At 45.5% G+C, this 53,692-nt stretch carries 40 protein-coding genes and 5 pseudogenes; 22 read left to right on the top strand and 23 right to left on the bottom strand.

Annotated features, from left to right (window positions below; all coding sequences use genetic code 11):
* The coding region (locus tag JFN88_RS07940; protein WP_199018788.1) for an S-layer homology domain-containing protein at positions 1 to 2,290 on the top strand (2,290 nt) is incomplete at its 5' end.
* Positions 2,291 to 2,366: 76 nt separating this feature from the next.
* Here the strand turns inward: JFN88_RS07940 and JFN88_RS07935 are convergent.
* On the bottom strand, positions 2,367 to 3,182 hold the full coding sequence (locus JFN88_RS07935; protein WP_199018792.1) for a DUF817 domain-containing protein: 816 nt from the start codon (positions 3,180 to 3,182) through the stop codon (positions 2,367 to 2,369).
* Between the two features lie 292 nt (positions 3,183 to 3,474).
* On the opposite strand from JFN88_RS07935, the pseudogene JFN88_RS07930 reads away from it, so the two are divergent.
* Positions 3,475 to 4,235 (top strand): annotated as a pseudogene (locus JFN88_RS07930) (class I SAM-dependent methyltransferase).
* A gap of 18 nt (positions 4,236 to 4,253) precedes the next feature.
* Here JFN88_RS07930 and JFN88_RS07925 read toward each other — a convergent pair.
* Positions 4,254 to 4,757 (bottom strand): GNAT family N-acetyltransferase, encoded by a 504-nt coding sequence (locus JFN88_RS07925; protein ID WP_199018786.1) that lies wholly within the window; start codon positions 4,755 to 4,757, stop codon positions 4,254 to 4,256.
* Positions 4,758 to 5,240: 483 nt separating this feature from the next.
* Here JFN88_RS07925 and JFN88_RS07920 point away from each other — a divergent pair, with 483 nt between their 5' ends.
* From JFN88_RS07920 to JFN88_RS07910, 3 genes are all read left to right on the top strand, one after another.
* On the top strand, positions 5,241 to 6,233 hold the full coding sequence (locus JFN88_RS07920; RefSeq protein WP_199018785.1) for a cell wall hydrolase: 993 nt from the start codon (positions 5,241 to 5,243) through the stop codon (positions 6,231 to 6,233).
* An 89-nt stretch (positions 6,234 to 6,322) separates the two neighbouring features.
* A complete protein-coding gene (locus JFN88_RS07915; protein WP_199018784.1) occupies positions 6,323 to 7,135 on the top strand; it encodes a hypothetical protein in 813 nt (270 codons plus the stop codon).
* A gap of 135 nt (positions 7,136 to 7,270) precedes the next feature.
* Positions 7,271 to 8,746, top strand: coding sequence for a protein adenylyltransferase SelO (locus JFN88_RS07910; protein ID WP_199018783.1), 1,476 nt, complete (start codon positions 7,271 to 7,273; stop codon positions 8,744 to 8,746).
* A 195-nt stretch (positions 8,747 to 8,941) separates the two neighbouring features.
* On the opposite strand, the gene JFN88_RS07905 is transcribed toward JFN88_RS07910, so the two are convergent.
* Positions 8,942 to 9,250: a hypothetical protein gene (locus tag JFN88_RS07905; protein WP_199018782.1), complete on the bottom strand. Its 309-nt coding sequence runs from the start codon at positions 9,248 to 9,250 to the stop codon at positions 8,942 to 8,944.
* Between the two features lie 93 nt (positions 9,251 to 9,343).
* Here JFN88_RS07905 and JFN88_RS07900 point away from each other — a divergent pair, with 93 nt between their 5' ends.
* The gene (locus tag JFN88_RS07900) at positions 9,344 to 9,559 is read left to right on the top strand and encodes a hypothetical protein (RefSeq protein ID WP_199018781.1); all 216 of its coding nucleotides are present in this window, start codon (positions 9,344 to 9,346) and stop codon (positions 9,557 to 9,559) included.
* A gap of 212 nt (positions 9,560 to 9,771) precedes the next feature.
* Here the strand turns inward: JFN88_RS07900 and JFN88_RS07895 are convergent, their stop codons facing one another.
* The 3 genes from JFN88_RS07895 to murC all read right to left on the bottom strand — a co-directional run bounded on the left by JFN88_RS07895 (position 9,772) and on the right by murC (position 13,582).
* Complete coding sequence (locus tag JFN88_RS07895) at positions 9,772 to 10,122, bottom strand: hypothetical protein (RefSeq protein ID WP_199018780.1); 351 nt, start codon at positions 10,120 to 10,122, stop codon at positions 9,772 to 9,774.
* 656 nt (positions 10,123 to 10,778) lie between these two features.
* Entirely contained in the window at positions 10,779 to 11,981 is a 1,203-nt protein-coding gene (locus tag JFN88_RS07890; RefSeq protein ID WP_199018779.1) for an MFS transporter, read from the bottom strand.
* 308 nt (positions 11,982 to 12,289) lie between these two features.
* A complete protein-coding gene (gene murC, locus JFN88_RS07885; RefSeq protein WP_199018778.1) occupies positions 12,290 to 13,582 on the bottom strand; it encodes a UDP-N-acetylmuramate--L-alanine ligase in 1,293 nt (430 codons plus the stop codon).
* A gap of 569 nt (positions 13,583 to 14,151) precedes the next feature.
* Here murC and JFN88_RS07880 point away from each other — a divergent pair.
* Positions 14,152 to 16,242 carry a glycosyl hydrolase family 28-related protein gene (locus tag JFN88_RS07880; RefSeq protein ID WP_199018777.1) on the top strand — a complete coding sequence of 697 codons (2,091 nt, stop codon included), beginning with the start codon at positions 14,152 to 14,154 and terminating at the stop codon, positions 16,240 to 16,242.
* 338 nt (positions 16,243 to 16,580) lie between these two features.
* On the opposite strand, the gene JFN88_RS07875 is transcribed toward JFN88_RS07880, so the two are convergent.
* The 3 genes and pseudogenes from JFN88_RS07875 to JFN88_RS07870 all read right to left on the bottom strand — a co-directional run bounded on the left by JFN88_RS07875 (position 16,581) and on the right by JFN88_RS07870 (position 18,024).
* The gene (locus JFN88_RS07875) at positions 16,581 to 17,150 is read right to left on the bottom strand and encodes a YdeI/OmpD-associated family protein (protein WP_199018776.1); all 570 of its coding nucleotides are present in this window, start codon (positions 17,148 to 17,150) and stop codon (positions 16,581 to 16,583) included.
* A 26-nt stretch (positions 17,151 to 17,176) separates the two neighbouring features.
* Positions 17,177 to 17,545: pseudogene (locus tag JFN88_RS24465) on the bottom strand (MFS transporter); the annotation flags it as partial.
* 14 nt (positions 17,546 to 17,559) lie between these two features.
* Positions 17,560 to 18,024 carry a VOC family protein gene (locus JFN88_RS07870; RefSeq protein WP_199018775.1) on the bottom strand — a complete coding sequence of 155 codons (465 nt, stop codon included), beginning with the start codon at positions 18,022 to 18,024 and terminating at the stop codon, positions 17,560 to 17,562.
* Positions 18,025 to 18,124: 100 nt separating this feature from the next.
* Between JFN88_RS07870 and JFN88_RS07865 the strand changes: the two genes are divergently transcribed.
* Together JFN88_RS07865 and JFN88_RS07860 are read left to right on the top strand one after the other, a co-directional pair.
* Entirely contained in the window at positions 18,125 to 19,051 is a 927-nt protein-coding gene (locus JFN88_RS07865; RefSeq protein WP_199018791.1) for a helix-turn-helix transcriptional regulator, read from the top strand.
* Between the two features lie 455 nt (positions 19,052 to 19,506).
* The gene (locus JFN88_RS07860; RefSeq protein WP_199018774.1) at positions 19,507 to 20,439 is read left to right on the top strand and encodes a methyl-accepting chemotaxis protein; all 933 of its coding nucleotides are present in this window, start codon (positions 19,507 to 19,509) and stop codon (positions 20,437 to 20,439) included.
* Positions 20,440 to 20,572: 133 nt separating this feature from the next.
* Here JFN88_RS07860 and JFN88_RS07855 read toward each other — a convergent pair whose 3' ends face one another.
* Positions 20,573 to 21,331, bottom strand: a complete 759-nt coding sequence (locus JFN88_RS07855; RefSeq protein ID WP_199018773.1) for a class I SAM-dependent methyltransferase — start codon at positions 21,329 to 21,331, stop codon at positions 20,573 to 20,575.
* A gap of 285 nt (positions 21,332 to 21,616) precedes the next feature.
* Entirely contained in the window at positions 21,617 to 23,062 is a 1,446-nt protein-coding gene (locus JFN88_RS07850) for a 4-hydroxyphenylacetate 3-hydroxylase N-terminal domain-containing protein (RefSeq protein WP_199018772.1), read from the bottom strand.
* 185 nt (positions 23,063 to 23,247) lie between these two features.
* Between JFN88_RS07850 and JFN88_RS07845 the strand changes: the two genes are divergently transcribed.
* The 6 genes and pseudogenes from JFN88_RS07845 (at position 23,248) to JFN88_RS07820 (ending at position 28,968) form a co-directional block, all read left to right on the top strand.
* Positions 23,248 to 24,132: a phosphotransferase enzyme family protein gene (locus JFN88_RS07845; RefSeq protein ID WP_199018771.1), complete on the top strand. Its 885-nt coding sequence runs from the start codon at positions 23,248 to 23,250 to the stop codon at positions 24,130 to 24,132.
* Positions 24,133 to 24,280: 148 nt separating this feature from the next.
* Complete coding sequence (locus JFN88_RS07840) at positions 24,281 to 24,832, top strand: methylated-DNA--[protein]-cysteine S-methyltransferase (RefSeq protein WP_233167564.1); 552 nt, start codon at positions 24,281 to 24,283, stop codon at positions 24,830 to 24,832.
* The gene (locus JFN88_RS07835) at positions 24,813 to 25,739 is read left to right on the top strand and encodes a DNA-3-methyladenine glycosylase family protein (protein ID WP_199018770.1); all 927 of its coding nucleotides are present in this window, start codon (positions 24,813 to 24,815) and stop codon (positions 25,737 to 25,739) included. Before JFN88_RS07840 ends, JFN88_RS07835 begins: the two co-directional genes overlap by 20 nt.
* 205 nt (positions 25,740 to 25,944) lie before the next feature.
* Entirely contained in the window at positions 25,945 to 26,829 is an 885-nt protein-coding gene (locus JFN88_RS07830) for an NAD(P)-dependent oxidoreductase (RefSeq protein WP_199018769.1), read from the top strand.
* A gap of 624 nt (positions 26,830 to 27,453) precedes the next feature.
* Positions 27,454 to 27,762 (top strand): hypothetical protein, encoded by a 309-nt coding sequence (locus JFN88_RS24460; RefSeq protein ID WP_233167562.1) that lies wholly within the window; start codon positions 27,454 to 27,456, stop codon positions 27,760 to 27,762.
* 112 nt (positions 27,763 to 27,874) lie between these two features.
* Positions 27,875 to 28,968: pseudogene (locus JFN88_RS07820) on the top strand (IS3 family transposase).
* A gap of 207 nt (positions 28,969 to 29,175) precedes the next feature.
* On the opposite strand, the gene JFN88_RS07815 reads toward JFN88_RS07820, so the two are convergent.
* From JFN88_RS07815 to JFN88_RS07800, 4 genes are all read right to left on the bottom strand, one after another.
* The gene (locus JFN88_RS07815; RefSeq protein WP_199018768.1) at positions 29,176 to 29,814 is read right to left on the bottom strand and encodes an ABC transporter ATP-binding protein; all 639 of its coding nucleotides are present in this window, start codon (positions 29,812 to 29,814) and stop codon (positions 29,176 to 29,178) included.
* A 17-nt stretch (positions 29,815 to 29,831) separates the two neighbouring features.
* Entirely contained in the window at positions 29,832 to 31,223 is a 1,392-nt protein-coding gene (locus JFN88_RS07810) for a hypothetical protein (RefSeq protein ID WP_199018767.1), read from the bottom strand.
* 107 nt (positions 31,224 to 31,330) lie between these two features.
* The gene (locus JFN88_RS07805) at positions 31,331 to 32,065 is read right to left on the bottom strand and encodes an ABC transporter permease (RefSeq protein ID WP_199018766.1); all 735 of its coding nucleotides are present in this window, start codon (positions 32,063 to 32,065) and stop codon (positions 31,331 to 31,333) included.
* Positions 32,066 to 32,305: 240 nt separating this feature from the next.
* A complete protein-coding gene (locus tag JFN88_RS07800) occupies positions 32,306 to 32,704 on the bottom strand; it encodes a hypothetical protein (protein WP_199018765.1) in 399 nt (132 codons plus the stop codon).
* A 490-nt stretch (positions 32,705 to 33,194) separates the two neighbouring features.
* On the opposite strand from JFN88_RS07800, the gene JFN88_RS07795 reads away from it, so the two are divergent.
* The gene (locus tag JFN88_RS07795; RefSeq protein ID WP_199018764.1) at positions 33,195 to 33,458 is read left to right on the top strand and encodes a DUF6870 family protein; all 264 of its coding nucleotides are present in this window, start codon (positions 33,195 to 33,197) and stop codon (positions 33,456 to 33,458) included.
* An 81-nt stretch (positions 33,459 to 33,539) separates the two neighbouring features.
* Positions 33,540 to 35,207, top strand: coding sequence for a recombinase family protein (locus tag JFN88_RS07790; protein WP_199018763.1), 1,668 nt, complete (start codon positions 33,540 to 33,542; stop codon positions 35,205 to 35,207).
* On the opposite strand, the gene JFN88_RS07785 is transcribed toward JFN88_RS07790, so the two are convergent.
* Positions 35,204 to 36,202 carry an NTTRR-F1 domain gene (locus tag JFN88_RS07785; protein ID WP_199018762.1) on the bottom strand — a complete coding sequence of 333 codons (999 nt, stop codon included), beginning with the start codon at positions 36,200 to 36,202 and terminating at the stop codon, positions 35,204 to 35,206. The two genes, JFN88_RS07790 and JFN88_RS07785, sit on opposite strands and share 4 nt — an antisense overlap.
* Before the next feature lie 772 nt (positions 36,203 to 36,974).
* Here JFN88_RS07785 and rlmN point away from each other — a divergent pair.
* The 3 genes from rlmN (at position 36,975) to JFN88_RS07770 (ending at position 44,954) form a co-directional block, all read left to right on the top strand.
* The gene (gene rlmN / locus JFN88_RS07780) at positions 36,975 to 38,066 is read left to right on the top strand and encodes a dual-specificity RNA methyltransferase RlmN (protein ID WP_199018761.1); all 1,092 of its coding nucleotides are present in this window, start codon (positions 36,975 to 36,977) and stop codon (positions 38,064 to 38,066) included.
* Positions 38,067 to 38,386: 320 nt separating this feature from the next.
* Positions 38,387 to 39,361 carry a 2-hydroxyacid dehydrogenase gene (locus JFN88_RS07775; protein WP_199018760.1) on the top strand — a complete coding sequence of 325 codons (975 nt, stop codon included), beginning with the start codon at positions 38,387 to 38,389 and terminating at the stop codon, positions 39,359 to 39,361.
* Positions 39,362 to 39,842: 481 nt separating this feature from the next.
* On the top strand, positions 39,843 to 44,954 hold the full coding sequence (locus JFN88_RS07770; protein ID WP_199018759.1) for an InlB B-repeat-containing protein: 5,112 nt from the start codon (positions 39,843 to 39,845) through the stop codon (positions 44,952 to 44,954).
* A gap of 66 nt (positions 44,955 to 45,020) precedes the next feature.
* On the opposite strand, the gene JFN88_RS07765 is transcribed toward JFN88_RS07770, so the two are convergent.
* The 3 genes from JFN88_RS07765 to JFN88_RS07755 form a co-directional block, all read right to left on the bottom strand.
* A complete protein-coding gene (locus tag JFN88_RS07765) occupies positions 45,021 to 45,950 on the bottom strand; it encodes a response regulator (protein ID WP_199018758.1) in 930 nt (309 codons plus the stop codon).
* On the bottom strand, positions 45,947 to 47,644 hold the full coding sequence (locus JFN88_RS07760) for a histidine kinase (RefSeq protein WP_199018757.1): 1,698 nt from the start codon (positions 47,642 to 47,644) through the stop codon (positions 45,947 to 45,949). The genes JFN88_RS07765 and JFN88_RS07760 overlap by 4 nt, the downstream gene beginning before the upstream one ends.
* Before the next feature lie 288 nt (positions 47,645 to 47,932).
* Complete coding sequence (locus JFN88_RS07755; protein WP_199018756.1) at positions 47,933 to 48,994, bottom strand: endonuclease/exonuclease/phosphatase family protein; 1,062 nt, start codon at positions 48,992 to 48,994, stop codon at positions 47,933 to 47,935.
* Positions 48,995 to 49,250: 256 nt separating this feature from the next.
* Between JFN88_RS07755 and greA (JFN88_RS07750) the strand changes: the two genes are divergently transcribed.
* A complete protein-coding gene (greA, locus tag JFN88_RS07750; protein ID WP_199018755.1) occupies positions 49,251 to 49,730 on the top strand; it encodes a transcription elongation factor GreA in 480 nt (159 codons plus the stop codon).
* A gap of 127 nt (positions 49,731 to 49,857) precedes the next feature.
* Here the strand turns inward: greA (JFN88_RS07750) and JFN88_RS24455 are convergent, their stop codons facing one another.
* Both JFN88_RS24455 and JFN88_RS25190 read right to left on the bottom strand, forming a co-directional pair.
* Positions 49,858 to 50,205 (bottom strand): hypothetical protein, encoded by a 348-nt coding sequence (locus tag JFN88_RS24455; protein ID WP_233167560.1) that lies wholly within the window; start codon positions 50,203 to 50,205, stop codon positions 49,858 to 49,860.
* 260 nt (positions 50,206 to 50,465) lie between these two features.
* Positions 50,466 to 50,843: pseudogene (locus tag JFN88_RS25190) on the bottom strand (transposase); the annotation flags it as partial.
* 635 nt (positions 50,844 to 51,478) lie between these two features.
* On the opposite strand from JFN88_RS25190, the gene greA (JFN88_RS07740) reads away from it, so the two are divergent.
* Complete coding sequence (gene greA / locus JFN88_RS07740) at positions 51,479 to 51,958, top strand: transcription elongation factor GreA (protein WP_199018753.1); 480 nt, start codon at positions 51,479 to 51,481, stop codon at positions 51,956 to 51,958.
* A 451-nt stretch (positions 51,959 to 52,409) separates the two neighbouring features.
* Here the strand turns inward: greA (JFN88_RS07740) and JFN88_RS07735 are convergent, their stop codons facing one another.
* Positions 52,410 to 53,132 carry a helix-turn-helix domain-containing protein gene (locus JFN88_RS07735; protein WP_233167567.1) on the bottom strand — a complete coding sequence of 241 codons (723 nt, stop codon included), beginning with the start codon at positions 53,130 to 53,132 and terminating at the stop codon, positions 52,410 to 52,412.
* 106 nt (positions 53,133 to 53,238) lie between these two features.
* A pseudogene (locus JFN88_RS07730) lies at positions 53,239 to 53,610 on the bottom strand (ATP-binding protein); the annotation flags it as partial.
* Positions 53,611 to 53,692 lie beyond the last annotated feature (82 nt).

The following is a 53,692-nucleotide window of genomic DNA, read 5'->3' as shown; positions in this document are numbered from 1 at the left end:
GATTACGGAACCGCAGGAACCATCGAAGCCAGGCTACAACTTTAGCGGCTGGTACAAGGAAGCAGAGTTAACGAATGCGTGGAACTTTGAAAATGATACCGTACCTGCAGGAGACATAACCCTGTATGCGAAGTGGAACTTGGAAGTGCCTGCAGCGCCACAAATTCAAACAGTGGTTTCGGGGGATGCAACCGTTTCAATTAGTTGGACAGAAGTTCCATTTGCAGCAGGTTACCGTATTTATCAGAGCAGTGTGCACGGCCAATATAGTGATCCTGTAGCGACTGTAGATGGCTCAACCTATAGTTACCTGGCTGAGAATTTAACAAATGGTGTTTCCTATTATTTTGTGGTCAAGGCAGTAAACGAGGCCGGCGAAAGTAGCGCCTCCAATGAAGTCAATGCCACTCCGCAAGTTCCTGCGCCAGGTGCGCCGGTGCTTGAGCAGCCGGTTGCCGGAAATTCGAAGGTAAGTCTGACCTGGAATCTGGTAGATGGATCGACCGGTTACAAAATTTATCAGTCCGTAACTCCAGATACGTTTGGCGATCCTGTCATAACCGTCAGCGATTCCGTTCACAGTTACGATGTTACCGGGCTTACGAACGGCACGACTTACTATTTCTTGGTTAAGGCTACGAATCCAGGGGGAGATAGCCCGGCTTCTAACGTAGTGAGTGCTACGCCTGTAACGGTACCGGGGATTCCGACCAACGTGGTCGCGGTTTCCGGATCAGGGACAGTAAAGATCACATTCACACCTCCTGCTGACAACGGTGGAAGCGCGATTACCGGTTATGAAGTGTTCAATTCCAATGGGGATTTGGTAGCAACAGGAGACGCAGACTCAAGTTCAATCACTGTCACAGGCCTGACGAATGGAACCACATACGTGTTCACAGTCAAAGCTAAAAACGCAGTGGGCAGCAGCGACTCGTCTGAGCGATCGAACTACGTGGTTCCATACGAGCCGAGCAGCAGTAATTATAATGATAGTCCATCATCCGATTCATCTGAAACTCAACCTGCAGACAAGGGTGTAAATGTTCTCGTCAATGGGAAAGTCATCCATGCAGGAACAGCAATTACCGAAGAAGTGCGTGGCCAAAAAGTGACGCGAATCGTCCTGGATGAGGAAAAACTTCAGCAGCGTCTGGAGGCAGAAGCGGAAGGAGCTGTTATCACCATTCCGGTAAGTTCGAGCAGCGAGGTTATCATTGGCGAACTGAATGGAAATATGGTGAAAAGCATGGAAAAGAGAAAGGCATTGCTGGAAGTTCAGACTGGACGGGGTTCTTACTTGATTCCGGCCCAGCAGATCAACATTGATGCTATTTCTAAACAATTTGGCGCGAATATTGAACTGAAAGACATTAAAATCTGGATAGAAATTGCAGCGCCTTCAAGCGAGACGGTTCAACTGGTCAAGAATGCGGCATCTGCGAATGGGCTCATAATCGCCGTACCGCCAGTGAATTTTAGTGTAAAAGCGGTGTATGGCGACCGGACTGTGGAAGTAACGAAGTTTAATGCTTATGTGGAACGGACAATTGCGATTCCAGAAGGAGTCGCTCCGAATCGTTTAACTACAGGTGTAGTGGTGGAGCCTGATGGAACGGTCCGCCACGTCCCGACAAAAATTGTTCTTACGGGTGGCAAATATTTTGCAAAGATCAACAGCCTGACCAACAGTACCTATACGATCGTGTGGCATCCGGTGGAATTCAAGGACGTAGCCAATCACTGGGCTAAGCAGGCTATCAATAACATGGGTTCACGGATGGTTATCCAGGGAGCAAAGAACGGACAGTTCAGCCCGGATCGGGATATTACCCGTGCAGAGTTTGCAGCTATCGTAGTGCGCGGCCTGGGTCTTAAACTGGAGAACAGTCAGAGCAGCTTCGTGGACGTGAAGAGTTCGGATTGGTACAGCCAGGCAATCCAGACAGCTCACGAGTATCAGTTAATCAATGGATTTAAGGACGGTACTTTCCGTCCGAACGAGAAGATTACCCGTGAGCAGGCTATGTTGATCGTATCCAAAGCAATGGCAATCACGGGACTGCAAGGAGCTCGTGCGGGGCAAAGCGGGACGGCTATCCTGCAATCATTCTCGGATTCCGAAAGTGTCTCGCAATGGGCGTTGAGTGGAGTTGCTGATAGTGTGAGTTCAGGAGTTATCTCTGGCAAGAACGGTAATATGTTAGCGCCTCAGACCTTTATTACGAGGGCAGAAGTTGCGACAATCATGCAGCGGTTGCTGCAAAAATCGAATTTGATTAACGAGTAATACAGTAAAGGTTTCGGCAACAAAACAGGTCGGTCCGACAACCATGTAAAATGTGTTGTAGGATCGACCTGTTTCTTTACTGTCGTATCGTTTGGTGCTTATCCGATATACCTGGAGGGCGTTGTCCCTTGACTTGCTTTAATGTGGCGACAATCAGAAAGCTGACGATAACGAGCAAAAGCCAGGAGCTGACCTTGCTTACATGGACCAGTCGCCAGGTATCGGTCTGGTTCGGATATTCCCATGCGCGAAAGAAAGTGGCAATATTCTCAGCGATCCAGATAAAAAAACCAATAAGCACAAAGGACAGGGCGAGCGGCATCCGGTAGCGATGGCGACCGACCTCATAAGTAACCCATGTTCGCCAAAATACGATCAACACCAAAGCTGACAGCCACCAGCGAATATCAATCCAATAATGGTGAGTGAAGAAATTCAGATAGATCGCGGCAGCAAGCGGGGTGACCAGCCATAGCGAGGGCCAGTACACAAGATCGACTTTGAGACGCCGCCAGGCTTGGCAAAGGTAACTGGCTACACTGGCATACATAAATCCGCTATACAGGGGGACGCCGTATATCTTCGTCCAGCCTTCTCCCGGGTACGACCAGGACCCCATGCGAACCTTGAACAATTCCAGAGCGAGGCCAATCAGGTGAAAAACAGTAATTACTTTCAGCTCATCCCGTGTTTCCAATCCTGATCGCACCATCCACACCTGCATGGCCAGGCAGATAATCAGCATCCAGTCGTAACGGGGCAGCCATGGCAGGGAGATAACTTGTGTCAGTGCCAGGGAGGCGAAGATAACGACGGGAAATACACAGGACAACGCTTGTTGCCACCCAAAGCGTACGAATTGGTGAAGGGCATGAGAGATGCGGTTTTGCATCGGCTTCATTTCCTTTGGAGTGGGAATGAGTGGTTTCACGAATAACTCCCCTTAAGATTCGACATTGTGTTTCCAAAAAACAACTGGCGGTTTACGCCTCTAAATTCAATTTTACCCTGTGGATATCGTCTGCGCAGCCTGCCTGCAACTTGTCGTGAAAATAGTAGTACTGCGGAGTTATTTTACAATAACATCGTAAGGCCAAGTAGACAAGTGGAAAGAATGGTCCGATAATTATGAAGCAGTAGGCGGATGTGTACAGGGAAACTTTTCAACTAAAGGAGGATGCTCCATCGACTATTTATCTTATAATCGTGAGAAATGGGATGAAAAGCGGAAGCTTGTGACGTCTGGTCCACACCTGTCAGCAGTGAAGCCGTCCAACACGCCAAACAAGGGGATTGGACCATTGTACTTACGAACCAAAAGCCTGTCCCCAAAAGCTGGTTCCCTAAATCGTTAATGGGCAAGACAATTTTATGTCTGGCTTCGGGGGGCGGACAGCAGGGCCCTATTTTGTCTGCTGCGGGTGCGAACGTTACGGTATTCGATTATAGCCTTAAGCAACTTCAAAAGGATGAATGGGTTGCCAAGCGGGACGGGCTGCAGCTCAAAACCGTACAGGGGGATATGAGAGATTTGTCTATTTTTGAAGACGAGAGCTTTGATGTCATTGTCCACCCGTGGTCCAACGGTTTTGTAGATTCGGTCCTTCCGGTATGGAGAGAAGCATACCGAGTGCTGAAAAAGGGTGGAGCGCTGTTGTCGGGATTTGGCAACCCGGTCGAATATATTTTCGATGTGAAGGCGCTGAACCAAGGGGAATTCGTTGTAAGGCATTCAATTCCTTATTCTGACCTGACCGGCCTCTCCAAAGAGGAGTTTGAAGAAGTTGCATCGGACGGTATCTTGTTCGGTCACACGCTGCACGATCAAATTCAAGGACAAATTGACGCCGGTTTTCTCATTGCCGGATTCTACGAGGATAAGAACGGGACGGCTCTGGATCGCTATATCGATACTTCGATCGCAACAAGGGCTATAAAATACTAGAGCAGCCATCTAAATCAATCATTCCTGTAAATCCTTTTCATAGCAATAAAACGGGTGGGATTTGCCGGGGTAGACGATTTCCCCTTTTTTAGTGTAGCCCAGGCGTGTGAAAAGTGTTTGCGCCTTATAATTCAAGGAATAGGTATCGATGCGAATCCAGCGGATTCCTTGTGCCGCGGCAAGATTCTCTGCGAACTGGATCAGCTCTTTAGCAAGCCCGCCTTTACGGGCATGGGGGTTTACGGCAAGCCGATGAAAGGTCATAGCAGGATCTTCCGGGTGAGTCCATGCTATGTCCTTATATAGAGATGCCATCTTCTGGTCGACAGTAATACAAGCCTGGACCCCCTCGTCCGTCTCCTTAACATAAAGGGAGTGATGCTCAATATCCTCTTTAAAATGCCTGATTTGCGGGTATGATGAGTCCCATTGGTCGCTTCCTTCCTCATGCATGACATCTACGGTCTTATGAATGAATTCCTGTATGGAAGCTAAGTCTTCGGTATAGGCTTCTCGAATCATAAACGTCCTCCTGTAGTTAGGCGTATGAATTTAGTAGCTGTCTATATTAATTAAAAGGATAAGGGGTGTATTTCGTCAATAGCATACCAGCTTCACTATGAAAATATCAGGTTTGCTTACTCCATTCATCGGGCAAAAGGCCTGTCACGGCGAATTCCAATTTAATGTTAGAATTTAAATATATGGTTTTTAATTCCTGTTTTTTATTCAAATATAAGCATTAATTCCTCTGCTACTCCGTTGCGATCCTCTTCTGCCGAGCACCGATTTTAAATGAAATCCCAGGAAATAGATTAAATTGTTCCAAAACAAATAAAATACCTTATAAAAGTATTTATTGATATTTTTGGATTTTGTGCTAAAATAGATGCTGAACTTAGAGGTAGCTATAATATTTCATATATTTATGATGACTTAGAGGCAATAGCGGGATTTACGCTAGACAACTCGGATTATTACTACGAGAAGGATCATGATCTTAATGTGGTTTCTATTAGAGATGATAGCCAATCTATTATTGCAAAGTATGAATATAATAGTAATGGGGAGACTTCTTCTATTTTAGGACAAGATTATGAAGGAAACTGGGTCGATAAGAGTTCAGACGAATCTTTTATAGGAACTCTCAATCTGATTCGGCTACACTCATTTTATTATGATAAAGAAACAGGTTGGTACTATACCGGTTCCAGATACTATGATTCAAGTAGAAATGAATTTTTAAAAGGCGCTGTGAAGCTGCAGCCACCTTCACTCAATGATGTTCTAAAGAATAATGATTCTATTGTCACCCCTTTTGCTGATTATCAATTAATCATGCAAATACAAAGCTGTCAAACTACTAGTTTGAACGATACTAATTTTGGCAAGCCTCTTACTTACAGCTCATCTTGGTATAATAGTCTATCAGATATTGAGTTATTGGCCCGTTTATTATATGGGGAGAATGTATTAAATGAAGGAGATCAATATGCTGTAGCATGGGTACTTATTAATCGTAAAAATGCAAATTCATCTGAATTTGGAGGCAATACATTTAGAGGGGTCGCTACAAAATCGGGAGCATTTGAGCCATTAACAGGGGGACAGGGTGGTACAGAAAATGCTCGAGTTCCTAACACGAGTTCCAACCGATGGAATACTGCTATATGGTCAGCTTGTACATTTACGTACACATCCAGTATTTCTGATTATAACAGTCTGATACCTAAAGCTCCTGGAATATCGAACCAATTATTTTTTGTGGGCCTATCCTACTTTTTAACAGGAACCAACAGTCAGGACAAGACGCCATCAGGCACTGGTTTAAGATACAAAATGGATAATAATTATATTAATATAAAAAACGTAGTCATTGTTTTTGATACGACAACATCATTTCAAAATCCATCAAAAAAGGATTCCATCACATCTCACGCGGATTTGAATTCTGCTCAGAAGAGACTGCGACACAATATATTTTTTAATCTAGACTGAGTTTTTATGTAATATCCGTTTAGTGCAGCAGGTGATTCAATTCCTGCTGCATTACCTTTTTGGTTAATTTAAAACCAGGAGTGTTTAACATGAAGAAAAAATTTTTTTTATGTTTTTTTTTCCTATTGTATATTATCTTACTCGTTTCTGCTTGCTCTAATAGTGATAATACTGAAAAAAAAAACCTAAAGGATACAGCTCTTCCCGAAGGCTTTACTCTCAACAATGTTAAAGTTGCAACAGAAGAATACATTAATTACCGCATGTGGACTGAACCTGATCGTCTTAATGAGTCAATAAGCGAGAAAAGCTTCGAACCTTATATCCATAAGAACATTAGTATGGAGGTGCGGCAGTATGAAGATGTGTCAGAAAAAAAGTTATACGTAAAAGCCAATATCGGCGAATGGCTGCTAATCTTGACTACAAAAGATGGTATTGTTTATGGAGACGGACAGGTGTCTAAAGATGAAAGAGGCTGGCCACAAGGGAATTATAAGGTGGTAGAAGATTTTTCTGTATCTGTGAAAGAGGCCCAAAAGCCAAACTATGGAAATTCGCCCCGTAAGAACAAAATGATCGCAGCTGCCGAAGTCTATTTAAGGTTTGTACTTTGTGAAGATTTCCCTAGTGGTGCTGAGGGTGAAAAGTGGCTCGGGGCCCGGGTGTATATTGCTGATTTTTTTGAATATCAAGATATAATTATGGCTTGGATTGTTCGTAAGGATGGGCTTGCTTCCTTATTCCCAGTAGGATTATTGGAAAAAGGTAATGCTTTTGAAGCTTTCGGAGCGAAAGGCTATGACTTGGAACATGTAGAATCTCTGGACCCTAATAATCGTGGGCGGTTCGAGTTTGAACAACAGACTAAAGATGCAGTTTTAGAGTTTACCTGCGAGTAGAGATATATAAACCTTTTCTAATTACAAAACTGCTGGGGAGACGAAATTCTCTTGCCAGGAGGTCATCTCTTAAATAAAAGGGTATACTTAGGTGAGAAGCGCATTTCAAGCCAACTCACGAGAAGAGGATCAACCATGGTGAAGAATACTCAAGCTACGGGAGCAGGATGGAATTTTGACAATAGCTATGCCCGTCTCCCCGAATTATTTTATACGAAACTACAGACAAATCCGGTAACCAGCCCGAAACTAATGATTTTAAATCGGCCGCTTGCAGAGGCATTAGGGTTAAATCCGCAGATGCTGGAAACGGACGAAGGGGTGGCTGTATTTGCCGGAAACGATGTTCCCGAAGGGGCGGAGCCGCTGGCGCAGGCTTACGCAGGGCATCAATTCGGGTATTTTAACAGGCTGGGTGACGGGCGCGCACTGTTGATCGGTGAACAGATTACACCGTCCGGTGAACGTTTTGACATTCAACTGAAGGGCTCCGGCAGAACGCCATATTCGCGGGGCGGCGATGGACGGGCGGCGCTTGGACCGATGTTGCGCGAGTATATCATCAGCGAAGCGATGCATGGCCTGGGAATTCCGACAACCCGCAGTCTTGCTGTGGTTAAGACTGGCGAGCATATATTGCGGGAGACCGAGCTCCCAGGGGCTATTTTGACCCGTGTCGCTGCGAGCCATATCCGGGTAGGGACTTTTCAATATGCTGCGAATTGGGGCAAGGACGGGGAGATTAGAGAACTGGCGGATTATGTGTTGAAGAGGCATTTTCCGAGCATCGATGGCTCCGCTGACCGTTACCTTCAATTGTTCCGGGAAGTTGTGAGGCGTCAGGCGTCTCTCATTGCGAAGTGGCAGCTTGTTGGTTTTATTCATGGGGTCATGAATACGGACAATATGGCGATTAGCGGAGAGACGATCGATTATGGCCCATGTGCGTTTATGGACACTTATGATTCCGGGACAGTATTCAGTTCAATCGATACAGAAGGCCGCTATGCTTTTGGAAATCAGCCGCAGATTGCTGGATGGAACCTTGCAAGGTTTGCCGAGACATTGCTGCCACTCTTTCATGAGAATAATGAAGAGGCTGTTATTATCGCTCAGGATGCGATATCTGAGTACCCCGAGCTGTTCCGCAGGCACTGGTTGGATGGGATGAGAGCAAAGCTTGGACTGTTTGATCGGGAGGAGTTGGACGGGGAACTGATTGAAAGTCTGCTTGCGATCATGCACGTGCATCAGGCCGATTATACGAATACATTTCTGGATATGACCTTTAACCGAAAAGATTGCTCGAATCTGCATGGCAGCAGTGAATTTGCGGAGTGGCAGGAGCGTTGGCAGGCCCGGTTGCAGCGGCAGCAGGAGCCATGGGAAGCCTCTCAGGAGCTGATGAAGCGAAGCAACCCGGCAGTGATTCCTCGTAATCACCGTGTGGAGGAGGCGCTGGAGGCCGCTGAGAATGAGGCGGATTACAGTGTAATGGAAGAACTGCTTCATGCAATTCGGAATCCATATGCACATTCTGAGGAGCAAGCCGAATATGCCAAGGCGCCCCCAAGCTCAAAGATACCGTATCAGACGTTTTGCGGGACTTAGGACAAAATACTGGCAACACAAAAACTAGCTATTGACAAAGTGGTAGCTAGTTTTGTACCTTTCAGCAACTTAATATGTGCAATCAGTAAAGGAGAACGGTTATGGTATCGTTCTCCTTTGTTGATTGCTTATATATCACAGATGGATAAGAGCATTGCTTTTATTTGCTTTCTTAGAAAACTAAGGGCGTGGGTATTAGTCCGAACCAGTTTTATTTAGTGGATTTATTCTTGTTACAAAAGGTCCCCGCATTAAATTTTGTTTGTATTTTACGCTGTATTCTGCACCGATTTTGAGAAAAGGCCATACGATATCCGGCACTTTAACTTTAACTGTGCTGTTATCTTCAAACTTTAATTTAATGAATTTATTGCTGTTTTCATAAGTTTCAATTTTCTCATCCAGTGTTACAATTGCAAAAGTACTGCTAAACATAAAATTATAATATAAGAAGGTAATAAGTAGCAGTACCAAAAATAAAATCATAACCTTTTGTTTGCCCATAATACACCTCATTTCTTAGCTTTCGAAGGTATTCAGAGGCAGAATACATACACCTAATTTTATCATAATTATACATTTTGGAGAAATTTGAACATGGGTCAATTTATAGTTAGAGAAGTCAGAAGGGTACTTGAAACAGTTAGGATTCTGAAGTCTTATGGAGGTACAACTGGCAAATGGGTTGTAAGCTATGCACATCCATGGACTGTAATCTCCCCTAGTGTTAGTTTTGGACCAATTTCAGTGGATTTCGGAAGTTTTCTTGGGGATGAGTGGGAGTGGGAGAATGGGTTTACAATTGATTATTAATAAATAGTTGTAACTTAAAAGAACAAAAATACACTCATGTTACGAAGAAAACATGGAGTGTATTTTTGTTCTGGAATATTCATTAAGCTATAGGCCCCAAGCAAGGATAACAACTGATGCCGGTTGTGATCATACCCTGCCTGTTTGACGGGCGTATGATTACAACCGGCATCAGCTTGTTCAATGACAATACGGGTTAAAACGCTTTCGAATCAACTGAACCAAATTGAAGGTCCCATCCAGGCATCCGGTACGGTAGCTACATACTTATAGGTTCCCGCGGGCTGGTTGCCCAGACTCCAGGAGCCTTGATGAATATCATGGCCGGGTCTGCCGCCTTCTTCATTGAAAGAAGTAATAAAGACGTCACCGCTTGCCGTTACTTTATAAATATTAACTGTCAAGAACCCGTGCACATGTGAATCATAGGCAAAATAATTCACCTGGAGATTGCCGCCGGAGTGTGTGTATGTTCCAGTTGTTACGCGTTGATTGGCGAATGCAGTGCCGGTAAAGGTGAATAGCATCACCATCACAAGCAAAATAAAATTTAATTTTTTCATAGCGAAATCCTCCTTGGAATACGGTTGGTGGACAACGAAAAAGAAGCCTTTGCCTTAATAGAATGGCATGTTCACTACGATACTAATTAGAGCTTGTACAGGAAATTGGACGTCAATTATAGGCTATTCACCACCTCCTTATGGTGTTAAAAAGCATGTTGAATGATAACAGACAAGTATGAGAAGTTCATGGCATGTAGACGATGTTAATTCTCAGCGGGAATCTTGGAGAGTTATTCAAAAAATCCGGTTCAGAACGGACCGAGACTTGAGGAAGAAGTTGATTGAACTGGCTGTGCAGGTGAAGATATGCTCATAAAGAGTTTTGTGGAAGAGCCTGGGGTGAGGTTTATTTGAATAAACGAGCTCATTATTAATGTTTTAGGAGTTAGATGTTTGACCAGATGATTCCGGCCAGCAAAAAAAAAACCTGTAGGGTCGAATAACAAGTGAATTACCTCTATTATAATGATTAGGAAAAATTCGGTCAATAAAAATAAACAATCATTACCAAATAAATTCAAGAAGATAAATATCGGTTCCTGGTTCTGATCATTTAAATCCGATTATATATGAGTGTGAGATATCTCAAATCATGCATGAAAAATACAAGCCCGGCTTCTCCGCGAAGCCGGGGCTCTCTATCATTCACACTCCTATGCACGCTCATATTTGCGGTCCCAAAGCAAGCATACGATCCCCAGAATCAGTGCAAGCCCTACGAGGATCGCGCCAACCCAAGGGAGGGAGGCCAGAGACATATGGGTAATGACCATTCCGCCGATGAAGGCGCCTGTTGCATTGCCCAGATTACCGGCAGAGTGGCTCGTCGTCGAGGCCAGAGCCGGCGCTGACTGCGCGAGGCTCATAATCCGTACCTGCATGCCCGGGAATGCGGCAAAGGAAGCAGCCCCCCACAGGAAGATCGTGATGACAGCAGTAACCGGATTATAGACGGTGAAGGTAAACACCGTCAGGAGAACGCTTATAGTGAAGTAAATGCCCAGAATGGCAGGCATCAGCTTCCAGTCAGCAAGCTTACCGCCGATCAGATTACCCATTGTGACGCCGACACCGAACAGGATCAGAATCCACGTCACGCTATGCTCGGCAAATCCGGTTACCTGCACGAGCAAAGGTGTAATGTAGGTGAAAACCGCAAACAGCCCTGCATTGCCCAATACGGCAATGAACAGGAAAATCAGCAGCCGCGGATTGATGAGTGCCGAGATTTGCTGCATCATGCTCGGAGCTTTCTCCTGCTTAAGCTTCGGAATAAAGATGATAATACCGATCATCGTCACAACGCCCATAAGTGCAATCGCGGCGAAGGAAGCTCGCCAGCCCATGTTTTGCCCAATAAAGGTCCCGATTGGCACTCCGATAATGTTGGCGATCGTAAGGCCTGCCATCATCATAGAGACAGCCCCGGCCCGTTTGTCGGGATGAACCAGGTTTGAAGCGATTACGGCCCCGACCCCAAAGAATGTACCGTGCGTGAGCGCAGATATGAGTCGAGCGACCATGAGGATAGCATAATTAGGGGCCACGACAGCCATGAAATTGCCGAAAATAAATAGCCCCATCAGGAAGCATAGCAGCTTCTTTTGCGGTATTTTGTGCGTTAAGACGGTCAGGATCGGAGCGCCTACCGCTACTCCGAGCGCATACATGGTGATGAGCTGTCCTGCCGCAGAGATACTGACGCTCAGATCATCGGCAACATTGGGGAGAATCCCCATAATGACAAACTCCGCCATCCCGATGGCAAAAGCGCCGACGGTTAAGGACAGCAACGAGATGGGGAATGACTTCTTCGCGGTCGTCTCATGTTGAAGAGCAGGTTGAGATGGTCCCATGATACGATGTTCACCTTTCAATTATATGTCTTGTGTAGTGCCTCTCATAGCTGTCAGGGCGGCTGCAGCTACTTTCCCTATTTTGTGGCTTTGCGGATCAGGAATCAAGAGCTTTTTGTGAAAATGGTTCCCAATCTTTGCAGGCTTTCGACCACGGCCTCCGTGTGAAGTGTTTTTCCGAACTATGTAACTCTTTATTCTACGGTCTGTAATTGGGACAGCGGTGTCTCTCAGCGTCAAAAGCCCTGCCAGAACAAAAGTTGTCATGACAGGGCTAATTATTTTAATATGTCTTATATACCTGCCGCTCAAGGCTGCAGCAACAGCTCCTGATACTTCTGGATATCTCCAGCACCCATGAAGACCAGAATCGAATCGTCATAGCTGGACATCTCAGAGAGGATGTCGTCGGAGACAATTCGGGCATTGGGAATCCGTGCTCTCAGGTCTTCGATAGAAACGGTACCGGACGCTTCTCTGGCGGAGCTGAATATTGGACACAGGAATACGTCATCGGCTTCCTTCAATGACAAGGCGAAATCATCTATAAGCTTCTCCAGGCGGCTATACGTATGGGGCTGGAAGATGCTGACCACCTTCTGCTGCGGGTACTTGCTGCGGACAGCTTCAAGCGTTACCCTGATTTCAGACGGATGATGAGCGTAGTCATCAATAACGACATTGCTTCCCCACTGTCTTTCGGTGAATCTCCGCTTGACCCCTCCAAAAGTAGCCAACTGCGCCTTGACGCTCTCCATATCCCGATCCAGTACGAGCGCTACGCCAATGACCGCCAAAGCGTTAAGTACATTATGCTTTCCGAATACCGGTATTTTGAAGCGGTTGATTGCGGTATTTTTGTAATGAACATCAAAAGCTACGCCATCGCGCTCTACCTCCATATTGGAAGCCCTAAGCCCATTATCTGGTCCAAACCCGTAGTAAAGGGTGTCCTTGCCGATATCCAGCAATCGTACTTGAAGATCATCCCCGCATACGACCAATTGCTTTCCTGTCTGGGAAGCCATGGATTGGAAGGCGCTGCGGACATCATCAATATCTGCGAAATAGTCTGGATGGTCAAAATCGATATTCGTAATCACCGCGATATCTGGCTGATAAGCCAGGAAGTGCCGACGGTATTCACAGCTTTCAAATACAAATAAATCAGATTCCGAATTTCCTGTTCCTGTCCCGTCTCCGATAAGACTGCATGGCGCTTCCCCTGCTTGCAGCGCATGGACAAGCATTCCGGTCGTTGTCGTCTTGCCGTGTGCCCCTGTCACTGCAATACTCGTATAATTCTTCATCCATTCACCTAGAAAATGATGATAACGCTGCACAGGGAGTCCCCATTGTCTGCATCGAAGGACAGAAGGGTGGTTATCGTCATAAGCATTCGAGGCGATTACCGTCATGTTGGGCTTTAATGGAGCCTCTCCGAACGAATATAGCGGAATATTCCGCGAATCCAGAGGGGTTTGTGTGAAGAGAAAGTCGTCTATATCTTCTCCTTGAACTTGATGACCCAAATCCGAAAGAATTTGGGCTAGTGCGCTCATTCCGCTGCCCTTAATGCCGATCAAATGAAAGTTGTCCATAGCGACCTCCAGAAAAAGTAATCGAGATAGTATATGTTAGAGAATGAAATGTGCGAATGCCCATAAAAGCTATTATACAGGCTTGCCATATGAACTTCAGGAATGTGAAGGAATTTTAAGACAGACAGGCATATGCGGATAAGCATATATTCGAGCATAGAGACTTGCGTCAGGGATATCTCTCAATTTGACTTTTTATTTGAAAGGACAAAGAGTTTACTAGCAGCCTATAACAGATACAACGCTGCATCCGTAAGCATCATTATACGAATGGGCGTAGGACTAAAGTACTAAATTGGGTACAAAGCTATTTTTTTCTATATAATACTTTATTTAGAGTCATAGGGAGGTTATAATGGAATTCAAAGTAGTTTTTCTATTTCTATATTGCAAAATGAAATCGTTTTCTTTAGTTATATTTGCAAAAATGTGAAAGCGCTTTATCTAGGAGTAATCCGGCATTTATTATGGAAACATACCAATGCTTCTATGAAGGGGGGTGATGGAATGGAATAACAGGCAAAACAAGGGTAAGGACTTTTTAGAAAATTATAGAGGAGGCTAAACTTATGAAGAAAAAATGGCTTAGCAAACTGCTCGCAATTTTACCGGTATTTGCCCTGATTACCTCTATTGTCGTCCCTGTTAACACAGCAGCAGGAGCCCCTTGGAGAAGCTCACTGTATCCGGCGAATTGGACCCCTTCGTATACGGACGGTCAAGGCCGCTTCCTGCAAGACTTCAGCTATGCAGGCTACTGGCGGGGTGAGAAAGACATTCCCACTAACCCGCCCGGGGCCACTTATAATGTCGTAACCCAATATGGTGCGGACCCGAACGGTGGCGCAGATTCCACCAATGCCATACAAAATGCTATCAATGCTGCAGGTAACGCAGGCGGTGGTATCGTATACTTGCCTCCGGGCACTTATAAGGTCAAACCGCAAGGGTCCAGCAACAGCGCCATCTGGATCAATAGGAACAATGTGGTACTCCGCGGTGCGGGCAAATCATCCACCTTTATTTTCAACGACTCTACCAGCATGCGGGATAAAGCAGTGATTCGTGTAGCGCCCATTAACTCAGCAGACTGGTTCTCACCTACGAATACACCCACCTCCATCAGAAGTGATATTCAGCCTCGATCTACAAGAATTCCGGTAAATAGTGTAAGCGGATACAATCTTAACGAGTTTGTCATCGTCCGTGCCGATGCGTCCGATGCCTTCATTGCCGAGCACAGAATGAGCGGTCTGTGGAATTCTTCTTTAAGGGGGCAGACCTTCAGTCGGCAAATCGTCGGTATTGAAGCGGCCACCAACACACTGATCGTAGATATTCCAATCCGGTATACGCTCAAGACAAGGGATAACGCCCGCGTCTATAAAGTAGGTATAGCCATCACAGAGGCAGGTATAGAAAATCTCTCCATTGGCATGAGACAGCATACAGGATCGGGTTGGGGCGATACGGACTTCAACAGATCAGGTACAGGTGCTTATGATGTTCACGCCTCCAAAGCTGTCACTTTCTCCAATGCCAGGAACAGCTGGATGGACAATGTGAATTCCTACAGGCCAAGCTCCAACGGATCGGATATTCATTTATTGTCCCATGGGGTAGTAATCAACCAATCCCGCTCCATCACCATTCAGAACACCAATCTCCAAAAGCCTCAATATCGGGGTGAAGGCGGAAACGGATACTTGTATCATGTTCAAGGCGGCGATAACTTGATTCAAAACTCTGTTGCCACCAACGCCAGACACAGCTTCACCATGTCCAGCATGTGGACAAACGGCAACGTCTTTTTTAGAAACACCTCCAACTACCCTCGTCTCGCTTCCGATTTCCATATGCATCTATCTGTAGCTAACCTGTTCGACAGCATGACGATGAACGGGGATTATCTGGAGGCTGTGTACCGGCCATACGGAACCGTTCAGCACGGCTGGACCACGAGCCAATCCGTGTTTTGGAATACAACCGGAAATGCATATCAATCTGGTCAATCCTCCATTGTGAAATCGAGGCAGTGGGGCCAAGGCTATGTCATCGGCACACGCGGAGCGGCAAATAACGTAGAGTATTCAATTTCCGGCAACGACGCCTCAGCTCCACAAGATTTTGTCGAAGGAATTGGCACGGCAGCCGATTTGCAACCGCAATCCTTATATCTGGACCAAAAAGCCAAGAGACTGGGCGGTGGGGGAAATCCTAATCCAGACCCTGGTAATCTTTTGACAAACCCAGGCTTTGAAGACGGGAGTCTGAACGGGTGGATCGGGTGGGACAACGGCACCCTTGCGCAAAAAGTCGACACCGACTTTCCTCTGGGAGGATCCTACAAATTAACTCACTGGGCATCCGTTGCATACCAGCAATTAACGTACCAGCAGGTGAGCGTGCCGAATGGCCTCTACTCAGCCAGCGTATGGGTACGCTCCGGGGGAGGACAGAAGGTATTGCGGCTGTTCGCTAGAAACTACGGCGCAGCGGAACTGACCGCCGAAATCGGCAGCAGCCCTATTACGGGCTACACCAAGTACACTATCGATAACATTAACGTCACTAACGGCCAAGTTGAAATCGGCATTTGGAACGATGCCAACGCCAACAACTGGGCAGCATTTGACAATTTTGAGTTGGTGAAGAAGTAAGCGAATTGGGAAGGTCGTCCACTTACAAGGGCGAAAGATGCGATTCTACAGAAGGTTGCCGCCGGATTGTACATTGGCGCAATAGGTCAAACACCCCCTCATTTCTCTATAGGAAGACTTGAGGGGGAACGGCATTTTTATACTTAGGTAAATACTGTGAACTGCTTGAATGCAAACTTATTTGTATGCACGCTAAGGGTCGAACTACCATAAAAAGGCTCGTATTTCTGTCTAATTATAGCGATGCTGGATGTGACGTTTACTGTTAAAGTGTTGGCGAGATCTCTTTCTGCTATAGTCTGGCTGGCTTAAAGGTTTGAAAATTGCCATAGAGCAACTTAAATATCTAGTAGACGTCCATTATCATTCCATTGGCCGTACATGTTGTTTTCTCGCGTGTTTGCTATAAACTTGTCTAATCTGCTCTCAAATAATTCCGGTTGGTTTTTTATGCTTTGTATCGTATCGATCCGAACTCTTTTATAAAGATCCGGAAATGCCTTGAAATTCTCATATACTTGCTTTTCCTCTTTCAGCCTTTGCTCTATAACCGGATCGATTCGAAAAGAATCGTAATCCATATCAGGAAGAACCTTTCTTCCTGCGTCTGTCATCAACCCTAACTTTTCGAGGTGGCGGACACGTTCTTTATTCAATTCAGTCCATGAACTTTTTTGGCTTCGAGGGGACAGTCTCTGAGCCAGCTCTGTTTCAGATATTTTCTTCTTGACTCCATCGATCCATCCAAAGCACAAAGCTTCCTCGACCGCGTCCAAATATAAGAGCGTATCCGATTTGGGTTTCATACTGACCAAGACCCAGCAAGATTTGCCAGTCTTGCTATTTTTCTGTAGCCAAAACCTCAACTCTTCTCTCGATTTTACAGGAATTAAATTATCCATTTTCATATTTTAAAAGAATTTCCTTTCTACATTTCGGGAGGAACAAGGCTGGCAGCGGTCGCAAGCGCAATCGAAAAAAAGACAGGATGAAAAAATGCAGGAACAATCCGAAAAGCCAGCATAACTTCGAAGCTGATAGTATAAGCATACACCAAATTAGAGATGGCAAACATCAGGATAGAGGAAAGTAAGATTGCTTTTCAATTCATGCCGGAAGCGAGTAATGTTAGGAATGGGCCTGAAATGGCAACGATTAAAGCAAATGCATTCACAAGGCACCCGGCCTCCGATGGCGCTATGTGAAACTTTTGAGTGACTTGGGGAGGAACTCCGATCATGCCTATTTCAGTTGTTATGATGCCAAATATACCTAAAAAAATGGCCTTCAGCTGGAAGACCATTTTTTTAGAATGAGTTACTGTTTGTTGGATATTACGTTATCAAGAAACTGATCTGCGTCGCTATTGAATTTCCAGCCAACTCCAAATTTATCAACCAGCATGCCAAAGCACGAAGACCAAGGAGTATTGGATAACGGCATGCTGACATGACCGCCAAGGGACAAATGACTAAAATATTCTTCCAGTTTTTGCTTATCATCGATGACCAGACTAATCAGAATAGTATTCCCTTTCACCAGCTCGCCTGTTACCGCCTTCATTGAAGGCAAAATGTCCGACATCATGATTTTCCCGCCCGCGAATTCTATGGAAGACTCCATGATCATATTTAACTCATTTTCCGGCATTGGGTAGTTTGGATCTTGCGGGATATCCCCAAATTTCACTTTTTTTACTTCAATTGCGCTTAAAGCCTCCGAATAAAATTCAATCACTTGTTCTGCAATTCCATCAAAGCTTAAATATGCAATAGCTGCCATAAAACATAACCTCCTTCTTGTTATGAATGTAGTATAATTTATAAGAGGTGACAGCTGTATGTCACCGTTTCATACTGAAGTAGAAAAAAGAGGGGAACCGATGGAAAAGGTTGAGAGATTAATATCTATCATCATGATCTTGCTGAAAAAAGATATCGTTTCAACAAAAGAATTTGCACAATTATTTAACGTTTCCAAAAGAACGATTATTCGTGATATGGAAACACTGGGTTTATCAAACATCCCGATCTATTCTATTATTGGAATTAATGGCGGCTACGGCATTATGGATGAATACAAGGTTGATAAACGTCTGTTAAGCAGCTCCGACTTGGAGAATATATGGACTGCGCTCAGTGGATTGGAACAAATTCTAATTAGCGAAGAAGTTGAAGTGACGATCAAAAAAATAGAAGCCATGGTTAGCCCATTGGCTCCGAAAGGTTCAATTCAACTGTCTTTTTATGATTGGGAGGGTCGGTCTGAGATTCGTCAAACCTTGAAGACATGTCAAGAAGCCATATTGAAGAGAAGATTCGTTTCATTTGATTATATAGATAAAAATGACACTACGACGAAAAGAACCGTCGAGCCTTATCAGCTTCATTTTAGCGAAACGAGTTGGTATCTGAAAGGATTCTGTTTGCAACGTATGGCATATAGAACGTTTAAACTATCTCGGATCGATTATCTGAATATGAATGAACAAACGTTTAGCCCTAGAGATGATTTGTTGGAGCAGGAGCTGGAAGCAAGTTATCAACCGGAACTAGTCGCTGTCAAGGCGTTGATTTCGCCTGGCATAAAAGATCAATTCATTGAAAGGTACGGTCGAAAGAGTATTGAAAACTATAGTCCTGAATATTTATTAGCAACAGTCCATGTTCCGCAAAACAGAAATGGATTTCAATTTTTATCGAGCTTCGGTACAGATCTGGAAATAGTAGAGCCCAAAACCTATGTTGAAGAATTTCGAGATTATTTGAATAAAATGGTAGAGAAGTATACTTCAAAAGGCTCCCATTAACATCAAAATGTTGGCGGCGCGCATATTCTTAAACTATGCTGCCCGTTAGCTTAACGGTCCGTACGTTGAATCAACCATTTTACTTTTTCGGAGTCAAGCATGATCTTACCTCTCTATTCTAAAAATTTATCGTAAATTATCCCGCGCAGCTTCATTAATTCATCCTTCAGTTGTTTGTTTTGAAGCCTCTCGATGTTTTCCAAAAAGACTTTCAGAGTAATACTAGGATATATCGCTGACACATGAAAGAATTCTATCCTACTACAGCAAACGCTGGGCGATTGAAACTTACTCCCGAACGGCTAAAGTACACGAGGAGAAATACGTAGCCTTTCCGCTGGTTGTATGGCAAGTAACACAACTATGGGAAAAAAGGAACTGGTCTTGCTCTTTTCACATAGATTTTGTACAATCTAGTCGAACATAATCTAGATAAAACGAGGGAGCGCCCATCCATGAGCGAAGCGAGCGTAAGCACCCAGATCTACTCCAAAGAAGACACGAAGCTTCGTTCGATGGTTACAGCCATCGAAAGTTCGCTGGCGATGATCGAATTCGACACGGAAGGCCGGGTGCTGCGCGCCAACGACAATTTCGCGCGGACGATGGGCTATCTTCCGGAGGAAATGCGGGGCATGCGTCACGCCTCGCTGTGCACAGAGGAATTCCGGAACGGACCGGAATATGTCGAGCTGTGGGAAGGACTGCGGCAGGGCAAAGCGTTTCAGGACAAAATCCGCAGGGTGCGCAAAGACGGCAGCCTGATTTGGCTCGAAGCGACCTATATGCCGATCCTTGGCGACGACGGACAGCCCTGCGGAGTCCTGAAACTGGCGACGAACATCGACAGCCGCGAGCAGGCGGCGGCACGGCTGACGGCCGGGCTGCTGAAGATGTCCGAGGAACTGCTCGTCCGAGCCAGCGAGGGCATGAACCGTAGCCGGGAAGTGGAGGAGGCCGTTGGCAGCGTCGTCTCGGGCTCCGAAGACAATATCGCAGCCTTAAGGCAGCTCGAGCGCCAATCTGATACGCTGCGCGGCATCGTCCGCTCGATCAAGGACGTCGCCGAGCAAACCCGCCTTCTTGCCCTTAACGCGGCGATCGAGGCGGCTCATGCCAAAGAGTACGGACTCGCCTTCGGCGTCGTCGCCAACGAGGTCCGCAAGCTGGCCACCCAGGTGGAGCTGGCGACCCGGGAAGCGAGCCGCTACGTTGAAGGCATCGAAGCCCGCTTCCGGGAAATCGGCGAAGGCGCGAACCGCTCCCGCACCCTCGCGGCCGAGAGTCAAAGGCGGCTTCGCCAAGCCGTCGACGAATTCCAAGGCATTGGCGAAGCCGCCCATCGACTCGACGGGCAAGCGCGCGAAATCAACTCGATTGTGAGCTGACGGCTTCCATTCTAATGGTTCATCGAAATGTATATAAACACAAAGTACAGTTTAGCCACAACATGTACATCAGCATACAAAGAAGAAACCACTCCGATAATGGAGTGGTTTTCTCTTGAATAGAACTGCTCTTTTATTTACTAGCCAAAATTGTAAATTCCCATGGAATATTTTCATTTTTCCAACCACGATGCTCATCAAATTTCATGAGGTTAAAACCAGATGTAATAACGGAATTTATGATTTCGCTCAGGGTATAAAACCTAATCGAGACATCTGGAAATTCTTGCTGTTCATATTCATCGAAATAATGCTTATAGGCTACATCTCCACTATGTAAATCTTCGTCAAAGTAAGTTTGTTGGATTTGATATTGGATTTTAGAATTAGAAGTGATACATCTTCTTAAGGGATGAAAGTCGCTTAGAACCATCACCCCATTAACTTTAAGTAGTGAAAAAAGAATAGACATCAATTTTTTAATATCATTGAAATAGTGTAATATTCCACCTTCTAAGTATAGCATGTCAAAATAACCGCTATACTTTTCTAAGTCTATATCATAAATATCAGTAACGACATATTGTATAGATACATTGGCGGAATCCGCGAGTTCCAGGGCATACTTTTTATTTTCTTCCGATATATCAAACACGGTTACATCTGCGCCTAATAGTGATAATGGGACTGCTTTTCTTCCATTTGAACCACAAAGATTAGCAATCTTTTTTCCTTCTATTTGTTCAAAATATAGCTGATGTTTTTTTAGTTGTGCTTTGGGATTCTCCAATATTTGTTGTGCCTTATCCTTAGGTGAACCATCCCGTCTGTTCCAGAATTCATATGCTCGATGTTCCCAAGCTAACTTATTTTTAGCACTTTGTTCATTCATACCAGTCAACTCTCCCTTCATAATTAATCTATTATTAGTGATTCCATTAAGGCCCCTGCGTCAAATTAGAAGTAGTCTTCACTCCCCAAATCTTACCATAAGTTACAGCAGGCCAGCAGTACCTTTATCCACTCCAAGCAATATTCCGATGGCCGCCCCGTACAATTTTCAACCCCACACTAACGGGTATATTGGCTCGACGAGTTTACCGCTGTTCATACACCATTTCACTCTTGCAGTCCCCGCGGCAAATAAACAAAAGGAGCTGCCGAAGCAGCTCCTCTTTTACAAGTTTAGAAAGCGGGTAACATTCTTAATCAATTTTTCCCGGCCTATGAACCCTTGATATAATCGATTCGTGACATGCTGGGGATTTCCAAAGAAAAAACGTTCATATTGTACCTGTCGTCCTGCAAATGAACTCGCGCTTAATTCCCAAGCGAGCCGGTTCAAAGCAATAACTTTGTGCGCCTCAGTATCCGAGATCTGAAGATACTTTTTGAGATCTAACGATACTTCACTTTCAAAATCCTTCTCGGATGGAATCATCACCAATCGGCTGCTTGCCAAGTGTTGAATGATTTCGACCATTCGGGGATAAATTTTAGGGAAGTAGGTGTTGGCAACTAGTGTTGCCCCTTTATCGGGCACTATAACTCCCCATCGGTTCTTCTTCGCTTTCACTTCCGCCTTCAGCAGCAAAGATTTTAAAATTTCCAATATTACAATAATATCAGAGATGTGCTGATTCAAGATATCGGAGTCGGCATCAGCAAGCCTGGCCAGATTTTCTGCTGTTCCCAAAAAAAACTCTGTTTTTGCAATATACCGAGATATTGTCTGGTGACTTACTTGTGCGTGGAACTGGCTTTCGTAAGCAAGTTCATTAGCTGCTTGCGCACTCCCATAAAGGAAGATGCGATCTCTCGGAACCTTCACATGATCACACAAAACCAAAGTATCCATTTCTTCAAATTGCGAACTTAACGGGAAGTCGTAGGCGGAATCGCCTTGCACGTAGCTTTCCCGACAGACCAGTGTGAGACCAGGTGAATCTATAGGAATGGCAAACGCAAAAGTAAACGGGTTTTCCTCTTCAAGCGTCAAAACAGGCGGGGGATAAATCAGAATCTCCTCGGATGTAACAGCTCTCGTTGCCAATAAAAACGCCCCGCTCACGATCATCCCATCTGAATTAAATTCGTGAACTTTTGCCGCGATCGAGTCCTCAAATGAATCCGTCACGGCTGACAAGCGGGTGCCGGCAGGCTGGACGAACGCATGAGACAGCGAAATATCATGTTCTCTGCAATATACATAATAGTTTTTCAAATTATCTGCAAATTCAGGATTAAACGGCTGGAGGACATCTGCCGCTGATGCATAAGCCGCTAAAGCGATGTTCATATAATCCGGTGCGCGGCCTAAAAATCCATGGTGCCGACTTGCCCACAGTGACGTCATTGTCCGACGTCTTCGCAAATCATTTTTCGTTTTGGGAAATATGAACGATAAACCTACGGGTTCGCTACTGTGAGGGGACAAGTAAGTCATTTTATCCATATAATTTTCTTCCCCTTGCATGTCATAAAGCGAAGCTTGCATAGAGAGGAGACCGCTGAAGGCGAAATGTTCAGAAAGATTTCCGGTTACGTACTCGCCTTTATAGATAACTGAGGGTTTTAGCCGGTTGATCGACCGCAGAAACTGCTCCCCATTTTTGATCGGCATTTCATGTACCCCCATTCAGCTTTAGTCATGCATCATTATATTCACCTTCCAAAAAAATTCTCTGGCGAACTGCAATATCCGCACTTGCCCTGTAGGGAGCTTTTCCCACGCGATCCTATCATGTATGATTTAATAAAGAGGTAGAACAGGGAGTAGATGGGAAATCCGCACAGGAGGAAATAATCTTGAATTTTTCATTGGAAACAATACAATGGCTTGAAACAAACAGTGCCTTCAAACCGTTTCCAGGGGGCATTAATGATGCGCTCGGCTCGATGATGATCCACTCGATGAAGCAGGGGATGGAAGCGGAAGTAGTGAAGTTAAGCCAGAGTGATCATAGCTATGTCCTGAAAATATGGAACCGCCATTCAAGGCCTGATGTTGGCTTCCAATTTCAGTTGTTGCAGGCGCTTACGAAGCGCAAGCTGGCCGTCTCCGTACCTTTAGGTTGGGGAGTGAACTCGGATGAGCATCATGTACTGCTTACGGTCTTTGGTGGAACGCCTGTATCGGCATTGAATGCTCAGGAGATGAGGAAACTCGCACAGATTTTGGCCCATATCAATCGGATATCGCAAGAAGAACTGTCAGAATTGGCGCTCCCGCAAAATGAGTTTATTTCCTACTTTTATCCTGGGATCGAGGAACATCCAGATTTGCAACAGACGTTGAGTCAATTGGTTGATCAGGCACACTTGAGACAGGATCGGCTTATTCACGGGGATTATCATCTGGAGAATATTTTAGAGGATGGCAATACGTTTACAATCATTGATTGGACAAACGGGCAGCTTGGCGACCCGAGATATGATCTTGCCTGGTCGCTGCTGCTTCTGAGAGTATTCGCCTCCGAACGGTTGGCTACCGTCTTTGGCAATGCGTATCTGAAGGAGCATCCTATGACGCAAGAGGAACTGGACTGTTTTGAAGCGATTGCTTGCATTCGGGGAGTTTTGCTCTACAGAGAAGGAAATATGGCGATAGAGAAAAATGTTCTCAAAAAATTAAGGGGGATTATCAAAAGAAATCCCCAACTGGCCGGTATGGACTCTCTCGTCCAAGCTTGAGCTCTTGCCCTTGGTGAGCCACGGCAAAAGAACTATCGAAAAGTTGCTATTGTATTCGGGAAGGCTTGGGCTGTCTGCTCAATACGGTTATACTGGGAACAGGAGATCTCCTCTTGGAAAAGCAAGGAAGAGGGAAGGATGAGACAAATTGCGAACAGACTTGATGTGGGCAAAGCAGGAGCTTGAAGGGCGAGAGTGGTTGATACTGGCAACGGAGCGCGGGCTGTGCCGGATTATATTCCCGCATGAAGGTCTGGAAGATTTTCAGAGTTGGATCAGCCGTATTATTCCGGGTGGAGTGCTTAGAGAGGATGAGGCGGCTCTGAGAAGGACAGGCATTACGGAATGGCTGCATGATTATTTTGCAGGGAAGCGTCCCCCGATCAGCGCGATCCCGCTTGACCTGATCGGGACAACGTTCCAGCGGGAAGTATGGGAGGAGCTCGGGAAGGTGCCCTACGGAGAGATACGGACCTATGGCGATATTGCAACGGCCATTGGCAAGCCGCAGGCTGTTCGCGCCGTGGGCGCGGCTAATGGAGCCAATCCCATTCCACTCCTACTGCCCTGTCACCGGATTATCGGGGCCAACCGCAAGCTGACAGGCTTCCGGGGAGGACTGGAAATGAAGCGCAAACTGCTTGACCTGGAAGGAATCAAAGGTGTGGAGGACGGCGGCTATGCCCGGTTCCAGTTTTGACCTTGCGGTCAGCCAACCCTTCAGCTTCGCGCGCTGTCTTGAATATATGACGCGGTCGCCACTGGAAAGCTTGTATGAGGTGCGTAGCGGCAGCGTGATCCGGTTGCTCAGGGCTGCCCGGGAGCCTGATTCAGATTGCGGGGCTCCCCGCAGCTATCTGGTGGATATAACTTGCCCCGATGATCAGGCGCTTCATGTACGATTTCTCCAAGGGAAGCCGGATAGCGATGAAGAGTTGGAAGGTGTTAAGCGTTATATCCGCGAATGGTTTGATCTGGATCGCGATCTGGAGCCGTGGCAGCAACTGGTTGCCGATGATCCGGTATTGGGAAAGTTGGCAGCAGAATTTTACGGACTGCGCCTAATCGGCATTCCTGATCTGTATGAGGCGCTTTGTTGGGCCATTGCAGGGCAACAGGTCAATTTGCCCTTTGCTTACAAGCTCAAGGCCAGGCTGGCGGAAACTTATGGAAAGAGCGTGATCTGGGAAGGTAGGAGGTATTGGCGCTTCCCTGATCCGTCAGCCCTTGCCGGGGCGGATATTGCAGCGCTTCAGTCCCTGCAGCTCACTCGCGCCAAATCGGCAGCAATTATTGAGACGGCCTCACGGATGACCAGCGGCGAGCTGTCGCGTGCCGGCCTGCTCGGGCTTGGGGACTTTGCCTCCGCTGAACAGGCACTTGTGCACATACGGGGCATTGGCCCATGGACCGCGAATTATGTGCGAATGCGATGCCTTCGTGACCCGAGCGCATTCCCGATTGGGGATGTTGGCTTGCAAAATGCGGTCCGATCGCAGTTGAGCATGGACCGCAAGCCGACACCTGCCGAACTGCGGGAGCTGTTCGCGCCATGGGCCGGCTGGGAGGCGTACGCCACCTTTTATCTTTGGCATAGCTTATATTAGTCTGCTGTCAGACCTGTCTATTGATTGAGCAATAGCATAAGTAGACAGTTAAGAATTTACAGCTTCTATATTCTATCCAAATGAGGCTTTCGTCCGTTAAAGGACAGCCAGGACGTTATGCTTGTGGACAAGCGGTGTTTATAGCTGTGCGGCAGTTATTATCGATCATTGATTTCAATATATTGATGTAAGGGAGAGAAGTATTTTGGCACTCACACCGGAAAATACGGCAGTAGGGTTTATCGGCATTGGCGTTATGGGAAAAAGTATGGCGAGCCACATTCAAAAGGCTGGCTATAAGCTCCACGTGTATACTCGAACAGCTGCAAAGGCAGAGCAACTTGTACAGGAAGGCGCCGAGTGGCATGAGACACCCGCCAAGCTGGCCCAGGTCTGTGATGTTGTGATTACAATGGTGGGGTATCCCAGCGATGTAGAAGAAATTTACCTGGGAACGGACGGACTGGTTGCCCATGCGAGAGAAGGAGCCTACCTGATCGATATGACTACCTCAAGTCCGCAGTTGGCCGGGCGCATATATGAGGCCTGCAACGCTAACGGACTTCACGGACTGGACGCCCCCGTTTCAGGCGGGGATATAGGCGCGAGGGAAGCGAAGTTGTCAATTATGGTTGGAGGTGACCAGCAGGATTTTGAGGCTGTGCGTCCGCTGTTGGAATTAATGGGGCGCAATATCGTGCTTCAGGGCAAAGCGGGGGCAGGGCAGCATACCAAAATGTGCAATCAGATTGCCATTGCCTCCAACATGGTGGGAGTCTGTGAAGCAGTGGCGTATGCTGAAAGCGCGGGACTGGATGCCGGTACGGTACTTAAGAGCATTGAGAGCGGAGCGGCCGGGAGTTGGTCATTAAGCAACCTCGCACCGCGTATTATTGCAGGTAATTTTGAACCGGGGTTTTACGTGAAGCATTTTATCAAGGATATGGGCATTGCTTTGGAAGCAGCCAAGGAGATGGGGCTGAACACGCCAGGACTCGCTCTGGCGGAATCATTGTACAAGCAACTCGCCGACAAAGGCTATTCGGATAAAGGCACCCAAGCGCTAATTAAGTACTACATTGAGAAATGACATTATAAAATTCCATATTTGCGAGCGCTTGGCGCCGGAATCTATTATGGTTTCATTTTCAAAAAAGGGCCCTTTCAAGGCCAGCATGCAGAGATTTCGTCTCTGCGCTTGCTGACCTAGAAAGGGCTATGCTTTAAGGAGAGGTTTCGTTGCAGCTGCTGCAATTACGGTGTTAACTTAAAGATTTCAATCGAAGCATTTACAATGGTTTGACCATCAATGGTTGTAGCGAGGTTCTTGTCGGTGCCTACATTCCTTAATGTGACGGTGGCATTTTCCGGGATCGCAACAATTGCGTGACCTGCTGCTTGATAGAAACTGCCTGTCGCAGAGCTGACTCCGAAACCGTAGGTTGTCTGCGGAAGTACTGTACCGTCAACTGCAATTGCAAATGCAGTTCCGACTTCTTCACTAACCGTAACGCTCCATTGTACGTGATAATCTCCTGCCGCTCCGATGACAACCTCAGACGTATTCGGTTCAGCAGAGAGACCGCCAGCCGAAGGTCCGACCTCGCTGAGAATAATGTCCGCATTAGCAGCTACAGCCTGAGTACCTGTGGCATAGACATAAATATAGGCAGCAGCAAAGCTGCCGGTAGCCCCAGTAGGTCCGGTGGAGCCGGTGTCACCCGTAGGTCCAGTCGGTCCAGTAGAGCCGGTGTCGCCCGTAGTTCCGGTCGGTCCGGTGGAGCCGGTGTCACCCGTAGGTCCAGTAGGTCCGGTGGAGCCGGTGTCACCCGTAGGTCCAGTCGGTCCAGTAGAGCCGGTGTCGCCCGTAGTTCCGGTCGGTCCGGTGGAGCCGGTGTCACCCGTAGGTCCAGTCGGTCCAGTAGAGCCGGTGTCGCCCGTAGTTCCAGTCGGTCCAGTAGCGCCCGTGTCGCCATTTATAATAGGAAACTACAAAATAGCCGGGTGCAAGGGCAACAAATAAAATATGAGCTATCACATTACACAAGATACTGGATCGGCTACACTTAGTTGGACAATAAAAAAATAAGGGCTTGTAGAATAGATCTATTACTATGAAGGAGCGGATCTCTACGATGTCCAAACAACAACGACGAACGTTTACACCTGAGTTTAAACAGCAAATGGTGCAACTCTATAAAAACGGCAAGCCCAGATCTGCCATTGTGGAGGAATACGACCTCACGGCTTCGGCTCTAGACCGCTGGATCAAGCAATCGAAAACAACGGGTTCCTTCAAAGAGAAGGACAACCGTTCGCCTGAAGAAAATGAATGAATTGCTTTACGAAAAGAAAACCAGCGTCTTCTGATGGAGAATGACACTTTAAAGCAAGCCGCGCTGATCATGGGACGAAAGTAGCGATCATCCAGAATAACCGTGATACATACTCGGTATCCGCAATGTGTGACGTCCTCGGAATCGCCAAAAGTACATTCTACTATGAAGCGAAAGAAGAACCAAATGAAGATGAACTAACAGAAGCCATTGTGGACATCTTTCACAAAAATCGAAAAGCCTACGGCACACGAAAGATAAAGCCAAGCTTCAGGAACGAGGACTCATCGTCTCTAGACGCCGCATTTGTCGAACATGCAAGAGCAGGGCCTCGTCTCCACGTACACCATTGCCCAGTTTAAGCCTCACAAAACAGCCTGTCTTGATCGTGAGTTTGACCAGACGGAGGCGAAGCGCTTCGTGGTAAGCGATCTAACGTATGTGAAGGTCGGGCATCGGTGGCATGTTTGTATCCTCATTGACCTGTTCAATCGCGAGATCATTGGCCACCGTGCAGGTCCACATAAAGACGCTGCTCTGGTTTCGCGTGCCTTTGCAACGGTAGAAGGCGACTTGAGAGCCAAATCCAGTGGTTTCATACGGATCGTGGGAGTGAGTTTAAAAACCACACGATGGACCAATTTCTCAATACCTTTGGTATCGGCCGATCACTCAGCAAGAAAGGATGTCCCTACGATAACTCCGTGGCCGAAGCCACCTACAAGGTCATGAAAACGGAGCTTATCTACCAGATGGAATTTCGGAACCTCTGTCATTTGGAATTGGAATTATACGACTACGTCAACTGGTTTAACAGGCACCGAATTCATGGATCACTAAGGTACATGACGCCTGTTCAGTATCGCCAAGCATCCCTTAAAAAAGTTGTCTGATTTAATGTTGACAATCCAACTCACAGGTATAAGCAACCTTTGGAGAAATGGTTAAAAATTCTGCGCTCGTGAGTTGTGGGAGGAAAACTTTTGACGGGATCGAATTCCAAATTCATATTATTACTCCTGTGAATTACCTTCGAGCGGCTATGAAGAGTGGTTTACTATAATCGATGAAATGCAGCTTTCCGATTCTCGCCATATAAACTAAAGAATTTGCTTAAGTTGATATTTGTTTATTTGAAATACGTGATCACACAATAAATCAATATCCTCTTTATTGTGACTTGTTAGCACTATGGTTTTTCCTATTTTTTTAAAGCCCAGAAGCATTTCACGTATATTTTGGACACTATCTTGATCTAATCCATTGAACGGTTCATCGAGAAGCAATACCTCTTGGTTCTCCATGACAGCTTGTGCTAATGCAAGCTTTTGTTTCATTCCCAATGAATAGTGCTTGACTTTTTGTGTTGATTCAGGTTGTAGTCCTACTTGTTCCAATGTATTTTTGATGTCTTTGTCAGAAATTAAGTTTTGGATATCAGCGAGCTTTCTAAGGTTTTCAAAACCCGTCTTACCTGCAATATAACCAGGCCGATCAATGATGATACCAAATTTCTGTGGAAAATCTGTATGTTTATTCCTATAATCGGGATGAATTTTGACACTACCATGATCAGGTTTTATAAATCCGCAAATCATCTTAAATAAGACGGATTTCCCTGAACCATTGGGTCCAACAATACCGTAGGTTTTGCCTTTTTCTATTACGGCATAAGCCTCATGAAATAATATAGTTCCTTTATACGATTTAGTGACATTCTCAATTTGAATCACGGACATAATAAATCCCCCCCAGACTATCTTTTACGTTTGAAAATAAATAGAATAATCATTATTTGCATTAAGCTCCATGCTAGAAGATAAGTACTTATTTTATACATATCCGTTATATTATCAGTCAAGTAACCAAAGCTATTTAACCCTATTGGAAAAAATTGATTTATATTGATCATCGGCAAACAAATCACAAATAAAGCGCCAAAAATCAAAATATTTGCAGATGCATTATTCCATAGACAGAAAATAATAAAAATAATAAGATAATAATTTAACAATTGTAGCAAACCATTTACAAAGAAGTGATAACTCAGTTGACTAACTTGAATGGATGGTTTTGTTAGTGTGACAATAGATTCGATAGAGTTGCCTTTAAGTATACTAACTAGTAGAGTGACTATTCCAAATCCAACCAGCAACAGTCCCATTTTTGCCATGGCTTTTAAGATTAGCCTGGTAAACCACCGGGAATAAGAGCCATATCGAATCCACTCAAGGAAAAAAGCACCTTCCGAATTTTTTACTAGCATCGATTGAAATAAATAAGCTGCCCCAAAGAAAACTAAACAATAAAATAAATAAAATGGAAAATAAAATCCTTCAGTAGAGACACCATAAAATTGTGCATATAAGGTATCCCAAATAGTCACGGTTTCATTATTCTGTTGTAGTAATATACCGAGTAGACATAAAATTATATACGAGAGTAGCACATATCGATCTCTTAAAAAATGTTTAAGCAGGTGATAAAAGCTTTTAGCAAAAATAACTATAATATAAAAAATAGCTACTAATGCTACTGGTACAAGAAAAGCATATAACAATGTATCCCATGCAAGATGTGCTGAAGCTAATATTACGAAGTTTTCAATTTTAAACCAGATCATCCAATGAGGGATCATACGAAATGAAATGAGCCCACCAATGAAATAAAGCACTCCTAATACAACGATTGTTGGTAAGTTTAAAGTAATAACATACACTGTTGTTAGGCTTAAATGAAGCATAATAAGAAATAAACTAAGAAGTAACATGTGCAATAATAGTACGATAGTTGGATGTAACCCGATTGTCTGCAACGTATAGCTATAATTGCCTAAAGCTTGTTCGTTTAATGCATACGAACTCCAGCCAAACTCGAATGGGATTCCTCTAGATAAAACTAGCGTAGTTACTACCCAAAAAAATTGAAACAAAAATAATTTTCCGTACAATTCAATAGATGTATATGACATCCACTTACTAAAACTACGTGTTCTAATAAGTAAATTATAATTCCAATCTCTCAAAATCAAAACAATTGAAAAATACAACCACACAGGGATCACAAAGTAAATTATAATTATCGGATCACTTACTGAATAAAAGATAAGATCCCATTTGTTTATGGTTAAATTGTAATAATTATCCATTGACAGCAGTCTCCAACGAATGCTCGCAACATAAGGGAAAAGAAATAATATACATGCTAACCACTTCCATGAAAAGAAGTCCGCAGTTGTTAATTTTAAAAGTAGCTTCATTGTAAATGACTCATTCTTTCTATTTTTAAATGCAGATAAAAGGCTAAAACAACACATAACAAAACAAGGAAAGAAAAAGGTACAAATGCTGTCCAGATAGGCAACTGTGTGTAATTAAAAGGAATTAAAGATTGAGTTAACTGAAACTCCACTTTTCCGATTGTAACCATAAAGAAGCTTTGAACAAGGTACAAAATAAAAGGAATTGACAATCCCAGGAATGGGATCCCAATGACTAATACAAGATAAAAAGCTAGTGATGCATAGACAGCTGCATTTAATCCAACCCAAAGAGAGTAAAAAATTCCATAGGTAAAATTTCCGTAAGCTAAAAGTTGTGAAAAGGTATTTTGAGTATATGTATACTCTTCTTGAGTAGTATTGTTTAGTTGATAAAAATCATTGTTATAAGAAACAAAACCAATCCTTGGCTCGATGTAATAAGCAAATATAAAATAGCTGAACACAAATATGAAGAAAACAGCAAAAGTAATAACAAAATTAGAAAAAAACTTTATGCGAATCCATTTGTTTAAAGGTATGCGTAAACGAGTATATACAAGAAAGCGATGATGGATTTCTTGTGCAAACGTTGCCGTATATACGAGTACCGCAAATATGACGAAAATAATGGGAACAAAACTATCCAAAAAAAAAGTAAAAACATCATATTCATTTCTGAAACTATACTGAGGATGTCTTACTAAGAAGTAAATAAGAGGGAGAGACATCGCTACGACGCAACCTAAAAACCAACGAATGGATAATACGCTTCGAATTTCACTTATTATATTGTAATTATGTATAGCTAGTCACCCTTTCTAACTAAAAAACCCTAAGTGATAATAACTACCACGATGAATGCATAGAGTGGGCCCCTAGGCAACCTCAATCTTTCAGGTTTCCTGAAGGGGCACTAGTATTGAGATTAAAGGATACGTTATAACATCATAGCCTTTTATTCGTTATGTTTAGTTACTTCTCCATTGGTATACAATATTTGTTGATGTAAATGTAAGGAGATTCGAACTAAAGTGTAGCCGAAGCTGGTCACCAACTTGCTGTGGGGCACTTAGCGAATAAGTATTTCCTCCCTTTACATTTCTTGTCCAAGAACCATTTACACCATTTTGCCCTGTACCTTCGGTTCTAACATCAATTTCATAACCTTCTGTTGCATTCATTCTCAAACCAGCTTGTCCAATCTGTGCTTTAGTTTGAGTACTTGAATATGCACTCCCGTTGAAACCAGGTAGAAGTTTGGATTCCTCATTACTCCAAGTTGTTCCAGCAAATGCTCCACTTCCCACAATCATAACAGAACCCAGTACAGTAAGAAATAAGATCTTTTTCCCTTTTTTTAAATTCAAATCAAAAACCTCCCTAAAATAGTTTTTATTGCATAATAACAATATAATAATTTCCTTCATTTGTAAATGAAATTATAAAAATTAGTAGATATATATGACTGTATCCATCACGACGAATTGAAAGGAAACAGAGGCCTCTTCTTTCCTAATTATGTAGACTTTTTTTAGGTATTAAAATTTGGGCAGATCTAGCATGGTGGCGATTGTCCATTGACACAAATATACCTACAAACTTATTCATGTGACATGTTTAAGTCACAAAAAGGGTCTATATATTTGAGGAAAATTGCATAAATCCACATCTTAAAGCGCACTCAGCAATCAGTTGTTAGACAGACCGACGTACGGTTCTGTGAGAGCCTGAAGGTGAACCGCCTTCGGGCTACTAGACTGAGCGCTCGGGGGTTAGTCGCCCCCTGCTACTCGACTCCTCACAGGACAAACAGGGAAACGCATATATTGAGTCATGGAAATCAAGGGGGCATGATGAATGATTACTTCCGCATTGATTGATCGTTTTATGAGCGTAAATATGGAAACAGTGGATACGGCAAAGTTGGTTGATATAAGCACGCTTGAATTTGATCCTTCTCTCCCAAAAGAAAATCGTCCTGTCTATGTTTTGGAAAAATTGATAAATCCGTTATGCTTCCGTTGTGGTGAAGTAGGAGTAAAACTTGAATTTGACGATACGGCTCCACCCATTCAAGAAGTACTCACGAACTTCATGATACGCAAGAAAAGTGGCTTATAATGCGCTTTGTGTCTTCGACAACATGGTTCGCAATACGCCCGAATGTATAATATAGGTGTAATGTGATAGGAAGGAGGACGCATGGCCAGAACAGCCGACAGGCAGAACACTGCAAAAATAGCTTTAAGAAACAAGGTATGGTATGTAGCCTTTTATATCCGTCTCTCACGCGAAGACAAGCGCGGAAAAGATGAATCTGAGAGCATTATCAACCAAAGACTGATTTTGACAGACTTCCTTAAACAGCAAGATGATGATGACGAGTATGTTTTTGTTGACGAATATGTTGATGACGGCGTAAGCGGCACGACAGACGAGGAACGCGAAAGCTATCAAAGGCTGTTAACCGATATCCAAAAGGGAAAAATCAACTGCGTGATCGTGAAGAACCTTGCCCGGAGCTTCCGCAACAATGGCGATCAGAGCTACTATCTTGGCGATTGGTTTCCGCGAAACAATGTACGGTTTATCTCTCTTTACCAGCAGCCCGTTGACACGTACAAAGACCCGCAAAACGCGCAAAACATCTCGGTTCCGGTTCAGGGCGTTCTGAATGAGGAACATGCAAGAGGAACTTCGGAAAGCGTCAGGAGGACCTTTGACAAGAAGCGTGAAAAAGGTCTGCATATTGGCTCGTTTGCCGCCTATGGCTATCAGAAAGACCCGAAGGACAAAAACGCTCTTATTATCGATGAGGAAGCCGCAGAAAACGTTAAAAGCATTTACGCTTGGTTTTTAGAGGGCATGAGCAAAAATGCGATTGTTCGCATGTTGAACGAAAGCGGCATATTATGCCCATCAGCGTATAAGAAAAGCAAGGGGATGAAATACAAGAATCCCAATGGCAAGGGTGGCAATCCTCTATGGTGCGCCATGACGGTCACCAACATGCTGAAAAACCGTCTTTATGTTGGTGATATGGTGCAGGGGCGTTATCGCATCAAGAGTTATAAAATTCATGTGCAGGAAACAGTTCCCGAAGATGAATGGTTCATTGTCGAAAATACCCATGAGCCAATCATCAGCCGTGAAAATTTTACTAAGGTGCAGGAGCTTTTGAAAAAGGATACCCGTACCGCACCAAAGCAAAAAACGTTATATTTGTTTAGTGGGTTCCTACGCTGCGCAGATTGCGGCAAGGCCATGACACGAAGCGCAGTTAGGGGGAATGTGTATTACTACTGCCGCACTTACAAAGATCAATCCAAAGCTGCTTGTACGAAGCACACGATGAAGCACAATCATTTAGAACAAGCGGTTTTGTATGCCATCAAACAACAGGTTTACATTGCGGTATCTCTTTCAGAAATGGTTTCACGGATTAACAAAGCTCCGCTCCAGAAAAACCAGTCTATCCGTCTGAATGAACGAATAGCTTCCAAGGAAAAAGAACTGTCCAAGATTTCACGCTATAAGCAAAGCATTTATCAGGACTGGAAAGACGGCGAAATTTCTTATAAGGATTATCACCAAATGAAAGAGGACTATGAGCAGCAAATCGAAGCCATTAACGAAGTTATAAGGAACCTGGAAGAAGAAAAGGCAGTGTTTGAAAATGGGGTCGATGTAGAAAATCCATTTTTAGCAACTTTCCGAAAATACGAAAACATTAACAAACTGATAAGGGATATTTTAATTGAACTTGTTGACACCATTAAAGTATACGAAAATGGAAATATCAGTGTAAAACTGAAATTCGCCAACGAGTACCGAAGAGTTGCGGAATACATTAAGGTTCAATACCTCTAAGAACGCGGTTTGAGAACCGCATTTTTAACGGCAGTTTGTTTTCCTAATATAAATGTTCCGGTGTCGCCCGTAGCACCGGTCGGCCCAGCAGCGCCCGCAGCGCCCGTAGGTCCGGTTACGCCAGCGTCGCCCGTGGCACCCGTGGGTCCGGTCGGTCCGGCGTCGCCCGTGGCACCCGTGGTTCCAGTAGCGCCCGCGTCCCCCGTGGTTCCAGTCGGCCCGGCAGCACCGACGTCGCCCGTGGCACCCGTCGGTCCAGTAGCGCCTGCGTCACCCGCAGCGCCCGTCGGTCCGGTAGCACCAGCGTCGCCCGTGGCACCCGTCGCACCAGTAGCGCCCGCGTCTCCAGTTGGCCCGGTAGCGCCAGGGTCGCCCGTGGCCCCCGTCGGTCCGGTAGCACCGGCGTCGCCCGTGGCCCCCGTCGGTCCGGTAGCACCGGCGTCGCCCGTGGCACCCGTCGGGCCCGTCAGCCCTGTTGGTCCGGGTGGTCCGGTCGGTCCAGTCGGCCCTGTTACGCCGCCGCCCGTCTCCACTAGCAATCCGACATCATCTACCAAGACATCAGCCGAGCCTGCAGCGGGCAGTGTATTAATGAGAAGGAATGCTACCACAGCGCCTTCTGGAGCAGGGCTAACCGCTGAGGAAAGCACTGCCCAGGCTTCGCTTGCCACAGCAGGGATTTGATCCGGTGTGACGAGAAGCGTCAGACCCTGGGCAAGCTGGGTGAACGAACTGTCCCAATAGGATACTTGCACAAGCACAGATGGGGCCGGGGAAGCTCCAACCTTGGCGAGGGCAAACTGAAACTGGGGTGTGTCTCCTGCTGTAACAGGTACATATTGCGATATATACGAAGAGCTTGCCCCGTCATGCAATTGTGCCGAATAGGTTCCCGAATGCTTGTACACGTTCGTTATGCTTGCATTTGACGGAATCCACGGTGTGAATGCGCCGCTCTCAAATCCGCCGTTGGTGACCAAATTTTCAATTGCCATTTTCATACCTCCTATAATAAGCAGCAAAAAATCTCCCATACCCAGGCCACTTTCCGGATAAGCGACCCCAGTATTTCCAGCTGCATTTTGTACTTCTGGTGCCTGCCTCCTCTCTAAAAAACTAACCTCACGAAATATGAAGTCACTTTATTCTATGAAATTAATAGCCGACCCGTTCCGTGTTATTTTCATTATCATAGAGTTATAGATTGTAAAATCCGCGGTTGCGGTGGCCCAGCCCTCCCCATAATAAGTCGAACGGATAAAGTCCCAACATAGGCCTTTATCCGTTTCACGATTATTAATGGCTTCTATTGCTACGGGACACGACGCTATACCCGTTAAGACGGTACGGCTGTCCACACTTGCTCAGAATCTTTACTCACCCTGGTCAGCTTGTTTCTTCCGCTCAACTTGTATCGCGTGTATACACGAGCTTTAAGGAATGCTCAGGAATTTCCCTCTTGTTTTAATAAAAAAACTCTGGGACAATAATACTCATATATATCAGTTGAACTAAAGAAACGGAAGTGGATAGCCGGAGTGTGAAAGGATTCTGGACAAGCGAAGCGCTCGCCTATGTTCCCGGATTTCCCCTATTACGACCATTCATTCAAGAATCCGGGAACAACAACGATCGGAGAACCTTTCACACGCAGGCCTTGCCTGATTTTCTTTCGTTTAACTTATATAGACTGTGATTTCGATCCGGAGGAGCCTCCGGTGAACAATAGAGAACGTGCGAATTTACAGCATTGAAAAGAGGGTATACATGAATAAGCAATCCATCTATGGATTAACGAGAGAGCAGCTTGTGACGTGGCTGTCTGAGCGGGGGCACAAGAAATTCCGGGCCATGCAGGTGTGGGATTGGCTGTACAGGAAACGGATTACGGAATTTTCCGCGATGGAGGATGTTAACAAGGACTGCCTGAACCTGCTTGAAGAGCATTTTGCTATTGTCACCTTGACCGAGCATATGAGACAGGAGTCGGCGGACGGCACGATCAAGTTTCTGTTTCGGCTAGAGGACGGCAATCTGATTGAAACGGTGCTGATGAAACACAAATTCGGCTTGTCCGTATGCGTAACGACCCAGGTGGGCTGCAATATTGGCTGCAGCTTCTGCGCCAGCGGTCTGCTTGCCAAGAGCAGGGATTTGACCAGCGGCGAGATTGCCGGGCAAATCATGAAGGTTCAGCTTCATCTGGATCAACTGTTGAATGATGAGAAGGTAAGTCATGTTGTCGTCATGGGGATTGGCGAGCCGTTCGACAACTATGAGCATATGTCCAATTTCATTGAAGTCATTAAAGATCACAAAGGACTTGCGATTGGAGCGCGGCGCATTACCGTGTCTACAAGCGGTTTGGCTAAAAAGATTGAGGAGTTTGCCGATAGCAGTCTGGGTGTAAACCTGGCAGTATCCCTGCACGCGCCCAATAATGAACTTCGCACTCGGATTATGAAGATTAATCGGGCTATTCCAATTGAGAAGTTGATGGAATCCATCCGTTACTATTTGAACAAGACGAAGCGGCGGATTACGATTGAATACATTTTGCTCAAAGATGTCAATGATCAACAGGAACATGCTCTTGAACTGGCAGAGCTGATTCGGGATATTAGCCAACTGGCGAACGTCAATCTGATTCCCTACAATCCGGTGGATGAGCATAGCCAGTACCAGCGGAGTGAGCGGGAGTCCATCCGGGATTTTTATGACACGCTCAAAAAGCAGGGCATCAGTTGCAGCGTACGGCTTGAGCACGGGACAGATATTGATGCCGCCTGCGGACAGCTAAGAAGCAAGCAGATCAAGAAGCCTGGTCGTTCCGCCCTTGCTGAGACAGTGCAGAATTGAGTTTTTAAGGGGAAAGCTGCGGGATAGAGCACGGCAACGGCATTTGCGCCCGGAAGCCTACCCGTGGAGATACGTATGCAACAGCAACAAGCGCACCCGGTACCGGATGCGCTTGTTTGGCGCTTCAAATTGATTCTGCCGAAGGCCGACTAGAGGAGACTGCAATGATGTTTGCTCCCAACTCGTACGCTTCTTTTCCCGGAGGTATCCTCATGCGCGGGCTTTTTTTGTTATGATAGAAAGCAAGCAACATGTCTTCTGCATCATTTATAAAGGCGTAAAAGCTGAATCCATTAACAAGCTAAAGAGGAGAGAAACCGATGAAGCCGCGTGTTTATATTGCAAGAGCCTTGCCCGAGGAAGTGCTGCATTATGTGGAGGAACACTGCGAGGTTAGACAATGGCAAGGGACGCAAGCGATTACTCGTGAGCAATTGGCAGATGAAATTGATGATGCGGAGGGCTTGCTGGTAACGGGGACGCTTGTAGGAGATGATGTTCTGGAGGCAGGCAAGCAGCTTCGAGTCGTGAGCAACTTATCTGTCGGATATGACAACCTCGACGTAGATGCTTTGAAGCGATATGGAATCACAGCCGGGCATACGCCGTATGTATTGGACGATACAGTGGCTGATTTGGCCTTTGCTTTGATTTTGTCGACTGCCAGACGGGTAGCGGAGCTGGACAAGCTGGTGAAAGAGGGCCGCTGGCGCAAAGGGATGGACAGTGCATTGTTCGGTGCAGATGTTCATCATGCGAAGCTGGGCATTATCGGGATGGGCCGCATCGGAGAAGCGATTGCCAGAAGGGCAAAATTCGGTTTTGAAATGAATGTTGCCTACTATAATCGCAGCCGCAAGCCAGAGGTGGAGGAGCAGCTTGGGATTCAGTACAATTCTTTCGAGGAACTGCTTCAAACGTCCGATTTCATCGTACTTATGACACCACTCACAGCACAGACGCGAGGTCTGATTGGCGAGACCCAATTCGCCATGATGAAGCGCAGCGCCATTTTCATTAATGTATCCCGCGGCGGGACGGTAGATGAGCAGGCACTGGTGGGGGCGCTGGAGAGCGGGCAAATTTATGCGGCGGGACTGGATGTCTATGAGCAGGAGCCGGTCAACCCGGATCATCCACTGCTCAAGCTGGATAATGTCGTGACCTTGCCGCATCTGGGTTCCGCTACTGCAAATACAAGGCTGCAAATGGCTTACGTCGCAGCCCGGAATCTGGTACATGCATTAACCGGCGAGGGGAAAGTCTATATCCTTCCGGAACTCCAATCTAAATAGAGGGCTATTTTTGTTGGAGGCACTGTTGCGGGCTGATTTTCACGGCTATTATAATTAAGCAGGGAGAGCATGACCCGTGAGGGTAGCTCTCCCTGTTCTACTTTGTGGCCTGAATCTGATGTTATACGAGCCGCCAGGCGAAATTTTCCGACTTCCAAAATACCTGTAAGCCCATATGTATCTACGAATTTCTCTCTCCTTCTTCGCATTAACTGGTTCACATGCTTAACCGACTCCTCTTCCCAAATCTCCCACCTCGACTTCTCTGTTTCTCACTATTCCTCGTGATCGCAACGGTTTGGAAAAACTCAGACAGCATCTCGTCACATTGAAGCTGCAACTGCAGGATCTCCCGCCCGCCGTCTTCAAAAAACAGGCGGAATGCGCAATCGCCGGAACTGTGTTTAGATCCCATTTAGATCCGTCTGGTAAAATCGGTAATTGTCTGCAAGTTGAAAGATTATGAGGAGGGAAATTGAACTTGTATAAACGCCTATTAAGTCTGTTCCTATTGTCTTGTATACTCCTAACCTTAATGCCTCCTGGGATTTTTGCCGCTTCACCGACTTCTGTCAAATATGCGGCAGCAACCCAAACGGCTGCGCAGCCCGTGTCTCAAAGCTTGTTTGAAGACGTGGCACCCTCGTCCTGGTTCTATGGTGCTGGCATGTATGTCAAGCAGAATGGCTTATTCAGCGGCACAAGCAAGGATCGCTTTTCGCCTGACGCAACCATGAGTCGTGCCATGTTTGTTACTGTACTTGGGCGAATCGCCAAAGTGGATGCAAGTCAATACAAAACTTCCGCATTTACAGATGTGCAGCCGGGCGATTGGTATGCGCCTTATGTGCAATGGGCAATCGAACGCGGCATTACAAGCGGAACCGGCAGCAACAGATTTTCGCCGGACGCCGCTATTTCAAGAGAGCAGATGGCAACGCTGACATTGAAGTATTTTGAAGGCGATCGTATTCCTTATCAAACAAACGACATTACATCTACGCCTAACGACATCTCGGACATTTCGCCATGGGCGGTTGATGCGGCGTTAAAGCTTTGGCAGTCCGGCTTGTTTACCGGAGATACAAACGGCAATTTCCAACCGCGTTCAAAGGCGACTCGCGCTGAAGCGGCCGCGCTTATTATGCGTATGGACAAAGTCGCGAGGGCCAGCGACGGCATAACCTATACGGTTGCGTTTAACCCAAACGGCGGCTCGCCGATCGACAGCCTGAGTCTGAAGCGAGGCGAATCGCTGAATCAGCTTCCACTCGCCTTCAAGCAAGGCTACATTTTCAATGGGTGGTATAAGGATCGTGCTTTCACGCAACCGGTCATGAATGGTGATTCCGTCAAGAGCGACATGACCTTGTATGCCAATTATATTGCATCGTCCGATGATGCCGTGAAAATCATTCCGAATGCATACGCAATGGATCAGGCGCCAAACTTCAAGATCACCGTGACAGATTCTACAGGTAAAATGACGGCGGCGGCTGTTCAAGCCGGCATGAAATTCAAATCTCCGTCCAATCCTGATTTTGCAGGAATTACGGTAACCGGCTCGAAGGGCAACTTTACTGTAGCTGCAAAAAACAGTGCATTCGAAGCGGGCAACACCTATCAAATCAATTTGACGAACAAGAATCTTACTTTTACAGGCAAAGACGCAACGACCAGAAATTATATTTTTAGTATTGCCAAAAAAGAGGTCATGCGGCTGCCTCTAAATCCTTACATGATTTATTTGAAGTTTTCCGATATCTCTCAGATGAGCCTGAATGGAACACCCGTTGCTTCCCCTTCGATCGCTGTAATGAGCGCGAACGTTGGCGGCGGATCGGGTCCGAACCCGGCCCCTGCTGCGAGCGGCACCTTTCGCTATGACGGAAATACACGCTTGAAGGTGGGTGATACCGTCTCCGTTTACGAAGGGACTCGTCCCGATCTGCGCACTTTGGATACTTCTGATGATGGCGATATCGCTTATGTAGCGATCACTGCGATCAACGGAAATATCTATTCCTACACCAGCGCAGACCCGATGAACGTTCTGCTTAAACCGCACGTGCTGCCGGTCGACCCTGCGTCGGACACCGACGGGGACAGGTCGAATCGCTCCATCACGGTCGCTCCGGCCTCGATGGATTATTCCGACGCCAAATATGCGCCTATGGGTCTTAACGCCGCTACCGTTGCCAGAGTCGGGGACTTCCTCGCGCTCGTCAATATGCGTACGGGAGCCTCTTCAGGCTACGGGAAAGTGACGTCCGTCTCCAACGTGGGGAATAATTATGTAATTGCTTATACCGATGCCACACAAGATGACATTACTCACGCCCTGGATTTCTATAAGCGGGAAGCGATTAACGGAGCCGACCTGTTGTCGCAAGCCGATATCGCTGCTTTGGAGGATCAAATCAAGCAGCAAGCGCTGGCAAGCGGATTTGTCGATGAAGCTGCAAACTATTTGTCGACTGCCGCTTTGCAAACCGATAGCTTCAAAACGTTGATTGCAGCCAGCGCCTCAGCGGCCTCGCAGAAAGACAAAAAACCGGAAGTCCACATCCTCTCCGCGAAACCGGGAGAAGAGAATGCGGAAGTTACCCTGCACAACTTGCAAGTTTCAGCAGACATAGGCACGACGTTATCCCATTTTCAGAGAAAGTCCGGTTTGCGTCTGAATCTCGCAGTTTCAAGCGATATTCAAGTTTCGACAGGCGCGGACAATGATATCCTTATCCATATGAGCGCTGCATTTACTGAAGAAATCGCTTTGAGTGTGGGTGTAAACGGCAATACGGTTTGGGGATATATCGATTTGGGACTTTTCGATCTCCCGTATCCCAAGGACTATCAAGCCAGCGCCAACCTGGACGCCTTCACGTTTACGAGCATTGACGCGTCTGCGCAGATCGGAACCGTGGCAGCGGATACTCCACGTGATCGCTGGGCCAATATCTGGGATACTGCCAAAAACAAAGTAGACATCAAGGCGCAGCTGAAAGCGGTGCTGCAGCAGTCGCCTTCCGCTCCGGCCACGGTAAACGCCAATACGTTGGTGGAAAGCTATCAAGCCATGCTGAAGAACGAGACGGATTGGGTTGACCTGGTAGAAAAAGAAATCTTCGAATACGACCAACGCCTGTTATTGGGTCTTCTTCACATCAACTTTAAAGGGAATTTTGTCATCAGCATGAATCCAAATATTGCCTTGGGTATCGGCTTCAGCTATGAATCCGCGAAGAGATATACAGCGAGCTTTAAGCTCAGCGAAGGATCGCCTTCTTTCGGTACTGTTGATTTGCCGGGCGACGGCACCTATAATTTCTATTTCTATGTGATGGGAACTTTGGGGCTGAAGGCAGGAATTCGACTCGAACTGGCGGCAGGTTTGTTCCATATCGAATTGGACAGTGTCGGGATCACGGCAGAGGGTGGCGCTTACCTCCAACTCTACGGGTATTTCTATTACCAACTCTCATCATCGGAGCCTACAAAAACGTTAGGATCGCTGTTTCTGGAGATCGGCATGTATGTGGAGGCAGAGTGGGGGGCGCAGATCTTCGGCGGTTCAATCTCGTATTCCGACCTCTTTTATAGTGAGTACTGGCCGCTTTATAGGGCTGGCACACCGATTGGTCATTTCATCGGTTTCGCTTACAAAGAAGAAGAAGCGCCTTCCTTCGTCGCCTTTGAGCAAAAAAGTTTCCCATCGATCGATGACGCCTTGAAACTGAACGATTTGAATTTAATAACGGGCGATATCAGTATAGGTAAAGATCGTCCACAGAATTACACAATCACTTTTAATAACAATAAGTTTACTTACGATCCAAAGACATTCCGTGTAACCGTATCGCCGACAGCCACGGATGAAATTCTTACCAGCAGGATGACCGTAACGTGGAAGGGCTCAACGACGGGATTAAATTCCCTTCCCTTCTCGCGCAATATTGATTTGACCTGGTACAAGAGCGGATACCACTCTATAACCTTGAATCCTAATGTCCTATTAATAAACGGTCAAGATCCAACAGAAGAAGTTTGGGTGAACGAGTACGGGCGGGTCGTTCAGCCGGTTAACACGTCAATCAAAAATGTAAAAAAATTAACAAATGTGCCCAAAAGAACGGGCTATACATTCAAGGGATGGGCTTTGGATCCTGAAGGAAAGAAACCTTACATCATTCCTGGCACCATGCCAGCAGGAAATATAACGCTTTATGCGCAATGGACACCGCACACAAATATACCCTACCTGGTCGATTACATTACGGTAGATCCCGATACAGGGAACCGCACGACCAAGAAAAAAGATACTTTTTCCGGTACAGCAGGCGCTTCCGTTTCACCGGTACCGATCCCAATCCAAGGCTATGATACACCGCCAACACGAACCATGACAATATTTGGAACCGGTTTATCGAAACTGAGCTACGAATACCTGCCTGCTACGCGCAAAATGACTTTCTATGCCGATCCGGGCGGAACCTCGATCGTTTATTCGGCCAGAAGCTTATCGAAGGTACCCGACAGTGCAGTACCGAATTTTACAAAACCCGGCTATGCCTTTTCTGGCTGGTCACAGGCCATTCCAAGCACAATGCCGTCAAGCGACACCACTTACACAGCGACCTGGAAGGTACGTACCGATACGCCTTACCGTGTTTCAAACAGGCTGCAAGGTCTCGGAAGCACTTCGCTTTACGTTGAAGCCGACACGGGAAGTTATCAAGGGACAACTGGTGCGCTAGCGGCGCCAGCGATCCAGCCTTATCCCGGCTTTACCTATGACCATAGCACAGCCTATGACAGCAGCGGTAAAGCATTGGCATCGAGTACGGTTGCAGCCGATGGAAGCCTTACGATCGTGCGTTATTACACGCGCAACAGCTACAACTTGAAGTTTGATGCAAACGGAGGCACTGGCGGTTCCACAGCTCGAGTTCAGTATGGCACAGCTATACAGGCGCCAACCGTAACGAGGTCAGGCTGTACTTTTACAGGGTGGTCGCCCGAGTCGGCAAGCACAATGCCTGCCCAAGACGCATCCTATTCTGCACAATGGAATTGTCCGTCATCGCCATCGGTGCCGGTGCTTAGCGGGGCCAAATCGGTTCTGTCCAATGCGAACGGGAATGTGAGCGGGAACAGTATATCGGCTCCGAGCACCCTGACTGTAGGTCAGTTGTTGAGCGGGTTAACGGTATCCCCGCACGCTACCGCCAAAGTGTTGGATCAAGCCTTGACACCTGTAACCGATCAGACGGCCGATATCACTTCAAGTATGATCGTACGCGTAACCGCTCAAAATTCGACTACTGCGGATTATGTGATTCTGTACAACGACGTAACCTTGACCACGACATCGCCCAGCTATCAAATTGATCCGGTCGCAGGGACGATTACCGTTCCTCTGTATACTTATGGTATGACTCTGGCTATAACTGCACCGCCAAATGGAAGCTATAAGGTCTATGACCAGAACAACACAGAAATTTCACACGGATATTCTATGCAAAGCGGAGACACGTTAATCGTAACCGCGCAGGACGGTACTCAAAAGACGTATACCTTTATCGTACAGTAAGTTTATAATGAAATTGCCCGCAGCTGGTCACAGCAGGCGGGCGATTTATTTTCCGACGCTATTTGTTCAGAGCGTTTTTTTCATTTCATAGTACCTGGCTTTTTTCTCATCGCCGCATTCCCTATGAAATTGGATCAGAATATTCAATGCATTGTCGAACCTTACCTCGTAAAGTTGCTGTATACTTAACGTCCATGAGTAAAATTTATTTTCAAATAACATGCCTTTGTACAACTCCACCATTTGCTCGAGGATTTCCATTTTACTCTTGTCTGCATTATAATTTTCACTGAAGCGATCGAACTCCAGCAAATCCACTTTAATGTCTTCGATGTTGAGCCAAATGTTCCCGAGTCTGCTTTTGATCAAATGATGGATTCCAAAAGCGTCGAATCGCTTCTTTAAGTTATATTGCGTCGTATATAAGTTTGCATAACCTTTATCCAGCCCCAAATTGGGCCACAAGTCATGAATGATTCGTTCTCTGGGCACGTACTTGCCGTTCATGCATAGCAAATAGGCGAGAAGCTCTTCCGTTTTTTTGGTTCGCCAATTGTCGTCGATCAATTTCCCGTCTATAAATACGGAAAAATCGCCAAAGCACTTCATCTCAATTTTGTGTCCCATGCCGCTTTTGCTTCTAATCTTCTTTATTTTTTCCAACGTGACATAGAGCTGTTCGTACTTCACCGGCTTAACGAGAAAATCCAATGCTTTTGTTTCAAGCGTGTCCGACACATAGGCATGGTAAGCGGATGTAAAAACAAAATCCATATCCGGTCTTTTTTTGAACATCATCCCCAACAAGGTTATGCCATCAATCTCCGGCATTTCGATATCCAGAAAAGCAAGGTCGGGCTGTATGCTGCTCATTTCTTCCAAGGCTGTTGCAGGATCTTCATACATCGCAACGACTTCGACATCCGCAATGTTCTCCAACTTGCTCTTCAAGTTCCGCAGCGCATAATATTCGTCGTCTACAATAATAACTTTCATGGCTGCTCCTTAATGGGTACATCAAAACGAACCGCAGTTCCTTTACCCTTCTCGCTGACGATTTGAAGCTGCGTTCCATACTCGGCCTGAAGCCGCGCGTTTATATTGGCAAGCCCAATGCCCTTGTTGGGCGAGTATTCAAGCAGTTTATATTTGTCCGCGTCTTCAATGCCGACGCCGTCGTCTTCTACCGTGATCAAGTAGCCGTGTTCGAGTTCTTTAGCCCTGATCGTGACAGTTCCTGCAATTTTCCTTTTGCGTATACCGTGTTTAATCGCATTTTCTACCAAGGGTTGAATAACCAAGCGCGGCACCTTCAACTGAATGCCTGGATCAATATCATAGTTGACAAATATTTTGTCCGGGAATCGGGCTTGCTCAATGCGAACATAAAACTTGACTGCATCCAACTCCTCATGAATAGAAATATATCTTTCCGAATTGCTGTAATCGAATATATTTCTGAGATAATGGGATAAATCGTTGACCAAGCTTCCTGCTTTTTCTTTGTTTTCAGCAATAACCCCTTCTATCACATTCAAGGTGTTGTGAATAAAATGCGGATCCATTTGTGCCCGTATGAAAGCAAGCTCAAACTGCCTGGATTGAATTTCAGAATTTTCAAATCGAATTTGATTGCGTTGCTTCTCTTCATTTAAATCATTAATGATTTCTGCGAGAGACAGGGCAAAAGCGGTAGCGGACACACAAGAAAGAAAAAATAAGTAATAAATCATAATGTAACTTTGAGGCAGCACTCCGAAAACCATCAAATTGAACAGGATTACCGATACAATACACAAGAGCCATGCCGTTATGAGTTGCGGTGAACGAATAATTTTGTTCCTTATTCCTTTAAACATAATTATAAAATACAATACATACACCACAGAAGATACGCCCGCGCCAAATGCCCCCAGATTTTTACTGATGAAAAGAAACAGCAATAAAGTGATGGGGAAGTAAACGATGAGCAGTTTTAAACAAAAATCGATCTTGGGAAACCTGGTTTGGGTCTGAAAAATCGCTCTCATAAAAATGACGATGGCAAGCGACATGAGAATGCCAGTGCCCGCGGAATATTCCGCAATCCAATGGGTGTACTTGAAGCCCGTGATGTTTAAAAGGCCCGTCGTTGCTGCATTCCATAACAAGGTGGTAAAAACAAAAAAGCAGTATTTTATAAAAGTTTTGTTTTTTATGGCTAAGCCCGTGACCAAATTATAAAAAAACAATGCCGCCAAAACACCGAATAAGATGCCCCCTGCCCAGACATTTATCATGCTTGTCTTCCTGAAGAGATCGTCATTTACGAGTTGGACAATAAAGTTCTGCCCGTATAACGATTTGCTTGTCATGTATATGTACTGATTATGATCAAAATGAGACGGGATTTTGAATGCGGGGTATACATAACCAATCTCATCGGAATTGCTCTTATACGCGAATCCGAAATGCTTTGTTACGTAATCGTTATTTGTAGGGAGATAAATCGTTACATCCTCAAAAAGAGTGTTGTTAATTGTAAGGTAATGGATTTCATCCGCGTTATACCGATTTAATTTTATTTTGAACCATAACCGAACTGAAGAATAGCCAGCCTTGGAATAGTTGCCAGGCAAAGCTACGAATTGATCGCTCACTTTAACATCGGACAAGGTCATTTTTCCTGAATTGTCCTTTAAAATTTCCATACTGATATCTTCTCTGGATTTGTTCGCATCCTGAAAGTAAATGAAGAAAACGAATGCGGTACAAAGCGATATGGCTAAAAGAATGGTCATTATTTTCATTGAAAATTTAGTAGATTCCGATCTCATAAACAGACTCCCTAGTAAACTCGGACGGTGTCGACTCTTGGAGCAATTCTACCATGGTTCCATTCATCCATCAATCTGTCAATCTGTCCTTGCAGACACGACGGCCCCACGCTTACGATTCGGATGAGGCGCTTTCGGAATTGGATTCATTCAGCATAATGCTTATTTCAAATAAAACCGGGCCTCAACGGGATTATGATCACTGTTCTCGTAGTGAAAATCGGCTGTATGAACGGACATGACCCCGACATTGGATGAGACAAGAAAGCCATCAATTACGGCCCTGAAATTGACTCCTTCTGCATAGGGAATATCTGCTGTTCGCACTGTCGGCACGTTCTTGTCGACTCCCCATTGGAATCCTTCAGGCTGAAAAGACTCCGGCATGTCTGCAAGCCACTCGGGCCATTCCTGTATAGCAGGAAAATCATCCGTGTTCGTCCCAGGCAGAGAGTGGTTCCAGTCACCTCCCACAATAATATAACTGCCCTTGGCCTGTTCTTGTACCAGATAGTTGGAAAGGTAATCAAGCTGCTGCTTGCGAATGTATCCTCCCTTGTCAAAGGCAGAGAGATGAAGGTTAATGAGCACAAGCTCTTTACCGTTATCTACAGGATATCGGCTTTCTATGAAAGCCCGGTCCAGGTCAAGCTGCTGAATTGGCCAGCTTTCCTTGCCAGGCAGGTCAAATCTGCGATTGCTGGTACTGTTGTACGTGGATAATGTCAGCAGTCCGCTGTTTACGACGCCCATTGGATTCAATACCGGGACTGGGACCCACAATACCTTGTAATTATACGCAAATACGGTGCTGTAATCGGGGAGAGCCTGAGAGATAACAGCTGCCTGATTCATATAATGACTGCGAGATGAATTCGTATCGATTTCTTGCAGCAAATAAAAATCGGATTTCGCTTCAATCAGTAGAGAAGTAACCGCTGTCAAATTGGCTCGAGTCTGAGCTTCGCTGCGCGAACGCGACATTTTACCCCCGTCCATGAAGAAATCCTGGCCCCGATCCATGCCCCCATAGCCAATATTAAAGGTTATTACATTAAAAGGTTGTTGGTGATCCACTATACGCTGCGGATTGTTCGCGACTCCAATGTCTTCGATCTCGTTCGGTATATAATCGGTCACTGTAATTGCAGCCAGAAATCCAATCGCCAGCAGGAGAATGGACAATAGCGCAATTGCGCTAGTCAGGAATAATTTTCTTTTCATTAAGGTCTCCACTATGCAAGTTTAGAAAAATTAAGTATCAGGAAATGTCCGCTTCCAGGCGGGTCAATAAATAATCCCAGCCATAACATTCGACATCGATCATATTAGTTCCTTGTTTTGGCGGCCGAGATTTCGCTGCGGCCGCACAGAACAAGAAGCAGGCGACGGATTGTGTTAGCCGCTGTACTTCCGAAGAAGATAACCGTACAATATAAGGTAAGCCTATATAAATGATATGAAAGAACGGAGCATACCTATGTCAAAGGAAGAAATTATTCTGACTAAAGAAGGATTAGATAAGCTGCAGGCAGAGCTGGATGATCTGAAATATGTCAAACGCAAAGAGCTGGCGGCTCGTATCAAGCTGGCGATCAGCTACGGCGACTTGAAGGAAAACAGCGAGTATCATTCGGCCAAGGACGATCAGGCGTTCATGGAGACACGAATCATGCAGCTTGAGAAAATGCTGAATAAAGCCAAGGTTGTAGAAGCGACCAGAATAGATCTGAGCACGGTTCAGATCGGTACTACAGTCATTCTGAATGACATTGAGTTCTCCGAGAATGTGGAGTACAAGATCGTTGGCCCGGCAGAGGCGGATGTAGCAGATAACAAGATTTCATATGAAAGCCCGCTTGGCAAGGAACTGCTGGGAAAAAAGGTTGGAGACACAATCCGCGTAGCTGCGCCAGTGGGCGAGATTCAATATGAACTGCTGGAAATCAGGGCGGTATAGGGAGGATTAAACAAACATATTGCCTTGCCTGACCCTCACTCGTTCAACTAAGATACTTGAGTGTTGCGAATTCCTTTGTGAAAACAGAAAAAAGGCACACCTGTGGTAGGCACGGAAATTCAGCGGATCAGGCAGAGATTTTAAGATGCTTAAGAATGTCGAATAACGGTTTCTTCTCCAAGGCTTGCTGATACACATAAAGGATGATTTGCCCGAAGAACTTTTCACGGATGCGGCGTACGACATCGCCAAGCGTCAATTCTACCGAGTGGGTCATCCATTCTTGTCGCTGAAACTCCAGGAAATTCTGTGTCAGGAATTGTATGGCCCAAAAGCGCTGAATGCTGTGAAAGGAAAGCAACTGGTATTGGTCGAAGCCCAACAGCTCCTTGAAATAACGATACCCCGTCTCAATATTCCAGCGAACGTGATAATATTGCTGATGGTAACAAGATCCAGCGATAGATCCGTACACAGGAGACAAACCTGCGGTTTGCTTGATGTGGCGTAAACGTCTTTCCAGGATAGCAGTAGCTTGACGTTTTCGATTTCGCTGACGGGCCCCTCATAAGGATACACCCAGTACGTCCCCTGACCGTCCACCGTAACGGAGCGGAGATCAGATTTACGGATGTGCTGCTCGGCGAAATCGCTGATCTTAATCGTCATGCCCGATGGACAAATGAGCCGATTGGTTCTCAATGCGGCAATGACATGAAATCCTTTGCGATTGCAGGCATTAATGACTTTTTCGCTGGTGTACCAGCTATTCATCAAGACGTAGACGTGCTCATCATCGTTTGCGGGAAATGCTTCAATCATTTCCACAGCCAGATCATTTTTGCTCTTGAAATCGATTCGCTGTGCCTCACCATATTCGCTCTGATAGTAAGGACGAAAATCGAAGGCGTACGACTGGCCCGCACTGACGATATGCGTCGTAACGAGATTATGACACCATATAGAGCGGCCTTCTTCGTGCGAATACTGAAAGCTGAGTGCTTCCATCTTTTTGGTCGACTTGTCTTTCTTACAACAAGTGTCGTCCACGATCAGGAATATGAGTCTTCTGGCATCGCCACTTTTCAATTGCTTAGTGCGAATTCTCGTCATGATTGCCGCCATACGCCGCCGCTACATACGACTCACGCACCAGGGAGAGTGATTCAGAAAGTTCGTTACGTTACTCAGATGACGATCCCCACGGGCTGCATTTCGAATTTGCGTCATATTCTTACGTCCAGCACACAGAATGATGCCATGGACGAGGGTAAACAAATGACCGAGTTGTGGCTTAGAAAATTCCAACTTCAGCGCCAAAATAAACTTGACGATAGGCAAGTAGAGGGATACCATGAGATTGGGACATCTCCTTTTCTTGGAAATTGTGGTCTGGTAAACGACAATTTCTCTATCCAAGGGCGATGTCCTTCTTCTGTTTATTCGTTCGACGAAGCTTCTCAATTACTGGTTTTTAGTGACTTAACTCGACGGCGATATTTTCGCAACACTCAAGCTAACGACATTGAGCACAAGGGGAGTTCCATCCTGGTCCCGTCACTTCGGGAAAACATTTCATCCATAAATATTCGACAGTGATTGTGCCAGTTCCTTGTTTGGGGAGGACAAGATACCGTTGTGGCCGCACAGAACAAGAAGCAGGCGACAGATTGAGTTAGCCGCTGTACTTCCGGGAGATAACCGTACAATATAAGGTAACCCTATAAATGAAAGAACGGAGTATACCTATGTCGAACGAAGAAATTATCTTAACCAAAGAAGGACTGGAAAAGCTGCAGGCTGAGCTGAATGATCTGAAATATGTCAAGCGCAAAGAACTGGCGGCGCGTATTAAGCTGGCGATCAGCTACGGTGACTTGAAGGAGAACAGCGAGTATCACTCCGCCAAGGAGGATCAGGCGTTCATGGAGACGCGGATCATGCAGCTCGAGAAAATGCTGAATAAAGCCAAGGTTGTAGAGGAAGGAAAGATAGACCTTAGCACAATCCAGATCCGTACTACAGTCATTCTGAATGACATTGAGTTCTCCGAGAAGGTGGAGTACAAGATCGTTGGCCCGGCAGAGGCGGATGTAGCCGATAACAAGATTTCATACGAAAGCCCGCTTGGTAAGGAACTATTGGGTAAAAAGATCGGCGACACGATCCGAGTAGCTGCACCTATGGGCGAAATTCAGTATGAGTTGCTGGAGATTAGGGCGGTATAGAGCAACAGAGATGGACAATGCAAAAAGGCAGGGACAGCCCAGAAAGTCAGTTTAACTGACTTTTTGGGCTGTCCCTGTGGAATCTTACTCATAATAAGCGACTTTCAAAGGAAGTCAATCAAATTCCCTTTGTGGTTTGGATCAGTTGTATGATTTTTGAAATTTGTCTGCTTTTTATTATGGATAGCGTCTTATGAAGAACTAGGCGTAGATTAGTGGGTGCGGAAGATTTAATAAATGGGCTATAATATTGATATTCAAGAATGGAACGAAACTATGAGATTCCACAAATATCTAAAATAGTTTTTTGTTAATCATATGTCATTTTTTAATTATTTTACTGAAATATACAGCTCATTTCAAGGCAACATCGTTCTCTACTGCATACGGGGAGTCATTTTCGTATAAAAAGAATCGTAACCACATAAAGCCAAACAAATGAGAGTACTGACTAATAGATCGACTTCAACGTATCCTTCCTAAACTGACTAGGCGTCTTAGAATGAAATCTTTTAAAAATCAAACTGAATTGTGAAGCACTGTTATATCCGACTAACTCGGCAATTTCTTTAATGGCTAATTTAGGATCTATCAGTAATTCTTTAGCAGCTTTCATTCTTAATTGATTAAGAAACAATATAGGGGATATCTTGAATACTTTTGAATAAGTATTGCTTAAATAAGTTGGATGCACGCCGACATAATCAGCCAGATCTTGGAGAGATATTGGAGTGTTGTAGTTTTTCCTGATATATCGATTTAATTGAATTAATCTAGAATCAATACGGTCCCGGCTATTTTGCAGCTGCTGGGGCTTTTTAAGATGTTCAAGAACCTTTATGATGTGCGAGCAGTATACTTCATCGAAGGCTTCCCCTGTTAATAGGGATACGAATGGGGCTTGCTCAAAGTCAGTTGAAAAAAAATCCTTTTGCATTTTAATCCCACACGTAAATTTAATTGCTCGTAATGTGACAGGATGAGTACTAATGTTTTGAATGGAAAACGAACCTTGACTGCATTGAAATAGACCCGGCGTCTCTTTGTTCAATTCAATCTTAATTCTGTTAAAGCGTACTTCTACAGCTCCATCTGATTTAATATAGATGAAGTCATGTTTGTTGGTATACCACTTTTCTAACTCTCCAGGGAATAAGACAACTTCACCAATCATTGTTTTCACTCTCATGATATCCCCCATCTCAAGAAATAATAACAACTGTACTTGCCCAAAATAAAATTGCTGCGAAAAATGCCGAGGCCACTTGCCAGTGTTCATTTCACTGCGGGATACGCTCCATCGCTTGCTTCAGTCGGAAAATTTCCCCAGTGAAGGAAAGAATATGCGCATGATGTACAAGGCGATCCACCAAAGCAGACGTCAGTTTCGTATCTCCAAAAATGGAAGTCCACTGGCCGAATTCCAGATTCGAGGTCACGATCACGCTTTGCTGTTCGTAGCAATCCGCGATCACATTAAACAGCAACTCGGAACCCGTCTGGTTAAACGGGACATACCCCACCTCATCTAAAATCAGGAGATCCATCTTTTTTATCTTCTCGCGAAATCGGCTGAGCGAGCCTGCCGCAAACTTTTCCTGCCGCAAGGAAACCAAATCGGAAGCCCGAAAGAACTGGACTGCGTGCCCTCGCCAGGGCAATCGCTTACGGAATCAGTCTGAAACGGGAATTTGAAGCACTCTGAGCAGGTAGTTATGATCCCAACTGCAAATT

Source organism: Paenibacillus roseus, assembly GCF_016424485.1.
Lineage (GTDB): Bacteria > Bacillota > Bacilli > Paenibacillales > Paenibacillaceae > Paenibacillus_D > Paenibacillus_D roseus.
This window is presented reverse-complemented; position numbering and strand designations above follow the sequence as displayed.

Bases quoted from the DNA above. Each gene is read 5' to 3' on its own strand.
- JFN88_RS07935 (WP_199018792.1), bottom strand. From the start codon at position 3,182: ATGCAAAACCGCATCTCTCATGCCCTTCACCAATTCGTACGCTTTGGG.
- JFN88_RS07925 (WP_199018786.1), bottom strand. From the start codon at position 4,757: ATGATTCGAGAAGCCTATACCGAAGACTTAGCTTCCATACAGGAATTC.
- JFN88_RS07915 (WP_199018784.1), top strand. From the start codon at position 6,323: ATGAAGAAAAAATTTTTTTTATGTTTTTTTTTCCTATTGTATATTATC.
- JFN88_RS07910 (WP_199018783.1), top strand. From the start codon at position 7,271: ATGGTGAAGAATACTCAAGCTACGGGAGCAGGATGGAATTTTGACAAT.
- JFN88_RS07905 (WP_199018782.1), bottom strand. From the start codon at position 9,250: ATGGGCAAACAAAAGGTTATGATTTTATTTTTGGTACTGCTACTTATT.
- JFN88_RS07900 (WP_199018781.1), top strand. From the start codon at position 9,344: ATGGGTCAATTTATAGTTAGAGAAGTCAGAAGGGTACTTGAAACAGTT.
- JFN88_RS07895 (WP_199018780.1), bottom strand. From the start codon at position 10,122: ATGAAAAAATTAAATTTTATTTTGCTTGTGATGGTGATGCTATTCACC.
- JFN88_RS07890 (WP_199018779.1), bottom strand. From the start codon at position 11,981: ATGGGACCATCTCAACCTGCTCTTCAACATGAGACGACCGCGAAGAAG.
- murC (WP_199018778.1), bottom strand. From the start codon at position 13,582: ATGGACAACTTTCATTTGATCGGCATTAAGGGCAGCGGAATGAGCGCA.
- JFN88_RS07880 (WP_199018777.1), top strand. From the start codon at position 14,152: ATGAAGAAAAAATGGCTTAGCAAACTGCTCGCAATTTTACCGGTATTT.
- JFN88_RS07875 (WP_199018776.1), bottom strand. From the start codon at position 17,150: ATGAAAATGGATAATTTAATTCCTGTAAAATCGAGAGAAGAGTTGAGG.
- JFN88_RS07870 (WP_199018775.1), bottom strand. From the start codon at position 18,024: ATGGCAGCTATTGCATATTTAAGCTTTGATGGAATTGCAGAACAAGTG.
- JFN88_RS07865 (WP_199018791.1), top strand. From the start codon at position 18,125: ATGGAAAAGGTTGAGAGATTAATATCTATCATCATGATCTTGCTGAAA.
- JFN88_RS07860 (WP_199018774.1), top strand. From the start codon at position 19,507: ATGAGCGAAGCGAGCGTAAGCACCCAGATCTACTCCAAAGAAGACACG.
- JFN88_RS07855 (WP_199018773.1), bottom strand. From the start codon at position 21,331: ATGAATGAACAAAGTGCTAAAAATAAGTTAGCTTGGGAACATCGAGCA.
- JFN88_RS07850 (WP_199018772.1), bottom strand. From the start codon at position 23,062: ATGCCGATCAAAAATGGGGAGCAGTTTCTGCGGTCGATCAACCGGCTA.
- JFN88_RS07835 (WP_199018770.1), top strand. From the start codon at position 24,813: ATGCCCGGTTCCAGTTTTGACCTTGCGGTCAGCCAACCCTTCAGCTTC.
- JFN88_RS07815 (WP_199018768.1), bottom strand. From the start codon at position 29,814: ATGTCCGTGATTCAAATTGAGAATGTCACTAAATCGTATAAAGGAACT.
- JFN88_RS07810 (WP_199018767.1), bottom strand. From the start codon at position 31,223: ATGGATAATTATTACAATTTAACCATAAACAAATGGGATCTTATCTTT.
- JFN88_RS07805 (WP_199018766.1), bottom strand. From the start codon at position 32,065: ATGTCTCTCCCTCTTATTTACTTCTTAGTAAGACATCCTCAGTATAGT.
- JFN88_RS07795 (WP_199018764.1), top strand. From the start codon at position 33,195: ATGATTACTTCCGCATTGATTGATCGTTTTATGAGCGTAAATATGGAA.
- JFN88_RS07790 (WP_199018763.1), top strand. From the start codon at position 33,540: ATGGCCAGAACAGCCGACAGGCAGAACACTGCAAAAATAGCTTTAAGA.
- JFN88_RS07785 (WP_199018762.1), bottom strand. From the start codon at position 36,202: ATGGCAATTGAAAATTTGGTCACCAACGGCGGATTTGAGAGCGGCGCA.
- rlmN (WP_199018761.1), top strand. From the start codon at position 36,975: ATGAATAAGCAATCCATCTATGGATTAACGAGAGAGCAGCTTGTGACG.
- JFN88_RS07775 (WP_199018760.1), top strand. From the start codon at position 38,387: ATGAAGCCGCGTGTTTATATTGCAAGAGCCTTGCCCGAGGAAGTGCTG.
- JFN88_RS07765 (WP_199018758.1), bottom strand. From the start codon at position 45,950: ATGAAAGTTATTATTGTAGACGACGAATATTATGCGCTGCGGAACTTG.
- JFN88_RS07760 (WP_199018757.1), bottom strand. From the start codon at position 47,644: ATGGAAATTTTAAAGGACAATTCAGGAAAAATGACCTTGTCCGATGTT.
- JFN88_RS07755 (WP_199018756.1), bottom strand. From the start codon at position 48,994: ATGAAAAGAAAATTATTCCTGACTAGCGCAATTGCGCTATTGTCCATT.
- greA (WP_199018755.1), top strand. From the start codon at position 49,251: ATGTCAAAGGAAGAAATTATTCTGACTAAAGAAGGATTAGATAAGCTG.
- greA (WP_199018753.1), top strand. From the start codon at position 51,479: ATGTCGAACGAAGAAATTATCTTAACCAAAGAAGGACTGGAAAAGCTG.
- JFN88_RS07735 (WP_233167567.1), bottom strand. From the start codon at position 53,132: ATGATTGGTGAAGTTGTCTTATTCCCTGGAGAGTTAGAAAAGTGGTAT.